Source organism: Acidovorax benzenivorans (assembly GCF_028680575.1).
GTDB classification, from domain to species: Bacteria; Pseudomonadota; Gammaproteobacteria; order Burkholderiales; family Burkholderiaceae_C; genus Acidovorax; species Acidovorax benzenivorans.
The window spans coordinates 223,940-281,300 of record NZ_JAPCKI010000006.1 but is presented as its reverse complement, the minus strand read 5'-3'; the positions used below and the strand labels follow the sequence as shown (position 1 = coordinate 281,300).

The following is a 57,361-nucleotide window of genomic DNA, read 5'->3' as shown; positions in this document are numbered from 1 at the left end:
CAAAAAATTGTGCCAAAGTGTAGCAGCGGCAGCTTACAAGCCGTTTGAGGGTATGCATCAGGTGTGGCGCAGCATGTTCTGCCGTACGACAGCTGCCGGTCCGTATCTTCGGCGCGCCCGCGCGAGATGAGCCTGATGCGTTCCACTGGAGTTGTCAGCGGCCCTGGTGCTCCCGCAGGTAGGCTTCAAATGCATCGGCCGCCAGAGGGCGGCTGAACAAATAACCCTGGCCTTCGTCGCAGCCCTGTGCGCGCAGAAACTCCAACTGTCCGTCGGTCTCCACCCCTTCTGCCGTGGTTTGCATGCCCAGTGCCTGTGCCATGCGGATGATGGCGCTGACGATGGCCCGGTCGTTGGCATCGTCGTCAAGGTCCCGCACAAAGGACTGATCGATCTTGAGCTTGTAGATCTGAAAGCGCTTGAGATAGCTCAATGACGAATATCCGGTACCAAAGTCGTCCATCGACAGCCGCACTCCCCGGTCATGCAATTGGTCCATCATGGCCAGTGCGGCAGCGGGGTCGTCCACTGCTGCACCCTCGGTCAGTTCCAGCTCCAATCGGCGCGCGGGCAGCCCGGCCTGGCGCAGGCAGCGGGTCACCATCTCGGGCAACTGCGGGTGGCGGAACTGCACGGCCGACAAGTTGACCGAAACAGCCCGCAGCGGCAGTTGCAGGTCCAGCCAGCGCTTGGCGTCGTGCACGGCAGTGTTCAACACCCACTCACCAATCGCCACGATCATGCCGCTGCTCTCGGCCACTGGGATGAATTCCGCTGGGGACACTATGCCCAGCTCAGGGTGGTGCCAACGCAACAGCGCTTCAGCACCGACCACCTGGCGCGTGGCAAGCGAGACCTGGGGCTGATAGTGCAGCTCGAACTGGTTGCGCTCCAGTGCCCGGCGCAGCGCATTTTCGATCTGCAAGGCCCGGGCAGTGCGTGCCTCCAGGTCGGCAGTGAAAAAGCCAAAGCGGTTGCGCCCGCTTTGCTTGGCGCGGTACATAGCGGCATCGGCACGCTGGTACAGGGTGTCGAAAGAGCCGCCGTCCGCCGGATACATGGCAATGCCCACAGACAGGGTGGTCGTGAGCTCGTAGGGCTCGACCTGAAACGGTTGCGCCACGGCGACCAGCAGCCGGTTGGCCACATCGGCCGCCTGGACCGCCGAGACAGCGGGCAGCAACAGCAAAAACTCATCGCCTCCCAGACGCGACACAGTGCCCTGCGTGTCCAGCAGGGACTCCAGCCGGCGGGCCACGGCCACCAGCAGGATGTCGCCAATGCGGTGTCCCAGCGAGTCGTTCACGTTCTTGAAATGGTCCAGATCCAGGAACAGCAGGGCCAGCGTTCCGTCCCGCGCTTGCTCTTGTTCAATGTGGCGTTGGGCGCGTTCAGCCAGGAGCGCGCGGTTGGGCAGGTCAGTGAGGGGGTCGAAATGCGCGAGGCGCTGGATGCGGTCCTGCGCCTCGCGCTGCAGCGTGATGTCGCGGAACAGGGTAATGGAATGGGTAGTGCTGCCGTTGCCGTCGCGCACACTGCTCACGGACAGCCACTGGGGATAGGTCGATCCGTCCTTGCGGCGGCCCCAGGCCTCGCCCTCCCAGTGCCCTTCCTGGGTGAGGTGGGTGTACACCGCGTCGGCGTTGAAGTCGTGGGTGGACTCGGCCACCGTGAGCAGTCGCATCGACTGTCCTACGGCCTCTGCTTCGGAGTAACCGGTGATGCGGCTGAATGCCCGGTTGATGCGCACGATGGTATGGGTCGCATCGGCGATCACGATGGCCTCTTCGCTTTGGTCAAACACCTGGGCCGTCAACTGCAGTTGTTCTTGTGATCGCTTTCGTTCGGAGATGTCGCGGGACAGCAGGATGAAGCGAGGCTTGGCCTCCGCTGAGCCTGCTTTGCGGGCGGCGGACAGTTCGAACCAGGTGGGCCCCAGGCTGGGCAGGTCCAGCATGATCTGCCGTCCGGTGGACCAGCCCTGAGATTGCGCTTCGTTGAGCGCATCCATCACAGTCAGTGCGGCCACGGCGGGCAACACGTCTGTGACATTGCGGCCAATCAACTGATCGGCAGGGCCCATGAGCAACTCAGCGCGCGGGCTGTGTACGCTGCAATAGCGGCCATCCTGGTCGATTTCAAACAATGGATCGGGAATGGCGTCGATGGTGGCACGCAGCTGCTGCTGCGTGGCTTGAATCTCGGAGGTGCGCTGGGCCACCTGTGTCGCCAGGCCGCGCTCGTGTGCCTTCAATTCGACCAGCAAGCGCGCGAGGTAGCCCATCAGCAATGCGAACAGCAAACCCACTGCGCAGCGCAAGGCCAGCACGTCTGGCGCACCCCACCCCTTGGCAGGGGCCAGGCTGAGCGTCCACTGGCCATTGGGCAGCGTCAGCGAGCGGCCTACGGCGTCGCTTGTGGGCGGAGGCGCAGATGCGGCAATCGTTTGCTCCTGGTTGTTGTCAGGACGAACACGCCACAGGCGATAGTGGAAACCTCGCTCCGCGAGTTGGGGTAGCCGGGCTGCAGCCAGCACTTCGGGCAGGCGGATGGTGACGTAGGTGAACCCCCAGAAGCTGCGGTGCCCCAGGTCATTGTCCAGGTACACCGGTTGGCGCCCTACGACCCCTAGGCCGCCTTGCACCAACTCCATCGGTCCCGCCAGCGTCAGCAGGCCGGATTCACGTGCGCGCGCGGACTCAGCGCCTTGGCGAGGGTCGTTGAGCTGGTCAAAACCAATGGAGTTTTCGTTGCCCTTGCGCGGTACGACCTGCTGTACAACCCCCCTCGGGGATAGCCCCATGGCTGCGATGCCCGGATAGAACGGCAGCATCTGCATGCCGATTTCCTCGAACTGGGGTACGTTGCCGTGGCCCTGGCGCACCAGGGCCACCAGAGTGTTGTTGGCCGACAGCGCCAACTCAATGGCGCGTTGCAGCGCCTGGACATGATCGCCCGCTATATCTGCCGCCTGGGTGTGCTGCTGAGTACGTTCCTGGCGTTCCAGCGTCCAGACCACAATCCCCGCGCAGGCCGCTGCCAGTGTAAACACCGCCACAAAGGCGGCGATGGGGCTGCGTGTAGGGAGCAGGGCGGGTGAAGACACGGCGGAGTTCCTGAACCAATTATGCAGGCCATTGAGGGGGCTGTGCCAAGGGGCAGGGCGCTGTGTCATCGCGTTGACATGCCGAAGACATGGACATGTCATGCGCGGCTTTCACACTCCCGGCCAGGAAAGCGGATTCCCGCTCCGTTTGGAAATTCCAGCTGTGCCCGTTCTTACCGAAGGAGACGTTGTCCATGAACGACTTGCCCACTTTGATGCAGTTGTCCACATCGCCTGAGGCGGCTGGCACCGGTATTGTTCAGCGTCCTGGCGTTGTGCCGGGCGCTGCGCATGCCGCTCCGGTGCGCGGCGCGATCGAGGTGGCTTGGGCCAGGCATCTGGACGAAATTCGCGAGGCACAGCGCTTGCGGTTTGAGGTGTTCGCGGCAGAAATGGGCGCTCGATTGACGACCCCCATCCCCGGCCACGATGTAGACCTGTTTGACGACTATTGTGAGCACCTTTTGGTGCGCGATGCCCAGAGCCAGCAAGTCATTGGGACTTACCGGGTGTTGACGCCCGCGCAGGCCATTCGGGTGGGCGGAACCTACAGCGATACCGAATTCGACCTGACGCGCTTGCGCACGCTGCGCCCCCGCATGGTGGAGCTGGGCCGTAGTTGCGTGCACCCCGACCATCGCCACGGCGGCGTGATCATGGCGCTGTGGAGTGCGTTGGCAGACTTCATGGTGCGCAACGAACTTGACACGATGATTGGTTGCGCCAGCATCCCCATGCTCCACAACGGTGTGGTCAGCGGCGACGCGGCCGCCAGCATCTGGCAGCAAGTACGAAAGACCCATCTGGCACCCATCGAGTACCACGTGCTGCCACGCCTGCCGCTGCCCGTGGAGCATCTGGATGGTTCTATCGCTGTGGACCCACCAGCCCTGATCAAGGGCTATCTGCGCCTGGGCGCGCGCGTGCTGGGAGCGCCCGCCTGGGATCCTGACTTCAACACTGCTGATCTGCCCATGCTGATGCGGTTGGCTGACCTGCACCCCCGATACCGCAAGCACTTTCTGGGGGCTTGACCAATGCGCGCCGCGTTCGACGCCCTGGGGCCCTGGTTGAACGAGTCCCTGGTGCCACAGGATGCAGAGCCCGACGCGCCTGCTTCGCTCGCCGGTCAGCGACGGTTTCGCGCGGTGTTCATTTCGGATCTGCACCTGGGCACACCGGGTTGCCAAGCCATGGCGCTACTGGACTTTTTAAAGCACCATCCCAGCGACCATCTGTACCTGGTGGGCGACATCGTGGATGGGTGGCAGTTGCGCCGCCGGTGGTTCTGGCCCCAGGCCCACAACGACGTGGTGCAAAAGCTTTTGCGCCGCGCGCGCAAGGGATGCCGCGTGGTGTTTGTGCCTGGTAACCACGACGAGTTTGCCCGAGCGTTTGTGGGGCATTCTTTTGGGGGGATTGAGGTGGTGGCCGATGCGGTGCACATCACCGCCGACGGGCGTAGCCTGTGGGTCACGCACGGAGACCACTTTGATGGCGTGATCCAGTGCGCCAAATGGCTCGCTTACGTGGGCGACAACCTGTATGAATTCACGCTCAAGCTCAATCGGCATCTGAACACCTTCCGGGCGCGTATGGGTTTGCCGTATTGGTCGTTGTCTGCCTACCTGAAAGGTAAGGTGAAAAAGGCCCTCAACTATGTCACCGACTTTGAGGTGGCGGTGGCCGCAGAGGCCCGCCGCCGTGGGCATGATGGGGTAGTTTGTGGGCATATCCACCGCGCCGAGATGCGCGAGATTGGCGGCACCTTGTATTGCAACGATGGCGACTGGGTGGAGAGCCACACGGCACTCGTCGAGCATCTCGATGGTCGGCTGGAGCTGTTGCAATGGCCAGGCATGCCCGCAGCCGCCGCACCCAGCCAGACGACACAGGTGTCCGCATGAAGATTGCCTTGCTGACCGATGCGTGGCTGCCTCAGGTCAACGGCGTGGTCACCACGTTGGTGGAGCTGGTGCGAGAGCTGGAGGATGCCGGGCATGATGTTCAGGTACTGCACCCCGGCCAGTTCCCCACCCGTCCTTGTCCTGGCTATGCAGGCATTGATCTGGCGGTCCGGCCCTACAAGTTGCTGGCCAAGAGGCTGGACGCCATACAGCCTGATGCCATCCATCTGGCCACTGAAGGGTCGCTGGGGTGGGCCGGGCGTCGCTATTGCCTTCGGCATGGATTGGCCTTCACGACCGCCTTTCACACGCGGTTTCCCGAGATTCTGCAGGCCGCTCTGCGTGTACCGCTGGGTTGGGGCTATGCGCTTTTCCGGCATTTTCACCGCCCCTCGTCAGGGGTGATGGTGCCCACGCAGGGTGTCTTGCAGATGTTGGAGCGGCGCGGCTTTCGCCAACTGCGTTTGTGGACGCACGGTGTGGACACCCAGGCGTTTCGTTTTCACGGCGAGGTTTGCCAGAGTCCACTTACCGGGGTGTTGGCCCATCCGGTGGCGCTGTACGTGGGGCGCATTTCGTACGAGAAGAACATCGAGGCCTTTCTGCAGCTGGACATGCCGGGCACCAAGGTGGTGTGCGGTGTGGGCCCGCTGGAGGCTCGGCTCAAAGCCAAGTACCCGCAGGTGCGCTGGCTTGGCATTCTGGACCGGGAGGCACTGGCGCTGGTCTACGCCTCGGCCGATGTTTTTGTGTTTCCGAGCCGCTCGGAAACCTTTGGGCTGGTGATGTTGGAGGCGATGGCTTGCGGAACACCGGTAGCCGCCTTTCCTGAAGACGGCCCCCGCGAGGTGCTGGGAACCGGGGGCGACAAGGCGCCCCTGGGGGGCGTTTTGGATGAAAGCCTGCTGGCTGCCACGCAGCAGGCTTTGGCCACTCCACGAGCCGAGGCGCGCAGCCGAGCGCTGGAGTTCACCTGGGCCCAGGCAGCCAGGCTGTTTCAGCAGTACCTGGTACCGGCCCGATCCAGCGCGCAAGGTGTTTTTGTGTCTGTCACAAAGTCTGTCACGCAGCTGTCATCTGGGCGTTAAATACTGCAGGGATCCTGCAATTGCCGCACCCGCGTATCCATGCCGCCTCTGTCTTCTGTTGATTCTGTCTCTCTGCCGCGCGAGCACCCTGATGCTGCGGGAGATTCTCGGCGCACTTTGTCACATGACAGTAGTTTTGTACCGGGAGTGGTTGCCACGGATGTTGCGCCCCACATGTTTTTGGACCGTGACCACAGCATCCTGGCCTTCAATGAACGCGTGTTTGATTGGGCTGTCCGTACGGATGTTCCGCTGCTGGAGCGGCTGCGCTATCTGTGCATCGTGTCGTCCAACCTCGACGAGTTTTTTGAAGTGCGTGCGGCAGCTCACATCACTGCGGCAAAGAAAGGCGAAACCAAGGGCAGCTACACCACTGCGTCGTTTGAGGCGCTGTCTGCCCAGGTCCACAACCTGGTGGCGCGGCAATACGCGCTGTACAACGATGCGCTGGTCCCCGCGTTTGCTCAGCATGGCATCCGCATCGTGGCGCACGGCGACCGGTCCGCAGAGCAGAGGCGCTGGGTGCACGAGCATTTTGTGCGCGAGGTCCGCCCCTTGTTGATTCCGGTAGGGCTGGATCCGGCCCATCCGTTTCCTCAGGTGGCCAACAAGTCGTTGAACTTCATCGTGCGCCTGAAGGGGCGAGATGCCTTTGGCCGCGAGAATGAAATCGCGATCGTGAAGGTGCCGCGTGCCTTGCCCCGTTTGATCCGCATGCCGAAGAAGGTCGCGCCTGATGGGGCATTGTTCGTCAGCCTGTCGAGCATCGTGCGGGCGCACCTTGAAGACCTCTTTCCTGGCCGCGAGGTGACGGAGTTTTCGCAGTTTCGTGTCACGCGCCACTCGGACCTGGCGCTGGACGAAGAGGATGTGCGCAATCTGCGTACCGCCTTGCGGCAGGGCCTACAGCACCGCCATTACGGACAGGCCGTGCGGCTGGAAGTCTCTGCAGGTTGCTCCCGCTTCCTGTCCGACTTCTTGTTGGAGCAATTTGATCTGCCCAGCGCCGCCTTGTACCGTGTGCATGGCCCCGTGAACCTGGTGCGCCTGACCCAGTTGGTGGACTTGGTGAACGATCCTAAGTTGCTGTTTCTGCCGTGGAGCTCCGCGTGGCCGCGGCAACTCCAGCCAGGGGTGTCCATCATGGATCAACTGCGCCAGCGCGATGTGTTGATCCACCAGCCTTTCGAGAGCTTTGACGGGCTTCTCGCCTTCCTGCGCGAGGCCGTGAACGACCCACAGGTCTTGGTCATCAAACAGACCATCTACCGCACAGGCTCCGACTCCGAACTCATGGACCTGCTCAGCGAGGCAGTACGTCGAGGCAAGGAGGTGATGGCGGTGGTGGAGCTGAAGGCGCGCTTTGACGAAGAGGCCAACATCAACTGGGCCGAGGCGCTGGAGTCGATTGGTGCGCAGGTGGTCTATGGCGTGGTGGGCCTCAAGACGCACGCCAAGATGCTGCTTGTTACTCGCCGCGAAGGGCGGCAGTTGCGCCGTTACGGGCATCTGTCCACCGGTAACTACAACGTGCGCACGGCCAAGCTGTACACCGACCTGAGTTACCTCACCGCCGATGAAGAAACCACCGCCGACATGGATGGTGTGTTCAACCACCTTGCCAGCCAGAACCGGCCGCCCAAGCTGCGAAAGCTCATGCTTGCACCTTTTCACTTGCACCGCCGCATGATCGAAAAAATCGAGCGCGTGGGGCTGGCTGCAAGCCGTGGAGAGGATGCACGGATTGTGGCCAAGATGAATGCATTGACTGACGAGGCACTGATGCGAGCGTTGATCCTTGCTGGGCAGCGTGGTGCGCGCATTGATTTGATTGTGCGCGGGGCCTGCATGCTGGCTGCGCAGGTACCGGGAGTGACTGACAACATCCGGGTGCGCTCGGTGATTGGCCGGTTCTTGGAGCACACGCGTGTTTTCTATTTTCGAGCGGGCGGCGAAGAAGACCTCTACCTGTCGAGTGCCGACTGGATGAACCGCAACATGATGCGCCGCGTGGAGCTGGCGTGGCCAGTCACCGACGCCACGCTGCGCCAGCAGATCATCGACGAATGTTTGGTGGCCTACCTGTGTGATGACCGGGACGCATGGACGTTGAATGCAGGCGGCACCTATGACCGCGCTGCGCACCCAGTGGACGGTCGCGGTGCCCAGAATGCCTTGATGGTGCGGTACGGGCCACGGGCTGCCCTTGGTCGCGAGGCGCCAGGGGTCGCATGATGGACTTGATCCTCTGGCGTCATGCCGAAGCGGAGGAGGCCGAAGACGGCAGCGACGATCTTGCGCGCCCGCTCACGAGCCGGGGTGAGAAGCAGGCGGCACGCATGGCTGCCTGGCTGGATCGTCAACTGCCGGAAGGCCTGAGGGTGGTGGCAAGTCCCGCGCGGCGAACTGAGCAAACGGCCCATGCCTTGGGCCGCAAGTTCAAAATGCGCGCTGAGTTGTTGCCAGGCGGAACGCCACAGGATTTGCTGGAGCTTGTGCAATGGCCCCGCGCCAAAGGCGCGGTGCTGGTGGTGGGGCATCAGCCCATGCTGGGCCAGACCGTTGCGCAGTTGCTGCAACTCCAGGCCCCGGAGTGCCCCGTGCGCAAAGGCTCCGTGTGGTGGCTGCGCCAGCGCCAGCGTTGGGACCATAGCCAGACCGTGCTGATGGCGGTGCAGTCACCAGAGTTTCTCTGATTCATCCACCAATATCTGCGAACCTGTGAACCTCTCGCTCAAGGCATGCGGTGCCTTGGGGCCTGATTTACTTGTGTCCTGTTTTGCCGCTGGCCTTGGCCGCTGTCTTGGCGGCGGCCGTTGGCAAGGTCTCTTCCACATCGGCCTTGGGGCGGCCGGTTTTGATAGACGGCACCGCTTGCAAGGCACTGCGCAATGCGCTGTCTGAAAGTCCCGCCAGCACCTTGAGCCCTGCACGCAGCAGCTCGCTTTTCTTGACGGGGTGGGCCAATGCCGTGGCACGGTCTTTCAAGGTGTCGAGCACCGCGTATTCGTCCTTGGGGATGGTGAAGCTGTCGCGCACCAGCTTGGGCTTTTTGGCTTTGGTCTCGCTGGCCTTGCCGGGCTTTGCTGTAGCTGCAGCCTTGACTGGCTTGGTCGCCGCAGCTGGCTTGGGGGTTTGGGTCTTTTTTGCCACGGCCTTTTTGGCGGGCTTGGTTGCCTTGGGGGCTTTGACGGCTGTTGCTGGCTTGGTCGGCTTGACTGTCTTTGTGGTCGGGGCTGCAGGCGCGGCGGGCACGACAACGGAACTGGGGGGGGTGTTTGCAGTGGTCATGATAGAGATTTAATAAACGGTATAAACAGTTTATATCGTTTATGTGATCTCCTCAAGGCATGTCAACAGCCAGTTCCCAGGGGGTTTTCTGCCAGGCTTGCACTTCTTCGAGCAGAAGGTGGGCGGACTGTGGGTACGCCAGGGCCCAGCCGGGCCGGGCGCTGGCTTGAAATCGCTGCCTGTCCAGACGCAGCGACAATCCCTTGGTATCGGGCTCTCGGCGCGCGTGGCACAGGGCCACAGCCAAGCGCAAGCACAAAAGCTGCAGCACAAAAATAGGGTCGTCCAGTTCCACGCCCAACTTACGCACCTTGCCCCGCTGTGCTTGTACCAGCACTCCCAGGCGATGCAGTTCGGGCACGGCAAAGCCAGCGGCATCGGTGTTGTCGAGAATGTAGGCACCGTGGCGGTGGTAGTCGCTGTGCGAAATGCGGCAACCAATCTCGTGCAGCCGGGCAGCCCAGTCCAGCTTTCGGTTGGCGCGTTCGCTCCCGGGTGGTGCGGCCTGGTCAAACAATGCGCAGGCGGTACGCGCCACGCGGTCTGCATGCTCCATGTCCACTCCAAACCGCTGCATCAGCCCCTGGACAGTTGTGGTGCGCAGGTCGGTTCCGGGTTGCTCCCGATCCAGAAGGTCATACAAGGCTCCCTGGCGCAGTGCCCCTTGTGCAACCTGCATCTCATGAATATCCAGCAGGTCAAACACGGCGCGCAGCACGCTGATGCCGCCGCCAATGACCGCACGGCGCTCTTCCTTGAGTCCGTCCATGCGCAGCCGGTCTGCACTTTGCGCGCGCAGCAAACGCTCCTGCAACCAGGTCAGCCCATCGCGGGTGATCAGACCTTGCGAGCCTCCAGCGGCAGACAGAATGTCGCCAACTGCGCCCGCCGTGCCAGATGATCCGTAGGCCACGTCCCACGCGTCGGGGCGAAAAGTCTCCAGCGCCTCGTCCAGCACGGCCTTGGCTGCGATCTCCGCCGCCATGAACGCCTGGGCTGAGAACTCGCCCTTGGCAAAGTAGCGTTGCGACCAAGCGACGCTGCCGACCCGGAAAGAGGCCACCGCATTGGGTGTGAATTGCTGGCCCAGGATCAATTCAGTGGACCGTCCTCCGATATCCACCACCAGGCGGCGCTCGTCCGATTGGGGCAGCAATCGGGCCACGCCCTGGTAAATCAACCGCGCCTCTTCGGGGCCAGACACCACATCAATGGGGTAGCCCAGCACCTCACTGCCGCGTGACAGGAACTCTTCCCGGTTGCGTGCCTCGCGCAGTGTCTGTGTCGCCACTGCGCGCACCTGGGCGCGAGGAAAACCCGCCAAGCGCTCGCCAAAGCGCGCCAGACAAGCCCAGCCGCGCTCCATGGCGTCGCGGGTCAGGTTGCGGTCTTCGTCCAGCCCGTTGCCCTGGCGCACGGTTTCCTTGAGGTATTCCACCCGCTGGACGTGTCCGAACTCATAGCGCCCGATTTCCAGGCGAAAACTGTTGGAGCCGAGGTCGACTGCGGCGAGGCGTGTGCCGTTCTGCATGTGTGTTTGGAGGGAGCTGCGTGCGGCATCGTACCGCGATGCGCGTGACCCAATCTGGGGGCGCGGTCTCTAAGGCTGTGCGCGCACAGGGTAGGGCGGTTGCGCCAGTGTGATGGGACCGTGTGACATATCAATGACATCTTTGATGCGGCGTCATGGTGTTTGTCGCAATCGCCTGGGATGAGATCTTTTGTGTCACTGAATTGTCATGATGGGCCTCTAGAGTTCGCAGTATTCCTGTTAACCCCAGCCGAAAGGTACCTCATGAAACGTGTATTTCTCAAAACCGTCGCAGTAGCACTGGCCTCTCTGGCTGTGGGCAATGCCTTTGCGGCGGACATCACCGGCGCTGGCGCTACGTTCCCCTTTCCGATGTATGCCAAGTGGGCTGAAGCCTACAAGAAGGAAACGGGTGTTGGTCTGAACTATCAGTCGATCGGTTCTTCGGGTGGTATCCGTCAGATTCGCGCCAAAACCGTAGCTTTCGGTGCTTCTGATGCGCCTGTGCCCGGTGCCGATCTGGATAAAGACGGCATGGTCCAGTTCCCCGCCATCATTGGCGGCACGGTGCCTGTGGTCAATCTGGAAGGTTTCAAGCCGGGCGAACTGCGTGTGACGGGCCCTGTGCTGGCTGAAATGTATCTGGGCAAGATCACCAAGTGGAACGATGCCAAGCTGGCGGCCCTCAACCCTGGCAAGACGCTGCCCGACCAGAACATCACTATCGTGCACCGTGCGGATGGCTCTGGCACCACCTACAACTGGACGGACTACCTGGCCGCTGTCAGCAAGGAATGGGCGGATTCCGTGGGCAAGGGAGCCGCTGTGAAGTGGCCAGCTTCCTCCTCGGTGGGTGGCAAGGGCAACGAGGGTGTGGCTGCCAACGTGACCCGCGTGAAGGGTGCTCTGGGCTATGTGGAGTACGCCTACGTCAAGAAGAACAACATGACGTTCTTGCAACTGCAGAACGCCGACGGCAAGTATGTGAGTCCTGATGACGCTACTTTTGCAGCAGCGGCTGCGGGCGCCGACTGGTTCAGCGTGCCCGGTATGGGGATTTCCATGGTCAATGCCAAGGGTGCCAACAGCTGGCCTGTGAGCACGGCATCTTTCATCTTGATGTACAAGGACCCGGCAGACAAGGCCCAGTCGGCCGAGGTGCTCAAGTTCTTTGACTGGGCTTTCAAGAACGGCAAGACCATGGCCTCGGAGCTGGACTACGTGCCGCTGCCTGACAGCCTGACCGCCGAGATCCGCTCCAAGGTCTGGTCGCAGATCAAGAAGTAAAGCGGTTTGCCCCAGAATAGTGCCCATTGGCCGGCTGGTCTGGCCGATGGGCGCTGGTTTGTGGGGTCTCCAGAAGCCAGATGGGAGTCAACATGAGCGTGGGAACCACCATGAGTTCGCAACCTGTGTCCGTCAAAACGACGGACGCCCCCACACCGTCGATGGTGTCGATTGCCAAGCGGCAGCGACTGCAGGACGTCGTTTTCCATCGGTTGACCCAGAGTCTGTCGCTGCTGGTGCTGGCGGCGCTGCTGGGCATCATCGTCTCGCTGTTTGTTTATGCGTGGCCAGCCTTTCACAAGTTTGGCGTGCAGTTCATCTGGCGCGCTGAATGGGACATTGTCAATGAAGAATTTGGTGCAGCGATTGCCATCGTTGGCACCCTCGCCAGTGCGGGCATTGCGCTGCTGATTGCCGTGCCGCTTGCGTTTGGCATTGCCTTGTTCCTGACGGAGACCTGCCCTGTGTGGCTGCGCCGCCCGTTGGGCACGGCCGTGGAGTTGCTGGCGGCTGTGCCGTCCATCATCTACGGCATGTTCGGTCTGTTTGTGTTTGCGCCGCTGTTTGCAGACCACTTTCAGGTGCCCGTGCAAAAACTGCTCGGCTCCATGCCACTGATCGGCTTTATGTTCGGCGGCAGCACCAACGGTTTCGGCATTCTGGCGGCGGGCATCGTGTTGGCTTTCATGGTGTTGCCCTTTGTGGCCGCGGTGATGCGTGATGTGTTCGAGATCGTTCCGCCCATCCTGCGCGAATCAGCCTACGGCCTGGGTTGCACCACCTGGGAGGTGGTGCGCCGCGTGGTGCTGCCCTATACCCAAAAGGGTGTCATTGGCGGGGTGATGCTGGGCCTCGGTCGGGCGTTGGGAGAAACCATGGCGGTGACCTTCGTGATCGGCAATGCCAATCGCATGCCCACGTCGCTGTTCTCGCCTGGGACTTCCATCGCATCCACGCTCGCCAACGAGTTTGGCGAAGCGGCGGACTTCCATTTGTCCACGTTGTATGCGCTGGGCTTCCTGTTGTTTGTGATCACGTTTGTGGTGCTGTCGGCCGCCAAGATCATGCTGCTGCGAGCCGAGAAGGCCAAGGGCCTGTAAGCCCCGCGTCCCTGCCCCAGTCCCTCTTCAGAGACAAGCTCCATGGAATTCAATCAACAACTCTACAAAAAACGCCAGCGCTCCAACGCCATTGGCCTGCTTATGTCACTGGGTGCCATGGCGCTGGGTCTGTTCGTGCTGCTCTGGATCCTGAGCGTGCTGCTGTCCAACGGCTTTGCCGCGCTGGACTGGAACATGTTCACGCAGTCCACCCCAGCGCCCGGCTCTGAAGGTGGTGGTCTGGCCAACGCCATTGTGGGGAGCCTGCTGATGGTGGGTTTTTCTGTGCTGGTGTCCACCCCCATCGGTGTGTTGGCCGGGGTGTACTTGGCTGAATATGGCGACCAGAGCAAGACCGCTGAACTGACCCGCTTTGTGACGGACATCATGCTGTCCGCACCCTCGGTCGTGCTGGGCCTGTTTGTGTACGCCATCGCAGTGGCCACCGTGGGCAATTTCTCGGGTTGGGCTGGCAGCTTGGCGTTGTCGCTGATTGCTGTGCCTGTGGTGGTGCGCACCACCGAGAACATGCTGCGCCTGGTGCCCGGCAGCCTGCGTGAAGCGGCGTTTGCGCTGGGGGCTCCGCGCTGGAAGGTCTCGACCATGGTCACTTTGCGCGCAGCGCGCAGCGGCGTCATGACCGGCCTGCTGCTGGCCGTGGCCCGCATCAGCGGCGAGACCGCGCCCTTGTTGTTCACGGCGCTCAACAACCAGTTCTTCAGCACCAACATGAACGCGCCCATGGCCAACCTGCCGGTCGTGATCTTCCAGTTTGCCCTGAGCCCGTATGAGAACTGGGTGCGCCTGGCCTGGGGCGGTGCGCTGCTCATCACGCTGTCGGTGCTGATTCTCAACGTCGTGGCGCGGGTCTTCCTGCGCGAAAAGAACCGTGTGTGACCCCGCCAGCCTTCCCAGCTGAAGCCACCGACAAGACTGCCTCCATTTTCAGGAATTGACAATGAATGCCACTGCTACCGCCACCGCCAGCAAGAATGCGCTGGAGCTGCGTAACCTGAGCTTTTTCTACGGCAAGTTTCAGGGCCTGCGCAATGTGAGCCTGAACATCGCCGAACACAAGGTTACGGCCTTTATCGGCCCCTCCGGCTGCGGCAAATCCACGCTGCTGCGTACGCTCAACCGCATGTACAGCCTGTACCCGGGCCAGCGAGCCGAGGGCTCCATCAGCTTTTATGGCCAGGACATCCTGGACCCCAAGCAGGACATCAACCTGCTGCGTGCCCGCATCGGCATGGTGTTCCAGAAGCCCACGCCGTTTCCCATGTCCATCTACGACAACATTGCCTTTGGCGTGAAGTTGTATGAAACGCTGAGCAAGAGTGAGATGGACGACCGCGTGGAGTGGGCGCTGTCCAAAGCCGCACTGTGGACCGAGGTGAAGGACAAGCTGCACCAGAGCGGACTGTCGCTCTCCGGCGGTCAGCAGCAGCGCCTGTGTATTGCGCGCAGCGTGGCGGTGAAGCCTTCGGTGCTGTTGCTCGACGAGCCCACCTCGGCGCTGGACCCGCTGTCCACCGCCAAGATCGAAGAGTTGATCGACGAGCTCAAGCACGACTACACGATCGCCATCGTGACGCACAACATGCAGCAGGCTGCCCGCTGCAGCGACTACACCGCCTACATGTACCTGGGCGAGATGATCGAGTTCGGTGCCACCGAGCAGATCTTCTTCAAGCCCGAGCGCAAAGAAACCGAAGACTACATCACCGGCCGTTTCGGCTAAGGAGACAGCAGATGCCCGATAAACATCTTTCGTCCCAGTTCGACAGCGAACTCAACAGCGTCTCTGCCCGCGTCATGGAGATGGGCGGCTTGGTGGAGTCGCAGATCCGCCAGGCGGTGTATGCGCTGTCCCAGTTCAGCCTGGAGGCTGTAGAGACCGTGGCCTCGATGGAGACCCGCATCAATGCGATGGAGGTCGAGATCGACCAGGAGTTGTCCTCCATCATTGCCCGCCGCCAGCCCACGGCGCGTGACCTGCGCCTGCTGCTGGCCTTCTCCAAGGCCACGGCCAACCTGGAGCGCATGGGCGACGAGGCCAACAAGATGGCGCGCATGGTGCGCTCCATCATTGAAGGCGGTGCCCCGCGCTCGTTGCCATCGAGCGACCTGCGCGTGGCGGCCGAGCTGGCTTCGGGCCAACTGCGCAAGACGCTGGATGCGTTTGCACGGCTCGACGTCAAGGCGGCGGTGGCCATCCTCAAGGAGGACGACCTCATCGACAAAGAGTTTGACGGCTTCGTGCGCAAGCTCATCACCTACATGATGGAAGACCCCCGCACCATCTCGCCCAGCCTGGACCTGCTGTTCCTGGCCAAGGCCATTGAGCGCATTGGCGACCATTCCAAGAACGTGGCCGAGCTCATCATCTATCTGGTCAAGGGCAAGGACGTGCGTCACACAGCTCTCGACGAGATCGAGTCAGCGGTTTTGTAAGTACGGGGCGCTGGATTCACCATGAGAAAGCTTCCCCGAGTCCTCATCGTTGAGGACGAACCCGCGATTGCCGAACTGATTGCGGTCAACCTGCGCCACAACGGTTTCCAGCCCTTCTGGGCAGAAGACGGCGACAGCGCGCAGCGCGAGCTGGATGCCGTGCTGCCCGACGTGATCCTGCTGGACTGGATGCTGCCAGGGCAAAGCGGCCTGTCGCTGGCACGCAAGTGGCGTGCGGACAGCCGCACCAAGCCCATCCCCATCCTCATGCTCACCGCGCGTGGCGATGAGCCTGACAAGGTGGCGGGGCTGGATGCGGGTGCCGACGACTACATCACCAAGCCCTTTTCCACGCAGGAGCTGCTGGCCCGCATCCGTGCTGTGCTGCGCCGCCGCGCGCCCGAGCAGGTGAGTGACAGCGTGACCATCTCCGAGCTGGTGCTGGATGCCGCGACCTACCGTGTCACCTTCCAGGGCCAGCCGCTCAAGGTGGGCCCCACCGAATTCAAGCTGCTGCATTTTTTGATGAAGCATGCCGAGCGGGTGCACAGCCGATCGCAGTTGCTCGACAAGGTGTGGGGCGACCATGTCTTCATCGAGGAACGCACGGTGGACGTGCATGTCAAGCGCCTGCGCGAGGCCTTGGGGGCTGCGTCTGTGATGGTGGAAACCGTGCGCGGCGCGGGCTACCGGCTCACCGCTCAGCCGCAGGTGCCGCTGTCGGCCTGATGGAGTGGGCTGGCTGCCGCTTGCGATGGCGTGATGGTGAGGTGCTGTGGGCCGTTTCGGTCTGGCAGTCGTAGTCGGCGGTGATCGGTGGATGTGATGGATCAATGGGCGCGCGTGTTGCGCCCCTGGCGTTTCTGAGAAGGCTTTGCTATCCGCATGCTGTGGCGTATTTCGTATTTCCTGCTGTGGCAGTTGGCGGGTGGTGGCCTGGGGTGGTGGCAAGGTGGGTCCTGGGGCGCCGCGCTGGGGGCGGCCATTGCTGCCTGGGCATGGTTTGTCTGGGACCTGCTGCGTGGCGTGCGGGTGCTGCGCTGGCTGCGCACCGGCGATCTGGCATCGGTGCCGTCCATGCGCGGCATCTGGGGTGAAGCAGCAGACCGCGCGCGGCGTTTGCTGCGCAAGCAAGAGGCGCAGATACGGGACAGCCAGGACCGGTTGCAGGAGATCCTGGCCGCCCTGCAGGCGTCACCCAACGGCGTGGTGCTGCTGGATGCCCAGGGCCGCATCGAGTGGTGCAACCAGATGGCGGCCAACCAGTTTGGCTTTGATGCGCAGCGCGACGTCATGCAGTCCATTGGCAACCTGCTGCGCAACCCCGAGTTCACGGCTTACTTTTCTGCCAAGGACTTCACCAGCGATGTGGTGCTGGAAGGGCGCCTGAGCACGCCGTCCCGGCCCGTGCGAATCTCGGTGCACCTGCACCCTTACGGCGACGGCCGCACCTTGCTGCTGTCGCGCGACGTGACGGCGCTGGAGCAGGCTGACGCCATGCGGCGCGACTTTGTGGCCAACGTGTCGCACGAAATCCGCACACCGCTCACGGTGCTGACCGGTTTTGTCGAAACCTTGCAGACCCTGCCGCTGAGTGCCGATGAACGCTCACGCTACCTGGGCATGATGGCGCAGCAGGCGCAGCGCATGCAAAGCGTGGTGCAGGACTTGCTGACGCTGTCGCGCCTGGAGGGCAGCCCGCTGCCCGGCATGGCTGAGTGGACGCCGGTGCAGTCGCTGATGCAGCGCTGCGAAGAAGAAGGCCGCGCTCTCTCGATGCTGCTCACGCAGAACCAGCAGCGCCCGCATGCGATGCGCTTCCCGGCTGCCGACCTGTTGCGGGCCGAGGGCGAGATTGCTGGCGTGCCTGCCGAGCTGCAAAGTGCCCTGTCCAATCTTGTCAACAACGCTGTGCGCTATACCCCGGGAGGGGGCTCCATCGATGTGCAGTGGCTGCGCAAGGACGACGGCAGCGTGGTGTTCTCTGTGCACGACACCGGCCCCGGCATTGCGCCCGAGCACATCCCGCGCCTGACGGAACGCTTTTACCGGGTGGACCGCAGCCGTTCGCGTGAGACTGGGGGCACAGGCCTGGGCCTGGCCATTGTCAAGCATGTGCTGCAGCGCCATGGCGCCACGCTGGACATCGCGAGCACGTTGGGCAAGGGCTCGGTGTTTTCGGTCACCTTCCCGGCCAACCGTTTGCGTGGCTTTGCTCTGCCGGGCTGATGGCTCGCCAGAGCATGGCGACAAATAGCAGTGCCGTCATGGCGAGGGCCGCCGCGCTGGCTGCCCAGAAAGGGGTGGGCGAAGCCACCCCCGACCAAGGCCCGCTGCCCCCATAGGCCAGCCAATAGCCACCCGCCAGGCCTGCGCCCCATAGCAGCGCGCAGTACACCGCCAGTGGCGCCAGCGTGATGCGATAGCAGCGCAGCACAAACACGCACAGCGTCTGCACTGCATCGGCAGCGTGGTACGCCGCCACCCAGACCAGCACCGCACTGGCTACCGCTGCCACGCTGGCGTTGTCTGTGTAGATCTGACTGATTGGGTGTATTGCTATCAATAAGATAGCTGCCAGGGCAATACCCACTAGCGCAGCGAGCGAAAAACCCATCAAAACCACCTGGCGGGCTCGCTGGGGCTGCTGTGCTCCCAGCCAATAGCTGACGCGCGCGCTGGTGGCGATGGACAGCGACAGCGGCACCATGTAAAGCACGGCGGCCATGTTGGCGGCAATCTGGTGGGCCGCTGCTGACGTGGTGCCCTGGCGCGCGATGAACAAGGCCATCAGGGTGAAGGAGGTCACCTCCACCATCACGGCCAGGCCCGCCGGAATGCCCAGCCTGGCAAAGCCCACAATGGTGGGCCAGTGGGGTGGCTCCATGCGGCGCCACAGGCCCAGGGGGGTGTAGATGTCCTGCGTGCGCAGCAGCCACAGGGCCAAGGCCAGCATGCTGCAGTTGACGGCCAGCGTGGCCCAGGCGCAGCCCACCACGCCCTGTGCGGGCAGGCCCCACCCGCCAAAGGTGAACCACACCGACAGCGGCAGCTTGATGAACAGCGAGCCCACCTGTAGCCAGGTCACCAGGCGCGGATGGCCCAGGGCCTGGTTGAGGGTGCTGTAGATTCGGAACAGCAGGGCGGGCGGCAAAGCCAGCGCCAGCACCGCCAGGTAGTTTTCGACTTGGGGGCGCAGCGCAGGCGGCACCTCGGTCCAGCGCAGCAGCGCACCTGGCGACAGCAGCACCGCCATGCCCAGCACCGAGGCGGCAGCACACAGATACAAGGCCTGCCGCAGCGACCGGCCCACGGCCTCGGGCTGTTGCGCGCCGCGCTGCTCGGCCCACACGGGGAGCAGCGCCTGGAGCACGCCAATCAGCGCGACGTAGACGCTGATAAAGATGGCCGACCCCACTGACAGCGCGGCCAGCGACGACTCGCTGTAGCGCCCCGCGACAATGGTGTCGGTCACCCCGAATGCCATGACCGCCAGTTGCCCCGCCAGCACGGTCACGGCGTGCCGGGTGATGGTGGACAACTCCGACATCAGCGTGCCGGGGCCACGCGGTGGAACAGCAGCAGGGTTTCGTTCTTGTCGGTCGGGCGGGGAAGGGTGGACCTAGGCTCCCAACGCTCTGCGCGGACCATGCGCTCTGACGCAGGCCAGGATGCCCCATCGACCAGCAACCACTGGCATTCATCCTGCAGTCCCGCGCGTTGCAGTGACAGCTGCCCATGGAACTGCAGTGCTGCCACCTGGGCGCGGTTCAGGCCCACGGTCTGAATGCACCCCGGCTCCGGCCCCAGGGCTACCACCACACTGCGCACCTGCGGACCATAGCTGCGTGCGTAGTCCAGCAGGGGCAGCCACAGGGTCATCAGCAAGAGCCAGCCCAGGGCAGCACCGCCTGCGGGCAGCACCAGGCTCTTCCAGATGGGTGCCCGGTTGCGGGACGCGCGCCACCATACCAGTCCACACCAACCCAGAGTGGCCGCCACAGCCACCAGCAAGGCCAGCGCCGAAAACTGCGGCACAAACCCTGGCGCCAGCTTGGCCACGTTGGCGGCGGGTTTGGCGGGGACACCGGTCTGCATGGCAATCCAGATCACCCAGATCGCGAGGGCCGATACAGTAAAAAACAGCAGTGTGAACCAGTCAATCAGGGCCCCCACGCTGCGGCGCAACGTGGGCAGGGCAAATGCGGCCAGTGCGGCCAGTGCGGGCAAGCCCAGCAGCAAGGCCCGGTCTGCCGGCTGGGTGGTGATGGTCGCGCCAATCGACACCAGGGTGAACCACAGGGGCAACAGCAGATGCCGTTGGCCGGGGCGGCTGAAGATTTGCTGGCGCCAGCGCCACAAGGTCCACAGCGCCAGCGGCCAGGCCGGCCAGCCAAACCACAGCAGCAGGCGCGCCAGGCTCAGCCAGTCCTTGCCGCCACCACCATCGAACCCCACCACGCGCCAGCGCCACAGTTCCAGACCCTGCGCCAATGCGGCCGCCGCCAGCGTTGCGGAGGCCAGCACTGCGGCCCAGCGCCAGCGGTTGTCCGTGTTGCCAGCGGGCGCAAAAACCATCAGCACCATTCCGCCCAGGCCCAGCATGGCCGTCAGGGCAGGGGCTCCGGACAGCGTAAGCCCCGCCATGCCCAGCATCAGCGCCACCGCAGGCGCCACGGTGCGGTGTGGCATGGCCGCCACCGCAAAAAACAGCAGAGCCGTGCAACTGAGCTGCGCCAGATAGCTCGTTACCTCGTGCGACAGCTGCGCCAGGCCCAGGCAGGCGATCAGTGCCAGCAAGGCGCCATCGGCAATGGCGCGTGCGTAGTCGAGGGGCGGGGCCTCGCCGCCAAAGGCAAACGCTACCGGTTGGGCGCCGGGGCTGCGGGCCAGGTAGTACACGCCATACCAGGTGGCAACCAGCGTTATGACCAAGAGGGCTATGAACGGCATGCGGGCCGCCACCTCGGCTGACAGCCACGCTGGCGCCATTTGCACGGCCCAGGCGCCCAGCCAGTAGGGCAGCAGCCCTTCGGTTTCAGGAGGCATGCCGCCGAGTAACGGGTTGAGCCACGGGGTGCGTCCCTGGGCCAGCTCCAACATGTAGCCGAAGGCGGTGACGTCTGCATTCTTCCATGGGTCGCGGCCGACGAAGCCGGGCACTACATAAGCAATGCACAGCAGCAGCAGCGCCCAGCGGGGCAGCGGGCTGACGGCATTCTGGGTAACGATGGCGGGGGTGGGTGGAGTCACGCGGCAGTGAGCGGCAGGCAAAGGAGCCACCGAGAATAAAGGCAAAACCCATGAAAAAAGGCAGCCCGGTTGCCCGGGCTGCCTTTTTGGCGGGAACGCAGGGGCGAATTACTTCGCTGCGGTCTTGCCGAAACGGTTGCGGAAGCGCTCCACGCGGCCACCCATGTTGTCCACCGACTTTTGCGTGCCGGTGTAGAAGGGATGCGATTCAGAAGAGGTGTCCAGCTTGAACAGCGGGTATTCCTTGCCTTCGAAGGTTTCCATTTCCTTCGTGTTCACGCACGAACGGGTCACGAACTTGAAGCCGTTGGACAGGTCCGAGAACAGGACTTCGCGGTAGTTGGGGTGAATGCCTTCTTTCATGATCAATCCTTGTCAAGTGCGGGAGCCGTGCGGGACCCGGTGCAACCTTTGCGCCGTGGAACATCCAGCGTACTTTCCGCAGAAAAAGCTCTCTATTATCTTCTATTTCTGACCGTAATTCAAGAAAGAGATGTTTCGCCGGTCTTGGCCTGCCCGGAATCAACAGGGCCTCCCCGGTGCCGGGCTGCATTGGCAGCGGTTTCTTCGACGCCACACCAGTCGATGATGAACTGTGCAAATGTCCGGGTGACCCGGCGTAGGCTGGCCAGGGACACCGATTCGTCGATGCCATGGATGTTTCGTGCCACAGGTCCGTAGTTCGTGACCGGAATATCGGTCAGAAGGCTGAAATGGCGGCCGTCGGTGGTGGCGGTGCAGGCTAGGCGCTCGGGTGCGCGGCCGTGGACGCTGTAGTGGGCATTGGCCAGAGTCTGCATGGCGGGGTTGTCCAGTGCGTAAACGCAGCCTGGTGAGCGATGTCCCCGGGTGCTGATCTCCAGTTGCAGTGCAGGATTGAGCTGCAGCGCCTTGGTACGCAGCCGCTGGCTGACCTGGTCCACCACGGTGTCTGGGTCCATGCCCGGGTAGTAACCCAGGCGCAGGCCCAGGGTGCAGGTGCAGGGCACAGACGAGTTCCATTCGCCTCCTTCAATGCGGCCCAGGTTGAAGTTGACCGGGTGCTCCACGTCCCGAAAGGCAGCGTGGCGGTTTTTGGGCTGGTTCCATTCGGCTTCAAGCAGCTTCAGGTCATCAACCAAGGCCATGCCGGCTTCGATGGGGTTGAGTCCCTGGCCTTTGTAGGCCACATGCGCTGATCGCCCGGTGATGGTGACAAACAGCCAGCTCACACCCACTTGCGCCGCCATCATCGTTTCGGCAAAAGGTTCGGGGATGATGACGGCATCAAAATCGCTCAGGCGTGCCTTGGCCAGACTGTTGCGCAGCGCGTGCACGGTAGCGAGGGTGCCGTTACCGGTGTTTTCCTCGTCGAGCACGGCATTGATGCCCACCACTCCGGCGGGCTGCAGGCCCAGGTGGCGCAAGACCCGCAAGGCCATGAGGGCGCAGACGATTCCGCCTTTCATGTCACCGGCGCCGCGTCCATACAGCCAATCGCCCTGCACGCGGGGCTCGAAAGGTGGCGTGGTCCATAGGGCCTGTGGGCCGGTAGGCACCACGTCTAGATGGCCATTGAACAGCACCGAGCGGCCGCGTGTGCCATCGGTGCGCGGTGAGGGAAGATGGCGCGCCAGTAGGTTGTGGCGCCCGCCATCGGGGTCGCAGGGGCAGGAAAACAACGGTGAGTTGGCAATCAGGCGGCTATCGAGCACGATGCGTTCGCAATCAAGGCCCATGTGCTGTAGCTGTTGCTCTAGAAACCCTGAGGCGGCTTGCTCCGCCCCTGACGGGCTGGCTGCCGCCACGAAGCCGCTGAGCAGATCGACCATGTCGTTATGCAAATCGTCGACGGCCTGTTGCAGGGTGGAGGGGCTGGGTGCGATGGGAGGCATGGGGCTTCCTGTGGGGTGGTGGCCAAGGCCCGTGGATGAATCAGGCCGGGCGGTGCAGGGCCGGGTCGGCCAGCACCTCGTCCAGTGTGTCGGCCAGCAGGTCGGCATGCTCGCGCTGGAACACCAGGGGCGGGCGGATCTTGAGGGTGTCCGCTGCCGGGCCGGTGGCACTGAGCAACACGCCGCGTTGGCGCAAGGCATTCACCACACGCGCGGCCAGTTGGCCGGGGGGCGGCCCTGCGGCGTCGGGTTGCACCAGGGCCAGGCCCACGAACAGGCCGGCGCCCCGCACCTCGCCCACCTGCGGGTGGCGCTGGCGCAGTGCAGCCAGCCGCCCGTGCAGATAGGTGCCCACCACCTGAGCATTGGCCTGCAGGCCCTCGCGTTCGATCACGTCGAGCACGGCGCTGGCTGCCGCCATGGATACGGGGTTGCCCCCAAAAGTGTTGAAGTACCGGCAGGTGGCGGCAAAAGCAGCCAGCACCCCGGGTTGGACCGCGAGACCTGCGACCGGATGGCCGTTGCCCATGGGTTTGCCCAATGTGACGATGTCGGGTACCAGGCCATGGCGCTCAAAACCCCAGAACGCCTCGCCCGTGCGGCCAAAGCCAGACTGCACCTCGTCAGCGATGAGCAGTCCCCCGGCCTCGCGCACGGCCTGGACGGCCTCCTGCAGAAAACCGGCGGGGGCGGTAAATACGCCGTCACTGGAGAACACGGTGTCCACAAGCAAAGCGGCCGGGCGCATGCCGACGGCGGCCAGCTCCGCAATGGCCTCGCGCACGCCGTGCGCAAAGCGGCGTCCCACTTCTGCCGGGTCTTGCCCGACAGGCTGCGGTGCGGGCACGGTGCGCACCGTATGACCCAGGCGCATCAGGGCGCCCAGCGAGGGGGAAGCCTCGGCCAAAGGGGCTGTGACGCCGTGGTACGCGTACCGCGTGATGATCAGCCCTTGTGCCCCGGTGTGCGCGCGTGCAATGCGCAGGGCCAGATCGTTGGCCTCGCTGCCGCTGCAGGTGAACATGGCATGTCCCAGTGCCGGGGGCATGTGGGAGAGCAAGCGTTCTGCGTAGTCGAGGATGCCCTCGTGCAAATAACGTGTGTGGGTGTTGAGCGTTCGGGCCTGGCGTGCGATCGCCTCCACCACATGCGGATGGGCGTGGCCGACGCTGGCCACGTTGTTGTAGGCGTCCAGGTAACGTTTGCCTTGGGTGTCATGGAGCCACACTCCCTCGCCACGCACCAGGTGCAGGGGCTCTTCGTAGAAAAGACGGTAGGCGGGGCCAAGCAGGCGCGCGCGGCGCGCCTGCAGTGCGGTGGTGTCGTTGGTGGGGGAATGCATGGGCTGGGGGCCTTGGGTTTGGAGGGGCAGTCCGCAGGCCTGGTGCAGGGCGGCCACCACGGCCGCGTCTGTCCAGCCTGCCATGGTGTGTAGACGGTCCCACGAGATGGCGTTGTTGCGCAGCAGGTAGTCGGCGTTGTCCGGCTGGCGTGCGGCGCGCCAGCCGCTGATGGCGACCACCATGGCCAGGCGCGCGCGCACCATGGCGGGCAGCACGGTGAGTTCCGCGCTGCTCAACGGCGCCACGGCGTGGTACGCGGCCACGAAGCTGCACAGCGCGCGCAGCGCATCGCCCGCATCGCTGAGCTGGTATGAGGCTGCCACGGCCAAGTCGTTGATGCGTGGCGCCAGCACCATGTCACCCAGGTCCAGGATGCCCGCGACGCGCTCAGGCTGTGTGGGGTCGACCAGCAGGTTGTACAGGTTGAAGTCGTTGTGGATGGGCTGGCGCGGCAGGGCTTGCAGGCGCGGCAGCGTCTCACTCTCGAAATCTGCGAGTGCGGCCAGGGCCAGGGTGCGGCGCGTGGGGTCGGTCACGGCTTGCAGCAGGCTGCGCGCCCGGTGGGCTTGCTGGATGTCCCAGGGCAGGTCCTTGTTGCCGGCTGGGTGTTCCAGGTGGGCCAGGGCGCTGTCCAGGGCTGCCAGGCTGCGTGCCACGTTCAGGCGCTGTGCCTCCGAGCGTGGAGCCTGTGGCATGGGTTGGCCTTCCAGGTAGCTGAACACGCGCATCACCCGTGGCGTGGTGGTGCCTAGCAGTTGCACGGTCAGTGAGGGCTCTCCGCCCCGTGCCGGCACCAGGCGCTGCACGGGCAGGTTGGGGGCGTGGCGGGCCAGGTGCAGCAGGGCCTGGGTCTGGAAGTCGGCCACCAGCGGGGTTTCCAGCGGGTGCGAGAGCTTGAGCATACGGCGTTGGCCATCCATTGTCTTCAGCAAGAAGTTGGCGTCGCGTTCCCCTGTGAGCGGGCTCAGGTCGCCGCGCAGGCCGTAGTGTTCGGCCAGCAGGGCTGCCGCATCCTCCAGCCGCACGGGGGCTGGGTCCGCGCCCAGCAGGGCGGCTCCGGGCAGGTCCCGTGCGAGCGCGTCTGCGTGCTCGAAGGTAGGCAGGGCGCTCATTTCAGCAACCCGCCTCGAAGCCGTGCAGGGCGCTGGCCAGATTGGGACCGAGGTCGTCGCTGAGATAGCCCCCTTCCTGCACCAGCACCGTGGGCAGCCCCAGGCGGGCGATCTCGGTGGTGATACGGGCGAAACCGTCGGTGCTGACCGACAGCGCCTGGTAGGGGTCGCGTTCGTGCGCGTCCAGCCCCAGGGCCACCACCAGCGCGCCCGGTGCATAGGCGCGCAGGGTGGTCAGCGCTTTGGTCAGGGTCTGCAGGTAGCCGTCGGTGTCGGTGCCTTTAGCCAGGGGGATATTGAGGTTGTAGCCCAGGCCTTCGGCCTCGCCGCGTTCATGGGCGTGGCCTGTGAAGAAAGGGGTGCAGAAATGCGGGTCGGCGTGCAGCGAGATGGTGAGCACGTCGGCGCGGCGCCAGAACACGCCCTGGGTCCCGTTGCCGTGGTGTACATCGATGTCAAGCACGGCCACGCGCGCATACCGCTGGCGCAGATGTTGGGCGGCGATGGCAGCGTTGTTGAGGTAACAAAAGCCGTTGGCCCGGTCGGGGTAAGCATGGTGGCCGGGCGGGCGGCACAGTGCGTACACGGCGCGTTCGCCGGCCATCAGCAGTTCGGCGGCGTGGGTGGCCACATGGGCGGAGTGCACTGCGGCATGCCAGGTATGGCGGCCGATGCTGCAGGCGTTGTCGCCCATGTGGTAACCAGCCTGGCCCACCAGGTGGTCGGGGTAGGTGGCGGGCTGACCTGGGAAGGGGTAGACGTTGGGCATCACCTCGTCGGAGGCGTCTGGCAGTTGCTGCCAGCGTTCCCATGCGGTTTCAAGAAAGTGCAGGTACTGCGGTGTATGGATGGCTGCGCGCGGGCCGGAGCCATGGTCGTCGGGGCTGACGACGGCGTGGCCTGCGGACTGGGCTGCGGCCAGCAGCAAGGCCGCACGTTCGGGTTGTTCGTTGCTGCGCTTGAGGCGCCCACGCACCATGAACTGTTGTGGGTCGTGCTGCTGGTGCTGGTCGGAGTAGACGATCTTCATGGGGGTGGGATGGGTTGCGGTGGCGAGGTAGTGGGGTTTTGTGCAGAAAGAAAAAGTGCCTGCACATGCTCCTGGCCTTCGATCAGGTGGTGGAGCAACGCGGCCTGGGCCGCATCGGCATCGCGGCGCAGGATGGCCTGGACTACGGGCTGGTGCGATTCGGCGATCAGCAGCGGGTCGCGATAGCTGCCTTCGGTGAAGGCCAGGATCATGCGGATCTCGGTCTGCATGTTGCTGAACAATCGGTGCAGGTAGTCGTTACCCGACAGCTCGCTGATGGCCAGGTGGATGCCCAGGTCCAGCGCCACACGCTCGGCTTGGCCCAGCCGCGGCGCCTGGGTCACCATGTGTTCCACGCGGGCCTGTAGCTGGGCTAATTGCTCTTCGCTGGCGGCCTGGCAGGCCAGGCGCGTGGCAAGCATCTCCAGCCCGATCCGGACCTCGAACAAATTGTTGATCTGCTTGAGGGACAGCGCGCGCACGGCAAAACCGTGGCGTGGGCGGGAGATCAGCAGGCCCTGGCTCTCCAGTCGGCGGGCCGCCTCGCGCACGGGGGCTCGGCTGATTCCCATTTGTCGCGCCAGTTCAGCCTCAACGATGCGAGCGCCCGGGGCGAGGCGGCCTTCGACGATGGCCTGCTGTAGCTGGCTCTCCACCATGGCCACCAGATCGGGCCTGTCGATGGAGGCAAAACCGGGAGCGGCCGCAGGCTGTGGAGAGGGGGGCGTGGCTTGGATCATGGTGTCTCTGGATGTTTTCCGCGCATGAAGGGGCGCGGCGGGCCGCTACTTTAAGCGCCTGGGCCAGGCCAGGTAGAGCCCTGCCGCACCGATTACGCCCATGCCCGCCAAGGCCAGCCCATCGGGTGGGCGCTGGAACCAGAAGGTGCTGATCAGCACGGCCAGCAGCAACTGCAAGTAGTTCATGGGCGCGAGGACCGAAGCTGACACACGCTGAAAGGCCGCCAGCAGCAGCAATTGGGCCGCGCCGCTGACCAGCCCCCCGGCGAGCAGCACGGCGATTTCGTCCCAGCCGGGCCAGTGCTCCACCGGCATCACCAGCGCTGGCAGGTTGGTGACCACCAGGCACACGACCGCCATGTAGGCATATTGCACGGGCGCGGGGACGAGGCCCGAGAGGCGGCGCGTGAGCACCTGGAACAGGGCATAGCAGATGGCCGACAGTGCCATCAGCAAGGAGCCTGCCAGCGGCAGGCTGCCGCCGGGGCGCACGATGAGCAGCATGCCCGCAAAGCCCAGCAGCACCGCCACCCACTGCACGCGGCCCACGGCTTCGCCCAGCAGCCAGGGCGACAAGGCGACCATGATCAGCGGTGCGGTGAAGTAGATGGCGGTGGCCTCGGCCAGCGGCATGCTGGCCAGCGCGGTCATGAAGCTGGTGGCAACGATGGCCAGCATCAGGCTGCGCAGCAGCAGGAGCTTGCGGTGGGGCTGGCGCCACACCTGCCACGCGCTCCAGTCGCCATGGCGCATCAGCCCGATGAGGGCCAGGCTGCACACGGCGGCATAGCGTGTGAGGTTCATGAGCGTGGCGGGGTAGTGGGCCAGCATGTGCTTGGCAAAGGCGTCGTAGACGGCGAAGGCCAGCAGTGCACCCAGGAACATCAGCATGCCCTGGCGCTGTAACTGGCGGGAGGCTGTTGCGGCTTGCGCGGTATCAGCCATGCAGGCCTTCCAGAAACGCAGCCAGTCCCGGCCCGATGGCTTCCACCAGGTAGCCGCCCTCCTGCACCACCACCACGGGCAGGGCCAACTCGCGCAGCAATCGGCCCGTGGCGCGGTATGCGTCGAAATCCAGGCGCAGCACGCTGATGGGGTCGTCCTTGTAGGTGTCGAAACCCAGCGCCAGCACCAACGCTTCGGGGCGGAAGTCGGTGATTGCCTGGCGTGCGGCTGCGAGGGCCTGCAGGAACTCTGCATTCCCGCTGCCGTGGGCCAGCGGCAGGTTCAGGTTGCAGCCCAGGCCCGCCCCCGTGCCGCGCTCGTGGGCATAACCGGTGTAGAACGGAAAATACTGCGCCGGGTCGGCGTGGATGGAGACCGTCAGCACCTCTGGGTTGGCGTAGAAGATGTTTTGTGTGCCGTCGCCATGGTGGGCATCTACATCGAGCACGGCCACGCGGCCAAAAGCCTGCTGCAGCCGTGCGGCAGCGCAGGCGTTGTTGTTGACGAAGCAAAAGCCGCTGGCGCGGTCGCGGTGGGCGTGGTGACCCGAGGGGCGGCACAGCGCATACGCGGCGCGGGCCCCGCCGATCACCGTTTCGGCGGCCGCCACGGCACTGTGCGCCGAGCGGAGGATAGAGCGCCAGCTGTGTGGGCCCAGCGGACACGACAGGTCGCCCAGGTAGTAACCGGTCTGGGCGGCCAGCGCGGGCGAGGGGCAGGGCGGGCGGTCTTGGCCTGGTGGCATGCCGGCGTAGGGGGCCTGGTTGGGCAGCACCTCGATGCCGGGCTCCACGCCCGGGCGGCGCAGGTCTTGCCAGCGTTCGTAGGCCGTCTCCAGGTAGTCCAGGTACTGCGGCGTGTGCACGGCCTCCAGGGCGGTGCGGGCGATTTCGGGGGGACTATGCACAGGAACCCCGGCGGCGTGCAAGGTGGTCTGCAGGCTTTCGGCGCGGCTGGGCAGGTCGGTGGCCGGCATGAGTCGGCCCAGGCGCATGAACTGCTGCGGCGTGTGCAGCAACTGGTCGGGGCAGAAGAAGGTCTGCATGTTCAATTCATCCCAGAGTCGCCTCGAAGCGGCCGAAGGCGCGCTCCAGGCGGGCAAACAATTCGCCGAGTTCTGCCTCGCTGATGATGAGGGGCGGGCACAGGGCCACCGTGTCGCCCATGGCACGCACGATGAGGCCTTCCTCTTGTGCCAGCTGGGCCAGGCGTGGGCCCGCCTTGAGTTCAGGGGCGAAGGACTGCCGACTGGCCTTGTCGGCGACCAGCTCCAAGGCTCCGATCAGGCCTACGCCACGGGCTTCGCCCACGCTGGCGCGCTGGCCCAAGGCGCGCAGCCTGGCCTGGAAGCCGGGGGCCAGGGCCTGCACGTGTTCCAGGATGTGCTCGTCCTCATAGACCCGCAGGGTCTCCAGCGCAATGGTGCAGGCCACCGGATGGCCCGAGTATGTGTAGCCATGGCCGAAGGTGCCGATCTTGCCGCTGTTGGCGGCGATGGCTGCGTGGACCGCTGGGGACACCATCACCGCCGAGATCGGCACGTAGCCCGAGGAAAGGGCCTTGGCGCAGGTCAGGATGTCAGGCTGCATGCCGAAGGTGGTGGAGCCGAACATCGCGCCGGTGCGGCCGAAGCCACAGATCACCTCGTCGGCCACGAGCAGCACCTCGTATTTGCGCAGCACCGCCTGGATCTTGGCGAAGTAGGTGGCGGGTGGCACGATCACGCCACCGGCGCCCATCACGGGCTCGGCAAAGAAGGCGGCCACAGTGTCGGGGCCTTCGGCCAGGATGCGCTGCTCCAGCGCGTCGGCCAGGCGGGTGGCAAAGTCTTCCTCGCTTTCACTGGGCAGGCCGAAGCGGTAGTGGTGCGGGCAGTCGACGTGGGAGATGCGGTCGATGGGCAGGTCGAAGTCGCGGTGGTTGGTGGGCAGGCCGCTCAGGCTTGCGGCGGCTACCGTCACGCCGTGGTAGGCCTTGTGCCGCGCCAGGATTTTCTTTTTGCCCGGCTTGCCGATGGCGTTGTGGTAATACCAGACCATTTTCACGGCCGAGTCATTGGCCTCTGAGCCCGAGTTGGCAAAGAACACGCGGCCCATCGGTACCGGGGCCAGCGCCAGCAGCTTCTCGGCCAGCTGCGCCACGGGTGGGTTCGAGCGGTGGTTGAAGGTGTGATAGTAGGGCAGGGTCTGCAGGGCCTCGATGCCTGCGGCCACCAGGCGCGGATGGCTGAAACCCAGCGAACTGCACCACAGGCCCGACATGCCTTCGATGTAGCGGCGGCCCTGCTCGTCGATGACGTGGATGCCGTCGCCCCGCGTGATGACCAGTGGGCCCACGTCGGCATGCGCAGCCAGGTTGGTGAAGGGGTGCAGGTGGGCCGAGATGTCCTGCTGGGCAAGGAGGGTATGGGGCGTGGGAGCGTTCATGGGAGGAGGTCCTAGGGCTGTGTCTTGGGGGAGATTTCAGTAGCCACGCGACAGGTCGACGGCGACATCGGCGGCATGCCCGGCGCGGATGCAGGCCAGGTTGTGGGCCGTTTGCTGTGCAATCACCGCCGGGTTGGTTCGGGTGGCGATGTGTGGCGTGACGAGGATGCGGGAGTCGCTCCAGAACAGGTGGCCGGTTGGCAGTGGTTCGTGCGCGAAGGCGTCCAGAGTGGCGGCGCCAAGTTGGCCTTCTGCCAGGGCCTGCAACAGGTCGGCTTCCACCAGGTGCGAGCCCCGGCCCACGTTGATGAGGTGGGCGCCGCTTGGCAGCTGCCGCATCAGCGCCAGGTCCAGGAAGCCGCGCGTGGCCTCGGTCAGGGGTAGCAGGCAGATGAGGGTGTCGCACCCGGCCAGGAAGTCGGCGCGGCCTGCATCGCCGTGGAAGGCCTGCAGCCCCTCGGGCAGGCTGGCCTTGGGCGAACGGCTCCAGCCGCGCACGGCGTAGCCCATGGTTAGCAAGGCGCGCGCGCAGGCCAGGCCCAGCGTACCCAACCCGGCGATGCCCACGCGGTGCCGGGTGGGCGGCTGGATGGGCTGCTCTTCCCAGCGGCGCGCAGCGGCGCTGGCCAGGTAGCGGTCCATGTGGCGCTGGCGGTGGATGACGGCCCAGCACACAAAGGCCGTCATGCCATGGGCCATGTCGGTGTCGACGATGCGGCACACCGGCACGGGCGGCAGGGCCGGGTCGGCGCTGATGTGGTCTATGCCCGCGCCCACTGACTGCACCAGTTGCAGGCGGGGCAGGCGTGCCAGCAGTCCTTCTGGCGGATACCAGCACACCACGGCGTCGATCTCGTCGAGTGCTCCGAGCTGCTCACCCAGGCGCAGTTCGGCAGTGGGGAACTGCGCGCGAAACGCCGGTAGCAGGTAGTCCATCGGGATCTGGCTGCTCAGGAAAGCCAGGGTCAGGCGGTCGGGGTTGCGGCTCATGGGGTGTCTGGCTGGGCGGCCAACCGGGGGATGGCGTCGATCAGTGTGCGGGTGTAGGGGTGCTGCGGGCTGGCCAGCACCTCGGCCGTGGGGCCGTACTCGACTACCTGACCCCGTTGCATGACAGCGATGTGGTCGCACATCTCGCCTGCCACGCGCAGGTCGTGGGTGATGAACACCATCGCCAACTGAAAGCGCTCGCGCACTTCGGCAAAGAGCTTGAGCACCTGGGCTTGCACAGAAACATCAAGGGCCGATACCGGCTCGTCGGCCACCAGCAGCTCGGGCTCCATGGCCAGCGCCCGTGCGATCCCGATGCGCTGGCGCTGCCCGCCTGAGAATTCGTGCGGAAAGCGGTCAGCGGCCTCGGGTCCCAGGCCCACCAACTTCAGCAGTTCCATGGCACGCGCCATAGCCTCGGCTTTGGGCACGCCCTGCGCGATGGGGCCAGCGGCGAGCGTGGGGCCGATGCGGTGGCGTGGGTTGAGCGAGGCGTAGGGGTCCTGGAAGACCATCTGGATCTTGCCCTTGGCCTGCTGGCGCAATGCTGTGCCAGACATCAGGTTGCGCCCCCGGAACAGGATGCGGCCCGACTCGAAGGGCGCCAGGCCCACGATGCAGCGGCCCACGGTAGATTTGCCTGAGCCTGACTCGCCGACCAGGCCCAGGGTCTGACCCCGCCGCAGCTCGAAATTCACATGGTGGGCGGCCACCACTTCGCGTCCACGCTTGAACAGACTGCCACCGCTCACATAGGTCTTGCACAGGTCCTGGACCTGGAGCACGTGCACGGGGTCGGGTTCGGCCTGCGCCGCGCGGGGCACACCGTTCGGGATGGCTGCAATCAGTTTGCGTGTGTAAGGGTGTTGTGGGCGGCGCAGCACCTCGTGTGCCGGGCCGGCTTCCACTACTTGTCCGGTCTGCATCACCACCACATGGTCCGCGATTTCGGACACCACGCCGAAGTCATGGGTGATGAACAGCAGGGCCATGCCACGGCGCTGCTGCAGGTCACGCATGAGTTTGAGAATCTGCGCCTGGGTTGTTACGTCCAGGGCCGTTGTGGGTTCATCGGCGATCAGCAAGCCGGGCTCCAGCAGCATGGCGCAGGCAATCATCACGCGTTGGCGCTGGCCGCCTGAGAGGCGGAACGGGTAGCTGTCGATCAACCGCTCCGGCTCGGGCAGGCCCACGTCGGCCAGCGCGGCCAGGATGAGCTGCCGCTTTTCGGCAGCCCCGAGGCGCATGTGGGCGTCAAACACTTCCTCTAATTGTTCGCCGATGCGCATCACAGGGTTCAGCGCCGTCATGGGCTCCTGGAACACCATGCCCATGCGCTGGCCGCGCAGGCGGCGCAACTGGGGTTCGTCGAGTTGCAGCAGGTCGACTCCGTCCAGCAGGATTTGACCGGCCACGGGCTCCACCAGCGGGCGCGGCAGCAGGCCCATGATGGCGTTGGCGATCATGGACTTGCCTGAACCGGATTCACCCACCACGCACAGCGTCTGACCGGGTTGCAAGGTGAAGCTGGCACCCTGCACGGCCAGTTGGCGATCGCCCCCTGCGGGCAGCCGGATGTCGAGTCCACGCACCGTGAGTACGGGCTGGGTGGGCTGGGCGAGTACCTGGGTCATGGATTCGGTGTCGATGGAAGGTTTGAGTACGGCGTTCATCAGTTCCTCCCGTCCAGGCGGGCATTCAGGCCATCGTTGAGGCCTTCACCGACCAGGTTCAGGGCCAACACGGTGAGCAGGATGGCCAGGCCAGGGAAAACGGCCATCCACCAGGCCTGGCGCAGCACGGTGCGCGCGGCGCCCACCATGTAGCCCCAGCTCATCTGGTTGGGGTCGCCCAGGCCCAGGAAGCTCAGACTCGATTCGAGCAGGATGGCGGTGGCCACCATCAGCGAGGCCATGACCACGATGGGCGATGCGGCGTTGGGCAGAATCTGCGTGAGGATGATGCGGGGCGTGCTCTGGCCCGCGAGCTGTGCTGCGGCCACGAAATCGCGCTGGCGCAGTGTGAGGAACTCGCCGCGAACCAGCCTCGCCACAGGGGGCCAGGACACGAGCGAAATGGCCACGACAATGGACTTCACCGAGGGCTCGAAGATGGCCACCAGCACAATCGCCAGCGCAAAGCTCGGGATGGCCTGAAACAGTTCGGTGAAGCGCATCAGCGTAGCGTCCACCCAGCGCCCGAAATAGCCCGCCAGTGCACCGATGGTGACGCCTATCAGCAGCGACACCAGGGTGGACACCACGCCGATCAGCAGCGAGATGCGTGCCCCCATGACGATGCCCGAAAGGATGTCGCGGCCCAGGGTGTCGGTACCCAGTGCGAAGCCAGTGATCTGCCCAGGCTGCAGGAAGGGCTGCTCCACCATGTCCCAGGGGTCATGGGCGGCCAGCAAGGGGCCGAAGGCCACCAGCAGTGCCACCAGCAGCAGCACGACCAGGCCGAAGACGGCGCCACGGTTGCGCCGGTAGCGGCGCCAGAAGGAGTTTGTGGAAGGATGGCTCATAGTGGGGGCCTTGTCAGCCAAGTTCGATGCGGGGGTCGACCAGGGTGTAGACCAGGTCGGTGAGCAGGTTGAACAGCACGGCGACGGCGGCCGTGACGAGGAAGCAGCCCAGCAGGAGGTTGTAGTCGCGCTGCAGCAGGGCGTCGAACATCAGGCGGCCGATGCCGGGCCAGGCGAACACAGTTTCGGTGAGCACGGCGCCGCCGATCATTCCGCCGGCCTGGATGCCGGCCAGCGTGACCACCGGCAGCAGTGCGTTGCGCAGGATGTGTGAGCGCTGGATGCGGCCCGGGCGCACGCCTTTGGCGCGGGCGGTCTTGACGAAATCCATCTGCGCCACTTCGAGCATGGAGGCCCGCGTCATGCGTGCATACACCGCCATGTAGAACAGTGCGAGCGTGAGCGAGGGCATGACCAGGTGCTGGGCGATGTCCCATGCGCGGGCAAGGCCCGTGGCATCACTGCCCACGGTGAAAAATCCAAAACCTGGCAGCCAGTTGAGCTGCACGGTAAATACCAGCACGGCCATCATCGCCAGCCAGTACAGGGGGGTGGCGTAGAACACCAGCGCCACCACGGTGATGGCGCTGTCGAGCCAGCTGCCCACCCGGCGGCTGGCCATGGCTCCCAAAACGACACCAAACAGCAGCGACAGTGCAAAGGCACTGCCCGTGAGCAACAGAGTGGCGGGCAGCCGCTCGGCAATGAGCTTGAGCACGGGTTGCTGTTGCCGGTAGGAGTAGCCCATGTCCAGCGTGGCCACGCGGCCCAGGTAGGTACCGAGCTGGGTGGTCAGGGGCTTGTCCAGCCCGAATTCGCGTCGCAACTGGGCCACATACTGGGCGTCCGATGCGCCAGCTTCGCCCGCCATCACCGATACCGGATCTCCGGGGGCGGCACGAATAAGCAAGAAGTTCACGGTGGCGATCAGCATCAGGGCCAACAGGCCCTGAGCGATGCGGGTGAGCATGTATTGAAGACGTTTCATCGGCGTGGGGCGAGGGCATTGAAGGGCTACCGGGGCCGCGAACAAGTGCGGCCCGGCAGAAGGACGCTGCGGCGTTCAGCCGATCGAGGCGCGGCCCAGGCTGTCGTTGAGGCCAATCCCCGAGCTGATGGGGTTCTTCACCTTGGTGCGGTAGAGCGTGGGGAAGTTGATCTCGTGTAGCCAAGCCACTGGCACTTCTTCCAGGAGCAGCTTTTGCACCTCCAGGTAGGCCTTGGCGCGCGATTCGGGGTCGGTAGCGCGCGCGCCTGCGGCAAAGAGGGCATCCACCCGGCTGTTGCTGTAGCCCTCGACGTTGTTGAACGGCGAGCCTTTGGCAATATTGGTGCTGGTGTAGTTGCGTGCCACCCCCAGGGCGGGGTCACCGTACTGGTAGACGTAGGTGAAGGCGATGTCGTAGTCCCACTCGTTCAAGCGCTGGTTCCATCCGGCCACGTCGGTGCCGGTGAGCTCGACCTTGATACCGGCCTGGGTCAGGTTCTGGCGCACGATTTCGGCCTGGCGCTGCCACGACTCGCCATAGGGCAGCGGCAGCAGGCGCAGGGGCTCGCCCTTGTAGCCCGATTCGGCCACCAGCTTCTTGGCTTTTTCGATGTCCCGTGGGTACTTGGCTACATCGGCACTGTAGTACTTGATGTGGCTGTTGAAGGGGCCGGTGGCGGGCTTGGCGTAGCCCTGCCAGGCGATCTTAGCCATGGCCTCGCGGTCAATGGCGTGCATCACCGCCTGGCGGAACTTGATGTTGTTCATGGGGCTCTTGCGGTTGTTCAGCCACAGCCAGGAATGCGGCGAGAAGAACTCCCAGCCCTTGGTGGTCACCTGTACGCCCGGCAGCTTGGACAGGCGCGCCACGTCGAAGAACTCCACCGCGCCGCCAGGGACGATGTCGACCTTGCCCGATTCGAAGGCTGCTGCACGCGAGGCCGCGTCGGGAATCACGTGGAAATACAGGCTCTCGACCTCTGGCAGGTTGGGCATGTGGTAGGCCTCATTGGCCACCAGCTGGATGTACGAGCCCTTCACCCACTCCTTGAACTTGAATGGGCCGGTGCCCATGGGAGTGGCGTTGGCCGGGTTGGTGGCGAAGTCCGTGCCCTCGTACACATGCTTGGGGACCATGGGCATGGTGCCCGTCTCGAACAAGCCCAGGAAAGGCCCAAAAGGTGATTTGAGCTTGAACTCCACCGTCAGCGGATCGAGCGCACGCACCGTGTCCAGCGACTCCAGGTTGCCGCGCAGCCGCGCATGGGTTTTGCGCAGGAAACCGTCTACAGAGAACACAACGTCGGCCGAGGTAAAGGGCTTGCCGTCGTGCCATTTCACGTTGGGCTTGAGCTTGAAGGTGTAGGTCAGGCCATCGGGGCTCACGGTCCAGCTGGTAGCCAGCAGCGGCTGAGGGTTGAGCTTTTCGTCGTAGCGCAGCAGCCCTTCATAGATGTTGCCAGCAATCAGCTGGGTGGGGCCGTTTTGCACCATGCCAAGCATCAGACCAGGGGGTTCGGGCTGGACCAGAACATTGATCACGCCCTTGCGGCCCTGGGCCAGCGTGCTCAGGGGAACCCCGGCAATGCTCAGGCCGAGCCCGGAGGCCCCAAATTGAATGAGTTCGCGACGCTTCATGGCATGGTTTCCTTGTGGGATGGGTTGGCGAAAAATGAGAACGAAGGCGTGAAGGACCTGTGGCTCAGTCCCGGAAGCTGCTGGGCGTCGGCCGCTCCAGGTGGCGCAGCAGGCCCTGCCATTCGCGCCAGTGGGGGTCGGCCTGGCCCGCGACACGATTGGTGTCGCCGCTTTCGTACTGTTGTGCGGTGCGCTCGCAGACTTCGTCCGGCACCGGGTGGATGGCTTGGCCGCTGCCCTGGATCGCCAGTTGCACTTTGCATGCGCGGTCGAGGTTGAGCATGAGGATCAGGGCCTCGGCGACGCTGCGGCCCAGCGTGAGCAGGCCGTGGTTGCGCAGGATCATGGAGCGTGCGCGGGGGCCCAGGTCGGCCACCAGCCGCTCGCGCTCCTCCAGGTCCAGGGCAATGCCCTCGAACGCGTGGTAGACCACGCGCCCGTGGAATTGCAGTGCCCATTGGTTGCAGGGTTGCAGCCCGCAGGCCAGCGATGACACGGCCACGCCTGCCACCGTGTGGGTGTGCACCACACAAGCTGCATCGGGGCGTGCCGCATGCACGGCGCTGTGAATGGTGAAGCCCGCCGGGTTTACGTCATAGGGCGAGGGCTCCAGGACCCGGCCCTCGGTGTCGATCTTGACCAGGGAACTGGCCGTGATGTCCTTGAACAGCAGCCCGAAGGGATTGATCAAGAACTGGTCGTGCCTGCCGGGTACACGTGCCGAGATATGGGTGTAGATGCTGTCATCCATCCCGAAATGCGCGATCAGGCGGTAGGCCGCCGCCAGGTCTTCGCGCACCTGCTGTTCGCTGGTGTCTGCCTGGAAGGCTTCGGCGGAAGCCGGTTGGTTCGGTCTCATGCACTGCTCCTTGGATGGTCGTTTGGGCCTGGTGCCAATACACCTGTCGGCGTTTTTTGTCTTTGATATTCGACAGTCGTCTGTCGACAGTTTGCAAGATAGCAGTTTCCGGGCCAGCCAAAAAGTGGGTGAAAGAGAGGGTTTTCCCGCGTTTTTGCATCCAGACGGTGCCACGTTCAGGCGCAACTGCACCAGCGAGTGGCAGCCACGGGCAAAAAAAATCCCGCAGGCCCCAAGGGCGTGCGGGATGGCGGGGCCGTTGTCGGCCGACCGGAGGAGGACGTGCGGTTTAGCCGCCGCGACGCATCATGTCGAAGAAGTCCACATTGGTCTTGGTGGCCTTCATGTTCTTGATCATGAGCTCCATGGACTCAATCTCGTCCATGTTGTACATGAACTGGCGCAGGATGCGGGTCTTTTGCAGGATCTCGGGAGCCAGCAGCAGTTCTTCGCGGCGCGTGCCGCTCTTGTTGAGCTCGATGGCGGGGAACACGCGCTTTTCGTACAGGCGGCGGTTCAGGTGGATTTCGCAGTTGCCCGTGCCCTTGAATTCTTCAAAGATCACTTCGTCCATGCGGCTGCCGGTGTCGACCAGCGCAGTGGCAATGATGGTGAGCGAGCCACCTTCCTCGACCTTGCGCGCGGCGCCAAAGAAGCGCTTGGGGCGCTGCAGTGCGGCGGCGTCCACACCGCCGGACAGCACCTTGCCGCTCGACGGCACGACGTTGTTGTAGGCACGGGCCAGGCGGGTGATGGAGTCCAGCAGGATCACCACATCCTTCTTGAGCTCGACCAGGCGCTTGGCGCGCTCGATCACCATCTCGGCCACGTGCACGTGGCGAGCGGCGGGCTCGTCGAAGGTGGAGGCGATGATCTCGCCCTTCACCGTGCGCTGCATTTCAGTCACTTCTTCAGGGCGCTCGTCCACAAGCAGCACCATCAGATGCACGTCGGGGTTGTTGGCCGTGATGGCGTGGGCGATGTGCTGCATCATCACCGTCTTGCCGCTCTTGGGCGGGGCCACGATCAGCGCACGCTGGCCACGGCCGATGGGCGCGATGATGTCGATGATGCGGCCGGTGATGTTCTCTTCGCTCTTGACGTCGCGCTCCAGGCGCATCTGTTCCTTGGGGAACAGAGGCGTCAGATTTTCGAACATCACCTTGTGCTTGTTCTGCTCAGGTGGGCCATCGTTGACCTTGTCGAGCTTGGTCAGTGCAAAGTAGCGCTCGCCGTCCTTGGGCGTGCGCACTTCGCCTTCGATCATGTCGCCGGTGTGCAGATTGAAGCGACGTACCTGGCTGGGGCTGATGTAGATATCGTCCGTGCTGGCCGTGAAGCTCGTGTCCGGGCTGCGCAGAAAGCCGAAGCCGTCGGGCAGGATTTCCAGCACGCCATCTGCAAACACCTGCTCACCCGCCTTTGCGCGCTTCTTGATGATGGCAAACATCAACTCCTGCTTGCGCATGCGGCCCGTGTTTTCGATTTCGAGTTCTTCGGCTTGCTTCAGGACTTCAGACACGTGCAGTGCCTTGAGTTCGTTTAAGTGCATGGATTGACTCCTTGGCGGAGCTGGTATGAATCTTGGGGGAGGTGGGCTGGTGCCAGATGGGCTGCTGTTTGCAGGTCCGGCTCGCCGGGGATCTTGGTCCGGCTGCCAATGCATGCAGTCCGGTGATCTGTGGGAATTATGACAGGAAAAAATGCGGGGGCATCAGGCGCGCAAGATGTGGGCTTGCTCGGCTGCCAGCTGGCTGTTTCCCCGCAGGTCTATCGCTCAACAAAAAAGCCCCATCGGCATTCGTACCGAGGGGCTTGGGGAGGTGGGTCAGGCCAGTTGTTGGTCGATGAAGGCGGTCAACTGGGCCTTGCTCATCGCACCGACTTTGGTGGCGGCCAGTTGGCCATCCTTGAACAGCATCAGGGTAGGGATACCGCGAATACCGAACTTGGCGGGGATCTCCCGGTTCTCGTCCACGTTCATCTTGGCGATCTGCAGCTTGCCTTGGTAGGTGCCTGCGACTTCGTCCAGGATGGGGGCAATCATCTTGCAGGGGCCGCACCATTCAGCCCAATAGTCCACCAGCACGGCGGAGCCCGGTTGGAGCACGTCGGCTTCAAAGCTGGCGTCGGAGACATGTTTGATGAGTTCGCTGGCCATGGCGGAATTCCTTGATTTTGGGCGGGTTGCGACCGGTGTACGTTTAAAGTCTGGGCATTGTGACAGAAACCAATCCCACGTTCACCGGTGTGGCCGGGTCTTGCGACGCTATGACAGTCATAGCGAAAAGCGATCAAACCAGTGGATTTGCGGCCGCAAGCACTGCCTTGTGGCAACGCGCACTGGCCCAGGTAGCCGCACATGCCCAAGCCCATGGTGCCCATTTGGCGCGCACCGTGGTGCTGGTGCCCTACGCCCAGCTCATGCCGTGGGCGCAGCGCCATTGGGCTCAGCAGTTTCCGCAGGGCTTTGCACCACGTTTTGAAACCACCCGCAACTGGGCCCGCCAACTGCAAGCGTTTGAGCCCACCGGCGACGACCTGGCGGGCGACGTTGCGCGCGACACGCTCACGGCCCGCACGCTGCTCGACCGCGTGGGGCAGGGCGCGCAGCGCGAAGTGCTGGCCACGCCACTGCAGGAGGCCGCCGCCCAGCTGGCCCAGGTGGTTGCTGCCGTGCCCCCGGCGCTGCGCACTGCCTGGGGCGACGAGGCCCGCAAGCTGCTGGCTACGGCGGAAGAAGGCACCGCCCTGCATTACGAGGCCCTGGTGGCACGCCTGGCGCTGGAATGGGCCTTGGCATCGCGCTACGCGACCGACGTGCTGTTTGAGCCCGGCGTTCGCGGGGCGGTGGACGCGCTGGTGGTGCTGGAGGGTTTCCAGTCTGACGTGCTGACCCGGGCCCTGTTGGCGCATTGGGGCGAGCAGGGTTTGTGCGTTGCACTGCCCGCACTGGTCGGTGACGCCGATGCACCACCGCAGTGGGCCCTGCACGCCGCAATGGACGCTGAAGACGAGGCCCACCGCGCTGCGGCCTGTGTGCTGCGCCACATCGAGCAGGGGCGGGTGCCCGTGGCTCTGGCGGCCACCGACCGCGCACTGATCCGCCGCGTGCTGGCCCACCTTGACAGCAGCGGCGTGCTGGTGCGCGACGAAAGCGGCTGGATTCTGTCCACCACGCGCGCCGCTTCACGGGTCATGGCCGCGCTGCAGGCCGCAGCGTGGAACGCCTCGTCCAACGAGGTGTTGGACTGGATCAAACACACCCCTGCGCTGATGCCGGGCGAGGTGAACCGCCTGGAGCAATGGCTGCGCAAAGGCGTGGTGCAGCACTGGAGCGCTGCCGCCGCCCGCGACCTGAGCGCGCAGCCCCACCTGGCCCGCACTGTGGCCACCGTGGAGGCCTGGCGCGACACCCTGCGCACCGCTCGCCCACTGGCGCAGTGGCTGCCCGCGTTGCGTGCGGTGCTGGAGCAGGCGGACCAGTGGCAGGGCCTGCAGGCCGACCCTGCGGGCATGCGCGTGTTGGCCGCCCTGCGCCTGCAAGACGGACAGCAGTCAGAGCTGGACGGCTGGGGCGACAGCGCAGGCCGCCGCATGACACTGGCTGAGTTCACCCGTTGGACCAAAGACGTGCTGGAAGCCGGGCGCTATGTGGCCGCACAGGCGGCTGGTGCCCCTGTGGTGGTGGTGCCCATGCCACAACTGCTGGCCCGCCCCTTTGCCGCTGCCGTGCTGCCGGGCTGTGACGAAAAGCGCCTGCAAGCCGCACCTGAACCATCAGGCGACTGGTCGCAGGCCCAGCGCGAGGCCTGGGGCCTGCCCACGCGCGCATCGCTCGAAGCTGCCCAGCGTGCCGCCTGGGCCCACGCCCTGCGCACGCCGGTGGTCGATGTGCTGTGGCGCACCGGCGACGATGGCGGTGAGCCGCTGCTGGCCAGCGCCCTGGTGCTGGCCCTGCAACTGGACGGCACCGCCACGCCCGGCGCGGACGACCGTGCGGCCCGCACAGTGGCCGCCACGCCCACGCTGCGTCCCCAGCCCGTGGGCCAGGCGCTGCCGGTGGCACACCTGTCGTCCACCGCGTATTCCGACCTGCGCCACTGCCCCTACCGCTTCTTTGCGCAGCGCCAACTGGGCCTGCGCGAGGCCGACGAACTGGATGCCGAGGTGGACAAGCGCGACTTTGGCAACTGGCTGCACGCCGTGCTGCAGCACTTTCATGAGGCTTTGCTGGCCGAGCCCACCGACCACGTGGACGAGCGCCGCGCCCGCATGGACGCCGCCGCCGAGGCCATCACCCGCGAGCAGCGCTTGCAGGACGGTGACTTCCTGCCCTTTGCCGCAGGCTGGGCGCAACTGCGCGACGGCTACCTGCAATGGCTGGCAGGGCATGAGCAACAGGGCGCCACCTTCCGCCAGGCTGAGGTCAAGGCCCGCCAGCCGCTGGGCGACCTGGAGCTGATCGGCACCCTCGACCGCATCGACGGCGTCTCGTCCACCGGCGAGCCCACGGTGCTGGTGATTGACTACAAAACCGAAAGCGACAGCGTGACCCGCCAGCGCATCAAGTCCGGGGCCGAGGACACGCAACTGGCCTTCTACGCCGCCTTGCTGAGCCACGACACCCTGCGCGCCGCCTACGTCAACGTGGGTGAGCGTGGCGAGACGCAAATGCACGAACAGGACGAGGTGGTGCACTTGCGCGACGTGCTGGTCGAAGGCATTCAGCACGACATGGCCCGCATCGCCGCCGGTGCGCCGCTGCCCGCGCTGGGCGAGGGATCGGTGTGCGAGTTCTGCGCCGTGCGCGGCCTGTGCCGCAAGGACTACTGGGCGGACGCTGAACAGGCGTTGCCCGCGCAAGAGACGCCATGACCGAGAGCCATTCCCCAACTGCCCAGGCCGCTTACGAACACAACGGCCGCCCCGTATCGCGCGAGGCCTTCTACGCCATCGCCTGCGACCCTGCCCGCAGCGTGGCGGTGGAGGCCTGCGCCGGTGCGGGCAAGACCTGGATGCTGGTCTCGCGCATGCTGCGGGCGCTGCTCGACGGCTGCGCGCCGCACGAGATCCTGGCCATCACCTTCACCAAGAAGGCGGCCGGTGAAATGCGCCAGCGTTTGCAAGAGTGGCTGGAGCAGTTCAGCCACAAGCCGCTGGAGGAACTCACGGCCGAGCTGATTGCACGCGGAATCAGCTCCCAGGGCGCACTGGACAAGCGCGAGGCGCTACAAAATCTATACCGCCAGCTGCTCACTGCGGGCCGCCCGGTGCAGATCCGCACCTTCCACAGCTGGTTTGCCGCGCTGCTGGGCACGGCCCCGCTGGCGCTGCTGCAGCAGCAAGGCCTGCCTGCACACTTTGAGCTGCTCGAAGACGACGCCGAGGCCGTGCGCGAGGTGTGGCCGCCGTTCCTGCAGACCGTGGCCGAGAGCGCCAGCCTGCGCGCCGACTACGAAGCCGTGGTCGCCCGCCATGGCCGCTCGCAAACCCACAAGGCCCTGGCGGCCGCACTGGCCAAGCGGGTGGAGTTTGACCTGGCCGACGCGGAAGGCGTGGTCGATGCCTCGGTGCCGCCGTTCCAGCAGGCCTACCCCGAGCTGGCCGCGTTGGCAGAGCCCGCCGAGGCCCTGCAGACCGAGCCTGCCCTACAGCGTTGGCGTGGCCGTGCCAGCGCCCTGGGCGCCGAGGCAAACAAGACCCCACAAAAGGCGGCAGACGCCATCATCGACGCACTGGCCTGCCCAGACCTGAACCAGCGCCTGGACCAATTGCGCCGTGCGATGTTCGTGGCCAAGGAAGACCGCCTCTCGAAGAACCTGGAGAAGTTCCCCGCCGCACAGGAGGCCGAGCCCGAGCTGCAGCGCCTGCTGACCGCCCGCCGCCAGCACGAGGCCTGGCAACACCAGCAGCGCATGGCCCGGCTGGCGCGTTGCCTCATCGCGCAGTTTGTGGCCGTCAAGCAGCAGCACGGCTGGGTGGACATGAACGATGTGGAGCGCACCGCCCTGGTCATGCTGGCCGACCCCGTCCTCTCAGGCTGGGTGCAGGAGCGGCTGGACGCTCGCATTCGCCACCTCTTGGTCGATGAATTTCAGGACACCAACCCGCTGCAGTGGCAGGCGCTGCACGCCTGGCTTGCGGGCTACGCGGGTTCGGGCGGCGGGTCTGCCGCGCCCAGCGTGTTCATCGTGGGCGACCCCAAGCAGAGCATCTACCGCTTTCGCCGCGCCGAGCCGCAGGTGTTCATCGCCGCGCAGGCCTTTGTGCGCGACGGGCTGGGCGGCGATCTGCTCAGCTGCGACCACACGCGCCGCAACGCGCAGGGCGTGATCGGCGCCGTCAACGCCGTGATGGGTGAGGCCCAGGCGCAGCACGAGACCAGCGGATTCCGCGATCACACGACTGAATCGAAACACCCCGGCCAACTGCTGCGCCTGCCCGCCATCACCGACGTGGACGACGACAGCCAAGGCGCAGGCCGCGACCCCCTGGCCTGGCGCGACAGCCTGACCGAACCCCGCCACGAAGCCGAAGAAACGCAGCGCATGCGCGAATGCACCCAGGCTGCCGCCTGGGTGGCCGCGCAGATCGCCAGCGGCACCCCGCCCAAAGAAGTGCTGGTGCTGGCCCGCAAGCGCGACCGCCTGGCCAGCATGCAAGACGCCCTGCGCGCCCTGCACCTGCCCTGCGTGCAGCCTGAAAAGGCCGACCTGTTTGACGCGCCCGAGGTGCAGGACATGGTGGCGCTGCTCGACGTGCTGGTCTCGCCCACACACGATCTGTCGCTGGCACGCGTGCTCAAGTCGCCCCTGTTTGGCCTGGGTGACGACGCGCTGGTCGCTCTGGCGTTGTTGCGCCGCCAGCCTGAAAACGCGGGTTGTAGCTGGTTTGATTTGCTATTAAAAAGTGAGCTTTTGGCGCATGAATATCAAGCGCTTGGAGCCGTTTTGACTCAATATCAGACGTGGGTGGGCACTTTGCCTCCCCACGACGCGCTGCACGCCATCTACGAACACGGCGACGTGCTGGCCCGCTTTGCTGCCGCAGCACCGGTCACCCAGCGCCAGTCGGTGCAGGCCAACCTGCGCGCACTGCTGGCGGCATCGCTGCAGCACGATGGGGGCCGTTACCTCACGCCCTATGCCTTGGTGCGGGCCATGAAAAAGGGCGGCGTGCGCGCCCCCGGCCGTGCCGACGCGCAGGCCATCCGCCTGCTGACGGTGCACGGCGCCAAGGGGCTGGAGGCCGATTGCGTGCTGCTGCTCGATACCGACACCCGCCCCCAAAAGGCCGAGACCATGGGCGTGCTGGTGGACTGGCCCGGCGAGCAGACCGTGCCCTCGGCCTTCGTCTTTTTGGCCAGTGAATCGAATCCGCCGCCCAGTGCGGAAGCCGCGCTGGCCGCCGAGCAGCAGGCCCGCAGCCGCGAGGAGCTGAACATGCTCTACGTGGCCATGACACGCGCCAAGCACTGCCTGGTGCTGTCATCGGTGCAGCCTGGCAATTCAGTGCCTGGCAGCTGGTGGAACCGGTTGGCCCCGCTGGTGACCGAGGTGGACTCACAGACGCTGGCTCCCGCTGGCTGCGGCATGGAGGTCGCCGCGCCCGCGCAGACTTTCACCATCCCCAGCCTGCCCGCGCTGCCCGAGGCGCTGCAAAGTGCCCACGTCCACCCCGCTGCAGGGCTGGAAGGTGATGCCCCCGTCGCCATGCCGGGCGATGGAGAATCCACCCCCCTGTCGCGCCAGGGCGATGCCATGCACCAGTTGCTGGAGCAAGCCGGTGTGGCCGGTGCCCCGCTGGCCGACTTGCGCGCCCAGGGCTGGCCCGCCGCGCGCGTTGCCCGCTTGGCTCTGGACCATGACATTGCCCCCGCCGCCGCCGAGTCGGCCGCCCGCATGGCCCAGGCCATTTTGGCGGGCGAGGGCGCCTGGGCCTGGGACCCTGCGCTGGTGCAGACCGCCATCAACGAAGCCCCGCTGCACTACCAAGGCCAGAGTCTGCGCATCGACAGGCTGGTGTTGCGCCGCGCAGCACACGCTGAGGATGCGGCGGCAGGCTGGTGGGTGCTGGACTACAAAAGCGCCGCACAACCCCAGCGTCAGCAGGCGCTGGTGGCCCAGTTACAGCGCTACCGCGAAGCCGTGCAGGCGCTGATGCCGGGCGAGGCGGTGTACGCCGCGTTCCTTACGGGCGATGGGTGTTTGGTGATGGTGGGTGATGCGCCTGGTGCTGGAGGGCCCTCGGCTGCCCATGCATCGGCTGTCGGGCATACTCTCGCCCCCGCTGCGCCGGTCGCCACAGCCAAGCCAGAGCGTCCACGCGCCGCGTCGGGGCCTAAGGATTCTCCGCAAGGCTCCCTGTTCTGACTGGCTCTGCCGCTCCCCACGCACCGCAACGCCACTCCCCATTTTTAGCAAGGCTCTCCTGTGTCCCACACCATTTCTCCCTCTGATGCTCCTGCCGCGCCAGCCCTGTCTGCGGGGACTTTGCAGTGCGACGTGGCCGTCATCGGCGGTGGCCCGGCCGGCCTGATGGCCGCCGAGGTGTTGGCCCAGGCGGGCGTGGCGGTGCATGTGTTTGACGCCATGCCTTCGGTGGGCCGCAAGTTTCTGCTGGCGGGCAAGGGCGGGCTCAACCTCACGCATTCCGAGCCGCATGAGCCCTTTGTGAGTCGCTATGCCGAGCGTGGGCCGCAGATCGAGCCGCTGGTCCAGGCCTTTGGCGGGCCCGAGCTGCGCGCCTGGGCGCAGGGGCTGGGGGTGGAGACTTTTGTGGGCACCTCGGGCCGCGTGTTCCCCGCCGACATGAAGGCTGCGCCCCTGCTGCGCGCATGGCTGCAGCGCCTGCGTGGGCAGGGCGTGTTGTTTCACATGCGCCACCGCTGGTTGGGCTGGGCCGAGGACGGTGCTCTGCGCTTGGCTGCACCGGCTGGCGAGGTGCGAGTGACCGCCCGGGCGGTGGTGCTGGCGCTGGGTGGCGGCAGTTGGGCGCGCCTGGGGTCTGATGGTGCTTGGGTACCGCTGCTGGCGCAACGGGGCGTGGCTGTGGCGCCCCTGCGCCCGTCCAACTGCGGGTTCGACGTGCTGCGGGCCGATGCACCGGCGGGCGAAACGCGACGCGCCTTTTTGCAGGAGCTGCTGGGCCGCACGCCCGAGCCCGCCGTGGGTTGGACGCCGCATTTCGCCGAACGTTTTGTGGGCCAGCCTTTCAAGACCGTGGTGCTCAGCTTCACCGACAGCCAGGGCCGCAACTTCAGTCGCCGGGGCGAGTTTGTGGTCACGGCCACGGGGGTGGAGGGCAGCCTGGTCTATGCCGCGTCACACCTGCTGCGCGACGAGGTGGAGGCCCATGGTCACGCCACGTTCCACCTTGACCTGCTGCCCGACCATGCGCCTGAGCGCGTGCTGGTGGAAGTGCGCCACCCGCGCGGTTCTCGGTCGCTCTCCAGCCATCTCAAGAGCCGCCTGGGCCTGGATGGCATCAAGGCGGGCATTCTTTATGAACATCTGGGCAAGGACGGCATGAACGACCCCGTGGCCCTGGCCCATGCCATCAAGGCACTGCCCATCACCGTGGTGGCTGCGCGCCCGCTGGACGAGGCCATCAGTACGGCGGGGGGGGTGGCTTTTGAAGCGATGGACGCGCACCTCATGGCAACGGCTTTGCCAGGTGTGTTCTGCGCGGGTGAAATGCTGGATTGGGAGGCGCCCACCGGCGGCTATCTGATGACCGCCAGCATGGCCAGCGGCCGCGCGGCAGGCGAGGGCGCACTGCGCTGGCTGGGACAGGGACAGTCCGCAGGGGCGTGAGAAGGCGTTGGGAGCGCCCGGCGCCTGCGTGCGCGGGGCTTTGGGCAAGCCAAATGGCCCGCCATCGCAAACAATGCGAAAGAGATGCTGGAGAGAGGGATTTTTTTGCGCGACCGCGCAAAAAGAAAGAAGAAGTTGACGAGCCTTACCCCCGGCACTGACTCCACAGTTAGGGCTGCTTGGTTCCCCACCTGACCCGGTTGGCCGCTTCACCATGCGAGGAGGCCCGTCACCATCGATTGTACGCTGGATGCGGGGTGCACTTTTCGACACGCTGCATTGCCCTGATGCCTGCAGGCGAGCCCGGCTCAGCCCGTAGAATCCCCCGCATGTCCTACCTCGTGCTCGCCCGCAAGTACCGCCCCCGCAATTTCACCGAGATGGTGGGGCAGGAGCATGTGGTTCAGGCCTTGTCGAATGCGCTGACCCAGCAGCGTTTGCACCACGCTTACCTATTCACGGGCACGCGTGGCGTGGGCAAGACCACGGTGTCGCGCATCCTGGCCAAGTCGCTCAACTGCCAGGGCGCGGATGGCAATGGCGGCATCACCGCCACGCCCTGCGGCGTGTGCCAGGCCTGCACCGACATCGACAGCGGCCGCTTTGTGGACTACACCGAGCTGGACGCGGCCTCCAACCGGGGCGTGGACGAAGTGCAAAGCCTGCTGGAGCAGGCTGTCTACAAGCCGGTGCAGGGGCGCTTCAAGGTCTTCATGATCGACGAAGTGCACATGCTCACGAACACGGCGTTCAACGCCATGCTCAAGACGCTGGAAGAACCGCCCGAATACCTCAAGTTTGTGCTGGCCACGACCGACCCGCAGAAGGTGCCGGTCACGGTGCTCAGCCGTTGCCTGCAGTTCAACCTGCGCCCCATGGCACCCGAGACGGTGCTGGGCCACCTCACCCAGGTGCTCGCGGCCGAGAACGTGTCGGCAGAGCCCCAGGCACTACGGCTGCTGTCGCGCGCAGCGCGGGGCTCCATGCGCGATGCCCTCTCGCTCACCGACCAAGCCATCGCCTTTGGCAGCGGCCAGCTGCAAGAAGCGGGTGTGCGCCAGATGCTGGGTGCGGTAGACCGCTCCTATGTGTTCCGGCTCATCGAAGCGCTCGCCCAGGGTGACGGGAAAACCGTGGTGGAGACTTCGGACACGCTGCGCATGAACGGGCTGTCTGCCGCCTCCACGCTCGAAGAGATGAGTGCCGTACTGCAGCGCATGGCGGTGTTCCAGGCCGTGCCCCAGATGGCTGGTGCTGTGGATGCCGACGACCCCGAGGCGACCGAAACAGCCCGCCTGTCTGCGCTGATGCCCGCCGACGAAACACAGCTGCTCTACAGCCTGTGCCTGCACGGGCGTGGTGAGCTGGGCCTGGCGCCCGACGAGTATGCGGCGCTCACCATGGTGCTGCTGCGGCTGCTGGCCTTCAAGCCTGTAAGCGGTGTTGGCGAATCGGCTGAAAAAAAAACTCTGACGCGGGCTGAAACGCCTTCCTCCGGCGCGATCGCTGCAGGTGTTGCAGCCCCTCCTGCGGTTTTGACTGCGCCTGGGCGTGTGGCGGCATCGGCGGTGGTGGCCTCCCAGGTCTTGCCTGTGTCCCCGATGCCTGCGGTTCCGGCGCCCGTTCCGGCAGCGGCTGCAGACACCGCACCTGTCATCCCCGAAGAGCAGCGGTCAGGGGCTTTCAATGATTCCGAGCCCCCCCCATGGCCAGGGTCTGACGAGCCCGCCACGGTGGCCGCAGCGGCTGATGAGCCGACTGCTACGGCATTGCCGGTGCGTACGCCCGAGAGATTGGGCCAGAATCCGAGTACGGCGCAATCAGCCAAAGCTCAGGGTGCTCCTGAATACGTAGCAATTCCAGTGCGCGAGTCGCCCGAACCCGGCGAGCGTTTGCAGCCGCTTCCACTGTCTGCTCCGACCCCGGTATCCGCCCGCTACACCCCCACCGAAGAGGGGGACGTCTGGTATGCCACGGTGCAGCAACTGGTGGCGGCAGAGGCCATCACGGCGCTGGTGCGCGAGCTGGCCCTGCAGTCGCAGCTGGTGGCGCGCGACGGTGGTCACTGGCTGCTGCGCGTCGAGCGCGAATCGCTCAACCAGCCCACGGCACGCGAGCGCCTGCGTGCGGCCCTGGAGGCGGCGGGCCATGCCACCCAGATCAGCGTGGAGGTGGGCATGGTCATCGACAGCCCCGCTCGCCGCAATGCCGCCGCCGCTGCCGAGCGCCAGCGCCGCGCCGAAGAAATCGTGAACAACGACCCCTTCGTGCAATCGCTGATGCGTGACTACGGCGCGAGAATCGTGCCGGGCAGCATCAAGCCTGCATGACGGACAACCTCTGTTACTCATTTCACTAGAAACTGAAAAGGAAACCACACCATGTTCAACAAAGGACAACTCGCAGGCCTGATGAAGCAAGCCCAGGCGATGCAGGACAACCTCAAGAAGGCCCAGGACGAACTGGCCTTCATTGAAGTGGAAGGCGAATCGGGCGCAGGCTTGGTGAAGGTGGTCATGACCTGCAAGCACGACGTCAAGCGCATCACCATCGACCCAAGCCTGCTGGCCGAAGACAAGGACATGCTGGAAGACCTGGTGGCGGCTGCGTTCAATGCAGGGGTGCGTAAGGCGGAGGAGACTTCGTCGGAGAAGATGGGCAAGCTGACGCAAGGGATGCCAGGCCTCCCCGGTGGCATGAAATTCCCTTTCTGAGGTTGGCTACCGAGCGGGCCATCTGCGTCGTTGGGCGGTGCTCGGAATCCTCACGTACTTCAAGTACGTTCCGGTTCCTGTGCTCCGTCCGCCTAGCAGCTGATCCCGCTCGCTACGCCCTTGAGGGCGGGGTGTAAAGGCAGAGGGCGCGCACCTGTTGTTCTTCCCCACATCCGTTCGGGCTGAGCTTGTCGAAGCCTGGCTCCGCCGCTCCTTACAACGCCAACTGCATCGCCTCCTGCCTGTCCATGTCCACCACCAATTCCCTCGACGTTCTGATCCAGGCGCTGCGCCGGCTGCCGGGAGTGGGGGTGAAGTCTGCGCAGCGCATGGCGTTCCATCTGCTGCAGCATGATCGCGAGGGGGCGCTGGCCCTGTCGCGGGCGCTCTCGGAAGCGGTGGGCACGGTGCACCACTGTGCACGTTGTCATACGTTCACCGAGGCGGAGGTGTGCAGCACCTGCCTGGACCCTGACCGTGATGCCACGCGGCTGTGTGTGGTCGAGACGCCTGCGGATCAGTCGGCACTGGAGCGCACGGGTGCTTTCAAGGGGCTGTACTTTGTGCTGATGGGGCGGCTCAGTCCGCTCGATGGTGTTGGCCCCAAGGAGATCGGCCTGCACAAGCTCATGGAGCGCGCCACGGATGGCACGGTGCAGGAGGTGATCCTGGCGACCAACTTCAATGCCGAGGGCGAGGCCACTGCGCATGTGATCAGCGAGGCGCTCAAGAGCCGGGGGCTGCACGTGACGCGGCTCGCGCGGGGGGTACCCGTAGGCAGTGAGCTGGAGTACGTGGACCTGGGCACGATTGCGCATGCGTTGGTGGATCGTCGGTGACACCCAAGCGTCTGGCGGCACCAGCCCGGGTGTTGTCTGTCGCTAAAATACTCTCAATTTAATAGCTGCCAGCGCTTATGTGTGTTGCGCTGGGGCCCTCAAAAGCTTCAGAAAATGAATACCACCCTGCACGTCGCACGGTTCACCGTGGCCTACTGGTGCGTGCTGTTCGCCGCGCTGCTGCCCCTCGCTTGTGCCTGGCTGGCCAAAAGCGGCAACTTTGGCAAGTCCCGCAAAGAAGGCGGTTTTGACAACCACGACCCGCGCGGCTGGCTCTCGCGGCAGGCTGACTGGCGCGGGCGTGCCAACGCAGCGCAGGCCAACAGCTTTGAAGCGCTGCCGTTTTTTATCGGCGCGGTCATCATTGCGCACCTGCTGGGCGCGGGGCAGACGCTGCTGGACCTGCTGGCGTTGTTGTATGTGTTCCTGCGTATCTTCTACGTGATGATGTACGTGGCCGACATGCCGATGGCGCGCAGCGCGGTCTGGGCGGGTGGTTTTCTGGTCAACATCGCTATCCTGTTCATCGGCTACCGCTGAGTGCGCGGGGCGTGTGCCACCCGCCTTGTGGTGCGCGGCCGCTGAAGGCCATTGGTCACGGTACGTAGTAACCCGCAGGGATTCACCCTGATGCGGTTTCGCCTGCGCTGCGGCACGATTGTTGCAATGCAGCATTGCATTTTTTCCTGATTCCATGCCCCTGCCTCCACTCACTCGCCGCGCCTTTGGCGCCGTGTCCGCCTTGTCGGCGGCTGCGGTGTGGTCGCCTGCGATCCGGGTGCGTGCACAGACCGATGGCGCTGCGTTGGGGCGGGTGACCGTGGCGGTCGGTGGGCAGGGCGTTTTGTACCACCTGCCGCTGGCGCTGGCTGATGCGCTGGGGTATTTCCGCCTCGAAGGCCTGGACGTGGTGGTGCGGGACTATTCGGCGGGTGCCCTCGCCTGGCAGGCGGTGCAGGACGGAGCGGCCGATGTCTGCTCCGGTGCATTCGAGCATGTGCTGCGTGCCCAGGTGCGTGGCCATGCGTACCGCGCACTGGTGCTGCAGGGGCGGGCCCCGCAGCTGGCGTTGGGGGTGTCACTGCGGTCAGTACCGGCGTACAAGGAGTTGGGGGACCTGGCAGGGCGCAAGGTGGGGGTGTCGTCGGTGGGCTCATCCACCCATCTGGCGGCCAGCCTGATGCTGATGCGTGCGGGCGTGCCGTTGCGCGATGTGGGTTTTGTGGGCGTGGGCTCGGGCACCAATGCCATGAACGCGCTGCGGTCTGGTCAGGTGCATGCGCTGTGCCATGCCGATCCCATCATGACCTTGCTGGAGCAAAAGGCGGACACCCGCATCGTGGGGGACCTGCGTTCGCTCAAGGCGGCGCAAGACATGTTCAGTGGCACCATGCCCGCCAGTTGCCTGTATGCGCCCCAGACCTTCATCCAGAAGCAGTCGGCACAAGCCCAGGCGCTGGTCAACGGCATCGTGCATGCGCTCAAGTGGCTGCAGACAGCAGCCCCGGCAGATCTCGTGAAGGCGGTGCCCGCCGCTTACTTGATGGGTGACCGGGGACTGTACCTGGCGGCGTTCAGCCGGGTGCGTGAGACGTACTCCACCAACGGTCTGATGCCTGATGAAGGCCCGGCCACTGCACTGCGGGTGCTGTCGCGTGTGCTGCCCGAACTGGCTGAGGCCAAGGTCGAGCTGGCGCGTACCTCCACCCACGACTTCGTGCGCAAGGCCCGCCAAAAGTACAGCGTCTGAAGTTTGACGTCTGACGAATCGCTGTGGCGGGAGGCTGTATGGGCTCCGGCATCGACTACAGTGTCAGGCGCTTGCCATTGCACCGCAATCGCACCGCACCTTCGAACCCTATGCACCGCGCAGGCCACGCGTGCAGCGGTTTTGCTGCGCCATCCCCGTGCCATTTTTCAAGGACTATCCACCATGTCGCTGAGCCTCAGCATCGGCCCACTCGTTTCTCTGATCGCAGGCATTCTCATCCTGGTCATGCCGCGTTTGCTCAGCACCATCGTGGCGCTCTATCTCATCATCATGGGCATCCTGGGGTTGCTGGGCATGCACACGCTCCGGTTCTGAACCTTTTGGAGCCGACGGCGGGAGCAAAGCAGGGCCCCACGAAGCCCTTGCGGCCTTGAAGGAGCGTTCGCAGGTCAGCGGCGCTTGACCTTGGAGGGGGAGCCGCCACGCCGCGCAGGCGCGGGTGCTTGGCGCTTGCCTGCCGTGGCGACCGAGGCGCGAGCATTGGTGCTGCCGCTGCGCGCGCCGCCCTGACGCACGGGGAGGTACACCACCACCTGCTGGCCCACCTTGAACGCAGCATTGGCCCGCACGTCGTTCCAGTCCGCCACGCTGGCCGCTGCCAGCTTGTAGCGCCGCGCAATGCTGGCCACCGTGTCACCCTTGCCAGCGCGCACCGTGCTGCGACGGGTCACGATCTCGGGGGTGAGGCTCAGTTGACCGTTGTCGGCCAGATGGGACGACACGTCTTGCCGCGTGGTGGTGGAGCGAGGCACCATCAGCGCCGAGCCCGCCTTGATAAGCATGCGCGGCGGGATGTTGTTCATGTTGCGCAGGTCCGCCTCACTCATGCCTGCACGCTGGGCTGCATCGGCCACGCTCATGGTGGTGGGCACAGACCACACGGTCCAGCTCGCATACTGGCCTTCGCGCTTGGCCTCCAGGTTGCGCTGGAACACCTTTGCGTTGTCCCAGGGCAGCAGAATTTGCGGCGTGCCTGCGGCCAGGATCACGGGCCGCTTGTACGACGGGTTGAGGGCTCGAAAATCTTCCTCGCGAATACCCGCCAGCGTGGCCACCAGCGACACGTCGATGTCATGCGTGATGTCCACTGTCTGGAAGTACGGGTGGTTTTCGATCAAGGGCAATTCGGTGTTGAACGCATCGGGATTGGCCACGATGTTCTTGACCGCCTGCAGCTTGGGCACATACATGCGGGTTTCCGCAGGCATGTTCAGGTCGGTGTAGGTGGTGCCCAGGCCCAGTTTCTGGTTGCGGGCAATGGCGCGGCCTACGCTGCCCTCGCCCCAGTTGTAGGCGGCCAGGGCCAGGTGCCAGTCGCCAAACATGCCGTACAGCTTTTGCAGGTAGTCCAGCGCCGCGCGGGTGGATGCGAGCACGTCGCGGCGGTCGTCGCGGAAAGCGTTTTGCTTGAGGTCGAAATAGTTGCCCGTGGCGGGCATGAACTGCCACATGCCTGCGGCCTTGGCGCTCGACACTGCCTGGGGGTTGAACGCGCTTTCGATGTAGGGCAGCAGCGCCAGCTCGGTCGGCATGCCCCGGCGTTCCAGTTCTTCAACAATATGGAACAGGTACTTGCTGGAGCGCTCGGTCATGCGCTGCATGTAGTCGGGACGCGTGGCGTACCACTGCTCGCGGTCCTGCACCAGCTCGTGCTGGAGGTCGGGCATGGCAAAGCCGCGCCGGATGCGGTCCCACAGGTCGGCGGGGGCCGACAGCGAAGCCACCTCACCACTGGTGGCCTGGGCTGCGGTGATGGGTTTGAGCGGGCCGTGGGGGATGACGGGGGTGTGGGGTGATGAGGGGCTCTTTGAGCTGATGGTGCCGTTGGCAGCCGCCTGGTCTGGCGCCGAACCCGTGGTGGCGCAGCCTGTCAGCCACAAAAGGCCAGCCAGGCAGGCAATGTGCAAAATTTTCATCGGAACTCGTTTTTCCATTGACGCAGCGCGGCCAGCACCGCTACGGCGTCGTCAAGGGGCACCTGCGCGTCGTAGCCCTGGGCAGCTTGCGCCACCGGGCCTTGCCGCACGCGCAGAAAGGGGTTGATGTCTCGCTCCAGCGCCATGTGCGACGGCAGCGTGGGCTGGTTCTGTGCCCGCAAGGCTTCGCACTGGCTGCTGTAGTGGAGCAGGGCGGCGTTGCCAGGTTCCACAGCCCGCGCAAACTTCAGGTTCGACAGTGTGTACTCGTGGGTGCAACACACCCGGGTGTTGCCCGGCAGCGCAGCCAGCCGGTCCAGCGAGTCGAGCATTTGCGCGGGTGTGCCTTCAAACAGCCGACCACAGCCGCCCGAGAACAGCGTATCGCCACAAAAAAGCAGGGGTGCACCGTCCATCTCGGGGCAGTGGTAGGCAATGTGGCCCGCTGTGTGCCCCGGCACGTCGATGACCTGGAACTGCAGCCCCAGCGCGTTGACGGTGTCGCCCTGCGTCAGTCGCACCAGCGGCTCGGGCATGCGCTCCCGCGCGGGGCCATACACCTGTGCGCCGGTGGCGTGGCGCAGGGCATCGACTCCACCGACATGATCGGCATGGTGGTGCGTGACTAGAATGGCCTGCAGTGTCAGGCCCCAGCGGTGTAAGGCCTGCTCCACCGGCGCGGCTTCTCCCGGGTCCACCACGATGGCCTGGCGGCCGTCGTGCAGCATCCAGATGTAGTTGTCGGTAAAGGCGGGCAGCGGTAGCAAGTTCATGAGCGATCAAATTATAGGTTTGCACCACTGGTTCGACTCCCCCCCCGGCCGCTACCTGCTCGCGTGGGAGCAGGCACGCTTTGACGAGGCGGTGGCCGACATTTTTGGCTACCACAGCCTCCAGCTGGGCATGCCGCTGCTCGACGGCTTGCGCGCCAACCGCATGCCCCACCAGTGGCTCGCCATGGGGCAGGAGGCCGTGGAGGGCTCCATCGCCTTTGTGGAGACGGGTGGGGGCGACGGCCCGCTGCAACGCCGCGCGGTGGACCTGCTCTCCGAGCCCGTGGCCTTGCCCTTCCCCGCAGCGAGCCTGGACCTGCTGGTGTTGCCCCACACGCTGGAGCTGAGCATTGACCCCCACGCCGCGCTGCGCGAGGTGGAGCGGGTGCTGGTTCCCGAAGGTCGCGTGGTCATCAGTGGCCTGAACCCCACCAGCCTGTGGGGCTTGCGCCAGCGGCGTGCGCGCCTGTACCAGCGCCTGGGGCGGGGCACCCTGTACCTGCCCGACGTGGGCGAGTTCATCGGCTATCGCCGCCTGCGCGATTGGCTGCGGCTTTTGAACTTCGAGGTCGAGTCGGCCCGTTTTGGCTGTTATCGTCCAGCGGTGCGCAGTGCGCAGTGGCTGGAGCGTTTTGGCTGGATGGACCCTTTGGGTGAAAAGTGGTGGCCTATTCTGGGTGCCGCGTATTTCCTGGTAGCCGTCAAACGGGTGCATGGCATGCGTTTGCTGGAGCCCGCCTGGCGCACCCACCGCCAACGTGCTGCGGGTACCGTGCCCATTGCCAACAGGGCGTCCCAGCGGGGGGAAAATCCTTCGCGGGCCGCCTCTGCTGCGGTCCGGCACAAGCCTTGAGCACAGTCTTTTGCGGTTGCCGTGGGGTTCCATGTCCCGCCGCAGCAACCATCCACCTCATTGTCAGGAACAGAGTTTGAACCAGGTAGAGATTTACACCGATGGCGCCTGCAAGGGCAATCCGGGCCCCGGCGGGTGGGGCGTGCTGCTGCGCTCCGGTGCGACCGAAAAAGAGCTGTTTGGCGGCGAGCTGGGCACCACCAACAACCGCATGGAGCTGATGGCGGTGATCGAGGCGCTGTCGGCCCTCAAGCGCCCCTGTGCCGTGACGCTGTACCTGGACAGCGAGTACGTGCGCAAGGGCATTACCGAGTGGATCCATGGCTGGAAGGCCAAGGGCTGGCGCACGGCCTCCAAGCAGCCGGTCAAGAACGTGGAGCTGTGGCAGCGGCTGGATGCGCTGGTCAGTACCGGCGGCCACCGCATTGAATGGCGCTGGGTGAAGGGGCATTCGGGCGACCCGGGCAACGAGCGGGCCGACGGTTTGGCCAACCGGGGCGTGGACCAGGCCCTGGGCCGCAGGTAGATCCATCGCCAACTGCTCATCCCTCGCAAGCCTCTTCGGAGGCTTTTTTGATGCCTGCGGGATATTGATCCGTCTTGCTCCTGACCAAGACAGCCGCGAGCGCGCCGCCGACCTGGGCGTGAGTGTGGAAGTGGTGGCCAAGGCGATCGAGACCATGCTGGGTGGCCGCACCGTGACGCGCTACAAGCGCGATGTCGAGCAGTACGACGTGATCATCATGCAGACCGAAGCGCGGGGCCGCACCACACCCGAGAACATTGACACCATCTATGTGCGTGGCCGCAACGACGCGATGATTCCGCTGACCAGCCTGGTCAATGTGCGCGAGAGTGTGAGCCCGCGCGAGCTGAACCACTTTGGGCAGCGCCGCTCGGCCACCATCACGGCCAACCTGTCGTCCGACTACTCGCTGGGCCAGGCCATCACGTTCATGAACGACACGGCCACCAAGGTGCTCAAGCCTGGCTACACCACCGACCTGAACGACGCCTCGCACGAATTCAAGAACTCGCAAGGTGCGCTGGGCGCGGTGTTTGTGCTGGCGCTGATGTTCATCTTCCTGGTGCTGGCGGCGCAGTTCGAGAGCTTCATCGACCCGCTCGTCATCATGGTGTCGATGCCGCTGTCGATGATTGGTGCGCTGCTGGCGCTCAAGTGGAGCGGCG

Annotated in this window: 46 protein-coding genes, 1 other RNA gene and 2 pseudogenes (1 of these 49 only partly in view); 24 read left to right on the top strand and 25 right to left on the bottom strand. The window is 65.0% G+C overall.

All coding sequences use genetic code 11. The annotated features are described in order from the left end of the window. Window positions 1–154: 154 nt before the first annotated feature. Window positions 155–3,106, bottom strand: coding sequence for a bifunctional diguanylate cyclase/phosphodiesterase (locus tag OIN59_RS13315; protein WP_274111015.1), 2,952 nt, complete (start codon window positions 3,104–3,106; stop codon window positions 155–157). A 194-nt stretch (window positions 3,107–3,300) separates the two neighbouring features. On the opposite strand from OIN59_RS13315, the gene OIN59_RS13310 reads away from it, so the two are divergent. From OIN59_RS13310 to sixA, 5 genes are all read left to right on the top strand, one after another. Continuing rightward, complete coding sequence (locus OIN59_RS13310; RefSeq protein ID WP_274111013.1) at window positions 3,301–4,140, top strand: GNAT family N-acetyltransferase; 840 nt, start codon at window positions 3,301–3,303, stop codon at window positions 4,138–4,140. Between the two features lie 3 nt (window positions 4,141–4,143). Then, a complete protein-coding gene (locus OIN59_RS13305) occupies window positions 4,144–5,013 on the top strand; it encodes a UDP-2,3-diacylglucosamine diphosphatase (RefSeq protein WP_274111011.1) in 870 nt (289 codons plus the stop codon). Continuing rightward, entirely contained in the window at window positions 5,010–6,101 is a 1,092-nt protein-coding gene (locus OIN59_RS13300; RefSeq protein WP_274111009.1) for a glycosyltransferase family 4 protein, read from the top strand. Before OIN59_RS13305 ends, OIN59_RS13300 begins: the two co-directional genes overlap by 4 nt. A 174-nt stretch (window positions 6,102–6,275) precedes the next feature. After that, entirely contained in the window at window positions 6,276–8,336 is a 2,061-nt protein-coding gene (gene ppk1, locus OIN59_RS13295; RefSeq protein ID WP_274111007.1) for a polyphosphate kinase 1, read from the top strand. Beyond that, a complete protein-coding gene (gene sixA, locus OIN59_RS13290; protein WP_274111005.1) occupies window positions 8,333–8,797 on the top strand; it encodes a phosphohistidine phosphatase SixA in 465 nt (154 codons plus the stop codon). The genes ppk1 and sixA overlap by 4 nt, the downstream gene beginning before the upstream one ends. A 67-nt stretch (window positions 8,798–8,864) precedes the next feature. Here the strand turns inward: sixA and OIN59_RS13285 are convergent, their stop codons facing one another. Beyond that, entirely contained in the window at window positions 8,865–9,392 is a 528-nt protein-coding gene (locus tag OIN59_RS13285) for a hypothetical protein (protein WP_274111003.1), read from the bottom strand. Window positions 9,393–9,444: 52 nt separating this feature from the next. Continuing rightward, on the bottom strand, window positions 9,445–10,923 hold the full coding sequence (locus OIN59_RS13280) for a Ppx/GppA phosphatase family protein (RefSeq protein ID WP_274111001.1): 1,479 nt from the start codon (window positions 10,921–10,923) through the stop codon (window positions 9,445–9,447). A 264-nt stretch (window positions 10,924–11,187) separates the two neighbouring features. Between OIN59_RS13280 and pstS the strand changes: the two genes are divergently transcribed. From pstS to phoR, 7 genes are all read left to right on the top strand, one after another. Further along, the gene (gene pstS, locus OIN59_RS13275) at window positions 11,188–12,210 is read left to right on the top strand and encodes a phosphate ABC transporter substrate-binding protein PstS (RefSeq protein WP_274110999.1); all 1,023 of its coding nucleotides are present in this window, start codon (window positions 11,188–11,190) and stop codon (window positions 12,208–12,210) included. Window positions 12,211–12,290: 80 nt separating this feature from the next. Next, window positions 12,291–13,310 (top strand): phosphate ABC transporter permease subunit PstC, encoded by a 1,020-nt coding sequence (gene pstC / locus OIN59_RS13270; RefSeq protein WP_274110997.1) that lies wholly within the window; start codon window positions 12,291–12,293, stop codon window positions 13,308–13,310. A gap of 42 nt (window positions 13,311–13,352) precedes the next feature. Beyond that, on the top strand, window positions 13,353–14,207 hold the full coding sequence (pstA, locus tag OIN59_RS13265) for a phosphate ABC transporter permease PstA (protein ID WP_274110995.1): 855 nt from the start codon (window positions 13,353–13,355) through the stop codon (window positions 14,205–14,207). Window positions 14,208–14,268: 61 nt separating this feature from the next. Further along, window positions 14,269–15,051: a phosphate ABC transporter ATP-binding protein PstB gene (gene pstB, locus OIN59_RS13260; protein WP_274110993.1), complete on the top strand. Its 783-nt coding sequence runs from the start codon at window positions 14,269–14,271 to the stop codon at window positions 15,049–15,051. An 11-nt stretch (window positions 15,052–15,062) separates the two neighbouring features. After that, window positions 15,063–15,764: a phosphate signaling complex protein PhoU gene (gene phoU / locus OIN59_RS13255; RefSeq protein ID WP_010457902.1), complete on the top strand. Its 702-nt coding sequence runs from the start codon at window positions 15,063–15,065 to the stop codon at window positions 15,762–15,764. A gap of 21 nt (window positions 15,765–15,785) precedes the next feature. Beyond that, window positions 15,786–16,493 (top strand): phosphate regulon transcriptional regulator PhoB, encoded by a 708-nt coding sequence (gene phoB, locus OIN59_RS13250; RefSeq protein ID WP_274110991.1) that lies wholly within the window; start codon window positions 15,786–15,788, stop codon window positions 16,491–16,493. Window positions 16,494–16,649: 156 nt separating this feature from the next. Continuing rightward, window positions 16,650–17,993 (top strand): phosphate regulon sensor histidine kinase PhoR, encoded by a 1,344-nt coding sequence (gene phoR, locus OIN59_RS13245; RefSeq protein ID WP_274110989.1) that lies wholly within the window; start codon window positions 16,650–16,652, stop codon window positions 17,991–17,993. On the opposite strand, the gene OIN59_RS13240 is transcribed toward phoR, so the two are convergent. From OIN59_RS13240 to trxA, 19 genes and pseudogenes are all read right to left on the bottom strand, one after another. Further along, complete coding sequence (locus OIN59_RS13240; protein WP_274110987.1) at window positions 17,947–19,314, bottom strand: MATE family efflux transporter; 1,368 nt, start codon at window positions 19,312–19,314, stop codon at window positions 17,947–17,949. The two genes, phoR and OIN59_RS13240, sit on opposite strands and share 47 nt — an antisense overlap. Continuing rightward, window positions 19,314–21,017 carry a hypothetical protein gene (locus OIN59_RS13235; protein WP_274110986.1) on the bottom strand — a complete coding sequence of 568 codons (1,704 nt, stop codon included), beginning with the start codon at window positions 21,015–21,017 and terminating at the stop codon, window positions 19,314–19,316. The genes OIN59_RS13240 and OIN59_RS13235 overlap by 1 nt, the downstream gene beginning before the upstream one ends. 108 nt (window positions 21,018–21,125) lie before the next feature. Beyond that, a complete protein-coding gene (locus OIN59_RS13230; RefSeq protein ID WP_008906759.1) occupies window positions 21,126–21,380 on the bottom strand; it encodes a type B 50S ribosomal protein L31 in 255 nt (84 codons plus the stop codon). Window positions 21,381–21,499: 119 nt separating this feature from the next. Beyond that, window positions 21,500–22,891, bottom strand: a complete 1,392-nt coding sequence (locus tag OIN59_RS13225) for an ArgE/DapE family deacylase (RefSeq protein WP_274110983.1) — start codon at window positions 22,889–22,891, stop codon at window positions 21,500–21,502. A 40-nt stretch (window positions 22,892–22,931) separates the two neighbouring features. Next, the gene (locus tag OIN59_RS13220) at window positions 22,932–24,233 is read right to left on the bottom strand and encodes an aspartate aminotransferase family protein (RefSeq protein WP_274111190.1); all 1,302 of its coding nucleotides are present in this window, start codon (window positions 24,231–24,233) and stop codon (window positions 22,932–22,934) included. Between the two features lie 291 nt (window positions 24,234–24,524). After that, window positions 24,525–25,346: pseudogene (locus OIN59_RS13215) on the bottom strand (phosphotransferase); the annotation flags it as partial. Between the two features lies 1 nt (window position 25,347). After that, window positions 25,348–26,376 (bottom strand): histone deacetylase family protein, encoded by a 1,029-nt coding sequence (locus tag OIN59_RS13210; RefSeq protein WP_274110981.1) that lies wholly within the window; start codon window positions 26,374–26,376, stop codon window positions 25,348–25,350. Beyond that, window positions 26,373–27,116 (bottom strand): GntR family transcriptional regulator, encoded by a 744-nt coding sequence (locus OIN59_RS13205; RefSeq protein WP_274110979.1) that lies wholly within the window; start codon window positions 27,114–27,116, stop codon window positions 26,373–26,375. Before OIN59_RS13205 ends, OIN59_RS13210 begins: the two co-directional genes overlap by 4 nt. 45 nt (window positions 27,117–27,161) lie before the next feature. Continuing rightward, window positions 27,162–28,061: a DMT family transporter gene (locus tag OIN59_RS13200; RefSeq protein ID WP_274110976.1), complete on the bottom strand. Its 900-nt coding sequence runs from the start codon at window positions 28,059–28,061 to the stop codon at window positions 27,162–27,164. Continuing rightward, window positions 28,054–29,106 (bottom strand): histone deacetylase family protein, encoded by a 1,053-nt coding sequence (locus OIN59_RS13195; protein ID WP_274110974.1) that lies wholly within the window; start codon window positions 29,104–29,106, stop codon window positions 28,054–28,056. The genes OIN59_RS13200 and OIN59_RS13195 overlap by 8 nt, the downstream gene beginning before the upstream one ends. A gap of 7 nt (window positions 29,107–29,113) precedes the next feature. Then, window positions 29,114–30,487, bottom strand: coding sequence for an aspartate aminotransferase family protein (locus OIN59_RS13190; protein WP_274110972.1), 1,374 nt, complete (start codon window positions 30,485–30,487; stop codon window positions 29,114–29,116). Between the two features lie 36 nt (window positions 30,488–30,523). Further along, a complete protein-coding gene (locus OIN59_RS13185) occupies window positions 30,524–31,477 on the bottom strand; it encodes a 2-hydroxyacid dehydrogenase (RefSeq protein ID WP_274110970.1) in 954 nt (317 codons plus the stop codon). Beyond that, a complete protein-coding gene (locus OIN59_RS13180) occupies window positions 31,474–33,150 on the bottom strand; it encodes an ABC transporter ATP-binding protein (protein ID WP_407655098.1) in 1,677 nt (558 codons plus the stop codon). Before OIN59_RS13180 ends, OIN59_RS13185 begins: the two co-directional genes overlap by 4 nt. Then, window positions 33,150–34,001 (bottom strand): ABC transporter permease, encoded by an 852-nt coding sequence (locus OIN59_RS13175; RefSeq protein ID WP_274110968.1) that lies wholly within the window; start codon window positions 33,999–34,001, stop codon window positions 33,150–33,152. The genes OIN59_RS13180 and OIN59_RS13175 overlap by 1 nt, the downstream gene beginning before the upstream one ends. A 13-nt stretch (window positions 34,002–34,014) precedes the next feature. Beyond that, a complete protein-coding gene (locus tag OIN59_RS13170) occupies window positions 34,015–34,989 on the bottom strand; it encodes an ABC transporter permease (protein ID WP_274110966.1) in 975 nt (324 codons plus the stop codon). Window positions 34,990–35,064: 75 nt separating this feature from the next. Continuing rightward, window positions 35,065–36,627 carry an ABC transporter substrate-binding protein gene (locus tag OIN59_RS13165; RefSeq protein WP_274110964.1) on the bottom strand — a complete coding sequence of 521 codons (1,563 nt, stop codon included), beginning with the start codon at window positions 36,625–36,627 and terminating at the stop codon, window positions 35,065–35,067. A gap of 64 nt (window positions 36,628–36,691) precedes the next feature. Continuing rightward, window positions 36,692–37,486, bottom strand: coding sequence for a class II aldolase/adducin family protein (locus OIN59_RS13160; RefSeq protein ID WP_274110962.1), 795 nt, complete (start codon window positions 37,484–37,486; stop codon window positions 36,692–36,694). 289 nt (window positions 37,487–37,775) lie between these two features. Then, complete coding sequence (gene rho / locus OIN59_RS13155) at window positions 37,776–39,038, bottom strand: transcription termination factor Rho (RefSeq protein WP_056067265.1); 1,263 nt, start codon at window positions 39,036–39,038, stop codon at window positions 37,776–37,778. 276 nt (window positions 39,039–39,314) lie between these two features. Further along, the gene (gene trxA, locus OIN59_RS13150; RefSeq protein ID WP_008906761.1) at window positions 39,315–39,647 is read right to left on the bottom strand and encodes a thioredoxin TrxA; all 333 of its coding nucleotides are present in this window, start codon (window positions 39,645–39,647) and stop codon (window positions 39,315–39,317) included. Between the two features lie 110 nt (window positions 39,648–39,757). Here trxA and OIN59_RS13145 point away from each other — a divergent pair, with 110 nt between their 5' ends. The 3 genes from OIN59_RS13145 to OIN59_RS13135 all read left to right on the top strand — a co-directional run bounded on the left by OIN59_RS13145 (window position 39,758) and on the right by OIN59_RS13135 (window position 47,304). Continuing rightward, window positions 39,758–42,364 (top strand): PD-(D/E)XK nuclease family protein, encoded by a 2,607-nt coding sequence (locus OIN59_RS13145; protein WP_274110951.1) that lies wholly within the window; start codon window positions 39,758–39,760, stop codon window positions 42,362–42,364. Beyond that, complete coding sequence (locus OIN59_RS13140; RefSeq protein ID WP_274110948.1) at window positions 42,361–45,861, top strand: UvrD-helicase domain-containing protein; 3,501 nt, start codon at window positions 42,361–42,363, stop codon at window positions 45,859–45,861. The genes OIN59_RS13145 and OIN59_RS13140 overlap by 4 nt, the downstream gene beginning before the upstream one ends. A gap of 105 nt (window positions 45,862–45,966) precedes the next feature. Further along, entirely contained in the window at window positions 45,967–47,304 is a 1,338-nt protein-coding gene (locus OIN59_RS13135) for a TIGR03862 family flavoprotein (RefSeq protein WP_274111186.1), read from the top strand. A 134-nt stretch (window positions 47,305–47,438) separates the two neighbouring features. On the opposite strand, the gene ffs is transcribed toward OIN59_RS13135, so the two are convergent. Then, window positions 47,439–47,535, bottom strand: an RNA gene (gene ffs / locus OIN59_RS13130) — signal recognition particle sRNA small type. Between the two features lie 98 nt (window positions 47,536–47,633). Between ffs and dnaX the strand changes: the two genes are divergently transcribed. From dnaX to OIN59_RS13100, 6 genes are all read left to right on the top strand, one after another. Continuing rightward, window positions 47,634–49,634, top strand: a complete 2,001-nt coding sequence (gene dnaX / locus OIN59_RS13125) for a DNA polymerase III subunit gamma/tau (protein ID WP_274110946.1) — start codon at window positions 47,634–47,636, stop codon at window positions 49,632–49,634. A 51-nt stretch (window positions 49,635–49,685) separates the two neighbouring features. After that, window positions 49,686–50,018: a YbaB/EbfC family nucleoid-associated protein gene (locus OIN59_RS13120; protein WP_274110944.1), complete on the top strand. Its 333-nt coding sequence runs from the start codon at window positions 49,686–49,688 to the stop codon at window positions 50,016–50,018. Window positions 50,019–50,266: 248 nt separating this feature from the next. Continuing rightward, window positions 50,267–50,857, top strand: a complete 591-nt coding sequence (gene recR, locus OIN59_RS13115; protein WP_056067274.1) for a recombination mediator RecR — start codon at window positions 50,267–50,269, stop codon at window positions 50,855–50,857. A 114-nt stretch (window positions 50,858–50,971) separates the two neighbouring features. Beyond that, window positions 50,972–51,397, top strand: a complete 426-nt coding sequence (locus OIN59_RS13110; RefSeq protein WP_274110941.1) for an MAPEG family protein — start codon at window positions 50,972–50,974, stop codon at window positions 51,395–51,397. 154 nt (window positions 51,398–51,551) lie between these two features. Further along, window positions 51,552–52,607 (top strand): ABC transporter substrate-binding protein, encoded by a 1,056-nt coding sequence (locus OIN59_RS13105; RefSeq protein WP_274110939.1) that lies wholly within the window; start codon window positions 51,552–51,554, stop codon window positions 52,605–52,607. Between the two features lie 183 nt (window positions 52,608–52,790). Continuing rightward, entirely contained in the window at window positions 52,791–52,943 is a 153-nt protein-coding gene (locus OIN59_RS13100) for a DUF3096 domain-containing protein (RefSeq protein WP_015013605.1), read from the top strand. Between the two features lie 74 nt (window positions 52,944–53,017). Here OIN59_RS13100 and OIN59_RS13095 read toward each other — a convergent pair whose 3' ends face one another. Continuing rightward, entirely contained in the window at window positions 53,018–54,544 is a 1,527-nt protein-coding gene (locus OIN59_RS13095; protein ID WP_274110935.1) for a transglycosylase SLT domain-containing protein, read from the bottom strand. Beyond that, window positions 54,541–55,317, bottom strand: coding sequence for a hydroxyacylglutathione hydrolase (gene gloB / locus OIN59_RS13090; RefSeq protein WP_274110933.1), 777 nt, complete (start codon window positions 55,315–55,317; stop codon window positions 54,541–54,543). Before gloB ends, OIN59_RS13095 begins: the two co-directional genes overlap by 4 nt. Between gloB and OIN59_RS13085 the strand changes: the two genes are divergently transcribed. The 3 genes and pseudogenes from OIN59_RS13085 to OIN59_RS13075 all read left to right on the top strand — a co-directional run. Then, a complete protein-coding gene (locus OIN59_RS13085; RefSeq protein ID WP_274110931.1) occupies window positions 55,316–56,170 on the top strand; it encodes a class I SAM-dependent methyltransferase in 855 nt (284 codons plus the stop codon). The genes gloB and OIN59_RS13085 overlap by 2 nt on opposite strands. Window positions 56,171–56,246: 76 nt before the next feature. Further along, entirely contained in the window at window positions 56,247–56,696 is a 450-nt protein-coding gene (gene rnhA / locus OIN59_RS13080; RefSeq protein WP_274110929.1) for a ribonuclease HI, read from the top strand. A gap of 94 nt (window positions 56,697–56,790) precedes the next feature. Then, a pseudogene (locus OIN59_RS13075) lies at window positions 56,791–57,361 on the top strand (efflux RND transporter permease subunit); its annotated part runs 53 nt beyond the window's last position; the annotation flags it as partial.

Excerpts from the sequence above, each read along its gene's own strand:
- OIN59_RS13230 (WP_008906759.1), bottom strand. The coding sequence starts at position 21,380 with ATGAAAGAAGGCATTCACCCCAACTACCGCGAAGTCCTGTTCTCGGAC.
- pstC (WP_274110997.1), top strand. The coding sequence starts at position 12,291 with ATGGGAGTCAACATGAGCGTGGGAACCACCATGAGTTCGCAACCTGTG.
- phoR (WP_274110989.1), top strand. The coding sequence starts at position 16,650 with ATGCTGTGGCGTATTTCGTATTTCCTGCTGTGGCAGTTGGCGGGTGGT.
- sixA (WP_274111005.1), top strand. The coding sequence starts at position 8,333 with ATGATGGACTTGATCCTCTGGCGTCATGCCGAAGCGGAGGAGGCCGAA.
- OIN59_RS13160 (WP_274110962.1), bottom strand. The coding sequence starts at position 37,486 with ATGAGACCGAACCAACCGGCTTCCGCCGAAGCCTTCCAGGCAGACACC.
- trxA (WP_008906761.1), bottom strand. The coding sequence starts at position 39,647 with ATGGCCAGCGAACTCATCAAACATGTCTCCGACGCCAGCTTTGAAGCC.
- phoU (WP_010457902.1), top strand. The coding sequence starts at position 15,063 with ATGCCCGATAAACATCTTTCGTCCCAGTTCGACAGCGAACTCAACAGC.
- OIN59_RS13305 (WP_274111011.1), top strand. The coding sequence starts at position 4,144 with ATGCGCGCCGCGTTCGACGCCCTGGGGCCCTGGTTGAACGAGTCCCTG.
- OIN59_RS13140 (WP_274110948.1), top strand. The coding sequence starts at position 42,361 with ATGACCGAGAGCCATTCCCCAACTGCCCAGGCCGCTTACGAACACAAC.
- OIN59_RS13200 (WP_274110976.1), bottom strand. The coding sequence starts at position 28,061 with ATGGCTGATACCGCGCAAGCCGCAACAGCCTCCCGCCAGTTACAGCGC.
- OIN59_RS13180 (WP_407655098.1), bottom strand. The coding sequence starts at position 33,150 with ATGAACGCCGTACTCAAACCTTCCATCGACACCGAATCCATGACCCAG.
- pstS (WP_274110999.1), top strand. The coding sequence starts at position 11,188 with ATGAAACGTGTATTTCTCAAAACCGTCGCAGTAGCACTGGCCTCTCTG.
- OIN59_RS13100 (WP_015013605.1), top strand. The coding sequence starts at position 52,791 with ATGTCGCTGAGCCTCAGCATCGGCCCACTCGTTTCTCTGATCGCAGGC.
- OIN59_RS13310 (WP_274111013.1), top strand. The coding sequence starts at position 3,301 with ATGAACGACTTGCCCACTTTGATGCAGTTGTCCACATCGCCTGAGGCG.
- OIN59_RS13225 (WP_274110983.1), bottom strand. The coding sequence starts at position 22,891 with ATGCCTCCCATCGCACCCAGCCCCTCCACCCTGCAACAGGCCGTCGAC.
- pstB (WP_274110993.1), top strand. The coding sequence starts at position 14,269 with ATGAATGCCACTGCTACCGCCACCGCCAGCAAGAATGCGCTGGAGCTG.
- OIN59_RS13240 (WP_274110987.1), bottom strand. The coding sequence starts at position 19,314 with ATGTCGGAGTTGTCCACCATCACCCGGCACGCCGTGACCGTGCTGGCG.
- gloB (WP_274110933.1), bottom strand. The coding sequence starts at position 55,317 with ATGAACTTGCTACCGCTGCCCGCCTTTACCGACAACTACATCTGGATG.
- OIN59_RS13220 (WP_274111190.1), bottom strand. The coding sequence starts at position 24,233 with ATGCATTCCCCCACCAACGACACCACCGCACTGCAGGCGCGCCGCGCG.
- OIN59_RS13175 (WP_274110968.1), bottom strand. The coding sequence starts at position 34,001 with ATGAGCCATCCTTCCACAAACTCCTTCTGGCGCCGCTACCGGCGCAAC.
- OIN59_RS13170 (WP_274110966.1), bottom strand. The coding sequence starts at position 34,989 with ATGAAACGTCTTCAATACATGCTCACCCGCATCGCTCAGGGCCTGTTG.
- OIN59_RS13190 (WP_274110972.1), bottom strand. The coding sequence starts at position 30,487 with ATGAACGCTCCCACGCCCCATACCCTCCTTGCCCAGCAGGACATCTCG.
- OIN59_RS13210 (WP_274110981.1), bottom strand. The coding sequence starts at position 26,376 with ATGAAGATCGTCTACTCCGACCAGCACCAGCAGCACGACCCACAACAG.
- OIN59_RS13105 (WP_274110939.1), top strand. The coding sequence starts at position 51,552 with ATGCCCCTGCCTCCACTCACTCGCCGCGCCTTTGGCGCCGTGTCCGCC.
- OIN59_RS13285 (WP_274111003.1), bottom strand. The coding sequence starts at position 9,392 with ATGACCACTGCAAACACCCCCCCCAGTTCCGTTGTCGTGCCCGCCGCG.
- pstA (WP_274110995.1), top strand. The coding sequence starts at position 13,353 with ATGGAATTCAATCAACAACTCTACAAAAAACGCCAGCGCTCCAACGCC.
- OIN59_RS13120 (WP_274110944.1), top strand. The coding sequence starts at position 49,686 with ATGTTCAACAAAGGACAACTCGCAGGCCTGATGAAGCAAGCCCAGGCG.
- OIN59_RS13085 (WP_274110931.1), top strand. The coding sequence starts at position 55,316 with ATGAGCGATCAAATTATAGGTTTGCACCACTGGTTCGACTCCCCCCCC.
- OIN59_RS13280 (WP_274111001.1), bottom strand. The coding sequence starts at position 10,923 with ATGCAGAACGGCACACGCCTCGCCGCAGTCGACCTCGGCTCCAACAGT.
- OIN59_RS13110 (WP_274110941.1), top strand. The coding sequence starts at position 50,972 with ATGAATACCACCCTGCACGTCGCACGGTTCACCGTGGCCTACTGGTGC.
- dnaX (WP_274110946.1), top strand. The coding sequence starts at position 47,634 with ATGTCCTACCTCGTGCTCGCCCGCAAGTACCGCCCCCGCAATTTCACC.
- OIN59_RS13095 (WP_274110935.1), bottom strand. The coding sequence starts at position 54,544 with ATGAAAATTTTGCACATTGCCTGCCTGGCTGGCCTTTTGTGGCTGACA.
- OIN59_RS13185 (WP_274110970.1), bottom strand. The coding sequence starts at position 31,477 with ATGAGCCGCAACCCCGACCGCCTGACCCTGGCTTTCCTGAGCAGCCAG.
- ppk1 (WP_274111007.1), top strand. The coding sequence starts at position 6,276 with ATGTTTTTGGACCGTGACCACAGCATCCTGGCCTTCAATGAACGCGTG.
- OIN59_RS13195 (WP_274110974.1), bottom strand. The coding sequence starts at position 29,106 with ATGCAGACCTTCTTCTGCCCCGACCAGTTGCTGCACACGCCGCAGCAG.
- recR (WP_056067274.1), top strand. The coding sequence starts at position 50,267 with ATGTCCACCACCAATTCCCTCGACGTTCTGATCCAGGCGCTGCGCCGG.
- rho (WP_056067265.1), bottom strand. The coding sequence starts at position 39,038 with ATGCACTTAAACGAACTCAAGGCACTGCACGTGTCTGAAGTCCTGAAG.
- phoB (WP_274110991.1), top strand. The coding sequence starts at position 15,786 with ATGAGAAAGCTTCCCCGAGTCCTCATCGTTGAGGACGAACCCGCGATT.
- OIN59_RS13165 (WP_274110964.1), bottom strand. The coding sequence starts at position 36,627 with ATGAAGCGTCGCGAACTCATTCAATTTGGGGCCTCCGGGCTCGGCCTG.
- OIN59_RS13300 (WP_274111009.1), top strand. The coding sequence starts at position 5,010 with ATGAAGATTGCCTTGCTGACCGATGCGTGGCTGCCTCAGGTCAACGGC.
- OIN59_RS13205 (WP_274110979.1), bottom strand. The coding sequence starts at position 27,116 with ATGATCCAAGCCACGCCCCCCTCTCCACAGCCTGCGGCCGCTCCCGGT.
- OIN59_RS13145 (WP_274110951.1), top strand. The coding sequence starts at position 39,758 with ATGACAGTCATAGCGAAAAGCGATCAAACCAGTGGATTTGCGGCCGCA.